Consider the following 55,464-nt stretch of genomic DNA (forward strand, 5'->3'; position numbering starts at 1 on the left):
ACGGCGGCAGCGGGGACGGGCGGGGGGCGGCGGGCGCAGGCGCGGTCATGCCCGCAGGCTAGCGCGGTGAGCCGGGGACAAAACGGGCGGGTGGGCGCGGCGCGGCCAGCAAAAACTCGCCCGGTGGGGCGGGGGCTCAGGGCTGTTCGGCGGGAGTATCGGCGCAGTTCGGGCACAGCCCCATGAACTCCAGCCGCACCTCGGTGACCCGGAAGCCCGCCGGCAGGGCCGCCACCGGGACGCAGGGCATCGCCTCCGCCTCCACATCGAAGATCGCGCCGCAGCCCCGGCAGACCGCGTGGTGGTGGTCCTCGCCCTCGCGGCGGTAGTCATAGCGGGTCGCCTGCCCCGCGCGCTCGATGGTCACGACCACGCCGTCACGCACCAGGGCGTCCAGGGTGCGGTACACGGTCCCCAGGCTCACGTTGGGCAGGCTTCCCCGCACCTGTCCGTGAATCCAGGCCGCGTCCGGGTGCTCCCGCGACGCGCGCAGCACCTCGATCACCGCCTGTCGCTGCCGGGTCTGCCGCACCATCGTCATGCCCCGAGGATAGCAAAAGGTCTGATGAAGGGCTGACGCGGGAGTCACGGTTGGGGGAGGCGGTGAGTGGGAAGTGGGCAGTGGTGAGTGGGTGGTGCATATGCAAGGCGGGTCTCTGGAGGGCACCCTTCATTTCCCACTCCCTACTCCCCACTGCCCACTGACAGGCGCGAAGCGCCTCCCTCCTTGCCCCCGTTCAGCCGATGGGCTAAAACACTGAACGTGCCCGCCCGCCTCCTGCCGCTGCTGACCGATGAGCCCCAGTCCGGGGACGCACTCGGCGCCCGGCTGGGGGTGAACCGCGTCACGGTGAACACGCTGGCGCGGCGGCTTGCGGAGGACGGCGTGCCCATCGTCGTCTCGCGGGGCGGGTACGCGCTGGCACCGGGCACGCCCGCTCCGGGGCTCGTGCCGGTCACAGGAGAGTTCGGGCGAGCCCTGCGCTACGCGGGCACGGTCGGCAGCACCCAGGACGAGGTGCGGGCCTGGGCGGACGATCCCCAGGACCCGGCTCCCCACGGCGCGGTCGTCGTCGCGGAGCGGCAGACCGCCGGGCGCGGGCGGCGCGGTCGGACGTGGGACACCACGCATGGCACCCTGGTCTTCAGCGTGCTGCTGCAAGGGCCGCTCGCCCTGCCCGACCTCGCCCTCATGCCGCTCGCCGCCGGGGTCGCCCTGCACGCCGCCTGCGGGGTCGGTGGCCTGAAGTGGCCCAACGACCTCCTCACCCCCGACGGCCGCAAGCTCGCGGGCATCCTCCTCGAAGCCGACCTGCGGGGGGAGGAGGCGCGGCGGGCGGTCCTCGGTCTCGGCGTGAATGTCAGCGCCGCGCCGGAGGGGGCCGCCCACCTCTCCGAGTTCCGGCCCGGCCTGACCCGCGCTGACCTCCTCGCCCGGATTCTGGCAGAGCTGGAACGCTGGCTTGCCGCCTCCCCGGAGGTCGTACTGGACGCCTGGCGCTGCTCAAGCGTCACCCTCGGGCGGGAGGTCCGCGTGACCACCCCGCGCGGCGACCTGACCGGCACGGCCCTCGACCTCGACCCCCAGGGCGGCCTCCTCATCCGCACCCCGGACGGCATCACCGTCACCGCCCACGCGGGCGACGTTCACCTCGTCGGCACCCTCGCCCCTTCACCCCGTCCCCAGGAGGACACCCCATGACCCAAGCTGCCCACCCCACCCTCGCCCGCACCCTGGCCCCCACGCCGGGCCTTCTCCGCGACGCCCTGCTCGTCCTCGGTGGCGCGGCCCTCGTCGCCCTCGTCGCGCAGGTCGAGATTCCGCTGAAGCCCGTGCCCGTCACCCTCCAGACGCTCGCCGTGCTGCTCGTCGGCGCCGCGCTGGGCTGGAAGCGGGGCGCGGCCAGCCTGACCACGTACCTGCTCGCGGGGGCCGCCGGGCTGCCCGTCTTCGCGGGCGGCAGCGCGGGCCTCGCCAAGTTCGCGGGCCCCACGGGCGGCTACCTGCTGAGCTACGTCTTCGCCGCCGCCGCCGTCGGCTGGCTGGTGCAACGGTACGCCCTGGACCGCAAGCCTGTGGGCGCCGCGCTCGCCATGCTGGTCGCCAGCGTGGTCATCTACGCCTTCGGCCTGACGTGGCTGGGAATGGTCACGGGCCTGAAGGGGCAGGTGCTCCTGAACGCGGGCCTGACACCCTTCCTGCTTGGGGACAGCCTGAAGATCGCCCTGGCCGCGCTGCTGCTGCCGGGGGCGTGGGCTTGGGCGAGGCGCAAATAAGGCAACGGAGGAGGAAAGGGGCGGGTATCCTGGGGAAGGATGCCCGCCAACCTAATGACTAACTGCAAGTGGGGGCTGATGAATGGAACGCGGCCTGCGCTCAAGTAGGCGAAGAGGGGGTGAAGTCCATTAAGAGTTCTCAATATCAATTCTTGGACTATAAGTCTTCACAGCATATCAATATGGGAAAGCAACCTCTGTTCACGCTGAGTATAGTGCAATTATATGTAAAATTGCCTGTATTCCACACAAATCAATTCCGGGACACACCTGATGATTAGTTTTTTCGTGGAGAAGTCTGTCACTGAGGACAACAATTTTTCCGAAATAAAGCCTTTTAGACGGCAAATTTTTAAGTGGGTTGGCAGTAAGCAGTTTTACGCTCACGAGATCGCCGGTCGTTTCGGTACATACACTGGTAAATATATCGAACCTTTCGTCGGTAGTGGGAGCATAGTGTCTACTTTGGCCCCAAGCTTTGCATTGGCGTCTGATACCAATCTCCCATTAATATCTATTTTTAGGAGTCTTTTGAGGAATAAGGCTACTATAGTAAAACATTACAAAGAAAATTACTTGCTTTACTGTCTTGACCGTGATCATTATTACTTGGTTAGGGATAGGTATAATAAGTCTGGTGATCCCCTAGACCTGCTCTTTCTATCACGCGCTTGCTACGGTGGTATTGTAAGATTTAGAAAATCCGACGGTCATATGACTACACCGCCAGGTAAACACAGTCTAATGTCTTTTGATGATCTTGATGAAATTTGTGACGAATGGCGTGCAAGACTAGTGGGCACGCATTTCGACCTGGCTGACTATCGAGAATCTTTTCATGAGGCAAAACGGGGCAACCTTATTTACTGTGACCCCCCCTATATAGCCTCTCAAGGAATATTATATGGTTCGCATGAGTTCAAATTTGAGGACTTATTAGTTGAAATCGAGAAAGCTAAATGGAGGGATGTTAGGGTTTTTTTGAGCATAGACAGCTTGGATAAACACCCGAGTATAAAATCTAATGCATCTGGTATATGGAGAATTGAGATAGGAACAGAGAGATTGAATAGGCTTCGTTCTAGGAAAACAACAAAAAGGGTAGAGTACCTGGTGAGGTTCTAATGATATTAGATAAGATACAAATAAATTCGTACCGCTCTATTATTGGCGTCACACTACACATTAGTCCGACTGGATTAACTACAGTTTGTGGTGTCAACAACGTTGGGAAGACTAATATTCTAAGGGCGATCAAAATGTTTTTTGATGCTAATTTGCAAGAGTTTGTGGCAGAGGATGACGTTCCATACCACATCGAGAGAGGGAGTAGGGGTGGCAATTATAAAGTTGATATAAAGGCCTTTTTTATTGATGGTCAAGACACTATAGAAATATCACAGAAATACATACCTCAGGCGCCTAATAGAGAAAGCAGCTTACATATTACTGGTGTTAAAACCTCCGGTAGTGGCTCCAGAAAGACTAAACATGTCCTTAGTGAAAAAGACTGCTTAGATGTAATATATAGTTTTAGAATTTATTTCATTGAGGCAAGTCGCACTGACCTAAATATGCTCGTTCAGGATATCTTTTTAGAGGAGTTGCTACCGGATATTGATAGAAAGAAGTCAAAACAAACACAAGGCTTGAGGGAGATAGAAACATTTATCAACACCTCGCAGCAAATACTTAAGGGGATTGAAAACGGTATAACGGAAAGTATAAAGCATTTCACAATGAACGTGGAAGGTGTTAGCTCTCAACAATGGGAGGCAAAGGTAGCCTTTCCGGAGTTTCTAAAAATAAGACAGGCAATTTCAAGGTTGGTTTCTTTAACCGTTAGTGATGCAAATGACAAGGAGCTAGAATTTAAAGGAAGCGGAGTTCAAAAAATAATTCTTCTGGCTATGATGCGTTATCTTTCGCAAAAAGAGGACGGCGGCATAATATGGTTGCTCGATGAGCCAGAAGCCTTCTTGCAGCCGTCTTTGCAAAAGGAGGTGTTCAAGCAACTCAGGACGCTCGGTTCGAGCTTTCCAATTGTCATCACAACTCACAGCCCACATTTCGTAGACATCAATGATCTGACAAACACCAATTTAGTTACCGCCAGGTATGAAACTAAAGTTTTTGAGAGAAAGAAAACTAGAAAATATATAGCAACACTTACGCAAATATCACCTTTGAAAGGATATGAAAAGATTGAGGCAATAAAGAATCAATTGGGAATCGAGAGAAGTGATGCCTGGGTCGTAGCACCATTTAATATTTTGGTAGAAGGAGAGGAAGATAAAAATTACCTGACGGCCATCTACAATAAGCTTGGAAAACATGTTCCGAACATATTGATAGCTGGAAGCGCGACTAAAATAAAAGGGTATGTTCAGTTCTTGCATGAATTTACCAAGGAAAACCCAACGCGACCAACAGTCTTGTGTCTGTTTGATCACGACAGCGCCGGAAGAGATAACTATAGGGATATTAGACCCGAAAAATATGTCAACATGAACGTGGTGAAGGAGTTTACTGTGAGGCAAGATAAATCACAGGGCAACAATCTTAATTATGAATTTGAGGATGCATTTCCTTCTGAAATATTGATAGAAGCGGTTAACTCGTTTCTAAAAATGAAACAGTACAAGAAAATACTATCCTCCTCCCTTACGCACAGATACTCGCAAGCGAATAACGACAAGCCTGTAATGGATATACTTAAGGATGCTGTTTATCAGAGGAATCAGGATAAACCAAGATTAAATCTACAGGATGACGGAGTGAAGAGATATGTAAACATATACATTTGCAGAAAATTGAATGAGATGTCGCAGGAGGAGTTTGAAAGTATGTTCGACCCTCAGTCTGGTCTGATCGCTTTAATTAATAATTTAGATAAGCACATGTCATAAAAATCAGTTGTACGGTCCTTGTTTGTTGTCATCAAAACTAACCCCCACCTTCACTCGGGTGGGGGCTTCTTCTTCGGGTGGGTTGTCGATGCGTCCCGTGTGGAGGCCCCACCCGAAGCGTGTGCCCAGTCTGCGGCGGGAGCGGGGACGGCGGCATCGGCCAAAAGGGGGAGGGGCGGGGTAGGGGAAATGGCGGGGGTCAAAGGTCGGAGTCGCGGAGCGTACCGCGCAGGCGCTCGGGGTTGAAGTCCTCGTCCTGCGGGGCGTCCTCGTAAAGGCCCAGGACACTCTCGCCCACCGTGTCCTGAATGCGTTCCAGCTTGAACTCCTCGTCACGGGGGACGTTTCTGAAAGTAGCCATCGCGCTCACAAAGGGCTTCCCCTCGGCATCCCTGCTCGTCTCGCACACTCTCCACACCGCCACGACCTCCCCGTCTGGAAGAGTAACGAACTGCTCCTGCCCGTTCAGAACTAGCCTGAGCAACTCGCCAAGTCGTGCCTGCGACTCGGCGTAGGGCCAGATGTGGGGCGTGGGCCTCATGGATTCACCTCATGCTTCAGATCGTGACGATATTCAGCGTCGGGAAGTCGCCAAAGTCGGCAACATTGAGGGTAAAGAGCCTGTCCGCGTGGTGCAGGGCGTGAGCACCGATCAGGAAATCGGGCAGGATGGGCTTGATCCCCCTTGGCCCGCCCGCACGCTTCCTGGCGTGATGATCCGCGTTGGCCCGCCCAGCTTCGGCCCAGGCATCTATGCTCATGGCGGGATCGAGCATGACCCCTGTGGCCTGGAGAAACGAGTCGATGAGTGAGCGGGGCGTGTTGTGGCGGGCGTGGAGCTCGGCATAGACCACGCCACCGATGACCAACGGTCCCTGGGCACGGAGCGTGGTGAGAAGCTGCGCCACGACGGTTGCCTTGATCGTGCTGTCGAGCAGTTCGCTGATGACGTTGGTATCGAGGGCCGTTTTCAAGGCTTACGGTCCTCGGTGGTGGCAAGGCTGAGAAGTTCACCCATCCGGGTGACGCGCGCACCGGGACCACTCCGCAAGATGCGCAGTTCTTCGTCGCTCATCCCCTCGTGTCGAGTCTCACGGATGAAGTCCTCGGTGGTGTACCCTTCGGGAAGTGGAGCAGCACCGACCCACGCCAGGAAGGGATTCTCCTCGTCCCTCTTCGGGCGAACGTGAACGCCCTGTTCGTCCATCACGAATTCGATCTCGTCCCCCTTGCCGACGCCCAACAGCTCGCGGACCTCGCGCGGCAGAACGACCTGCCCCTTGCTGCTGACCGTGGCCGTTTTGGTTCGCATGTCTCCCTCCTGGCTTACATCATAGCTACAAAGGTAAGACAAGGCATCGCATCCAACAGGAAACGCCCCCACCCATCTTCCGGGCAGGGGCGCTCTCCGTCTGCTCTACAGCCTTATTCCGCCACGGCGGGCACGCTCGTCACGGCGGCCACGTCGCCCGTGCGGCCTTCCTTGATGGCGGCCAGCACGCGGTCGCGGATTTCCTGCTCCATCTCGGGGCGCTCGGCGATGTAGGCGATGGCCTTTTCCTTGCCCTGGCCGATGCGCTCGTCGCCGTAAGAGTAGAAGCTCCCGGCCTTCTTGATGATGTCCATGTCGGCCGCGAGACCCACCAGGTCGGAGAGCTGGTCGAAGCCCTTGCCGTACATCAGGGTCAGCTCGACCTCCTTGAAGGGTGCGGCGACCTTGTTCTTGACGGTCTTGACCTTGACGGTGTTCGCCACCGCGTCGTTGCCGAGCTTGATGGGCTGGCCGATCTTGCGGACGTCCAACCGCACCGAGGAGTAGAACTTCAGCGCGCGGCCACCCGTGGTCGTCTCGGGGTTGCCGTACATCACGCCGATCTTCTCGCGCACCTGATTGATGAAGATGGCGGCGGTGCCCGTCTTCGACAGGATGGCGGTCAGCTTGCGGAGGGCCTGGCTCATCAGGCGGGCCTGGAGGCCGGGCAGCGAGTCGCCCATCTCGCCCTCGATCTCGGCGCGGGGGGTCAGCGCGGCGACCGAGTCGACCACGACCACGTCGATGGCGCCACTTCTGACGAGGAGTTCCATGATCTCCAGCGCCTGCTCGCCGTTGTCGGGCTGCGAGACGAGGAGTTCGTCGGTGTTCACCCCGAGGCTGCGGGCGTACACCGGGTCCAGGGCGTGTTCGGCGTCGATAAAGGCGCAGGTGCCGCCCGCCTTCTGCGCCTGGGCGATGATGCTCAGGGCCAGCGTCGTCTTGCCGCCCGACTCGGGGCCGTAAATCTCGGTGATGCGCCCGCGCGGAATGCCGCCCACGCCCAGCGCGAGGTCGAGGCTGAGGCTGCCGGTGGAGACGACCTGCACGTCCAGCTTGCTCTCGGCGCCCAGGCGCATGATCGAGCCCTTGCCGAACTGCTTCTCGATCTGGCTCATGGCCGTCTCGATGGCCTTGGTGCGTTCCTTGCTGTCGCTGGGCGTGCCCAAATCCTTGGTACTTTCCTTGCTCATGGCGTCTCCTCGGTGGGGGAAGTGGTCAGTGGTGAGTGGGGGGTGGTTGGGGGCACGGGCTCTTCGCTGGCTGCTCCCCTAAAGCGAAAGGTGCTCACGGTGTCGTAGATCGGGCCGGTCTTACGGAGGGTGCTGCGGATCAGCGCGGCGTTCCCCGCCTGCCAGCCGAGGTCGAAGGTGAGGGGCGAGAGCCGGGGCGCGGGGCCTTTTTTGCGCGCCAGCGTGACGTGCGCCTTGAAGGGGAGGTCGTCGGTTTCGAGCCCCAACTCCTTGATCCCCGCCCGCAACCCGGCGGCCAGTTCCGTCAGCCCCTCGGCCTCCACCTTCACGAACCAGACGCGGGGGCTGCCCTCGTTGGGGAAGTAGCCGGTGCCGCGCAGGCGGATGGGCGTCGGTGGGACGTCCTTCGTGAGCGCCGCCCCCAGCCGCTTGAGGTCGTCCACGCGCCCTTGCGGCACGGCGGGCAGGTAGGCGAGGGTGATGTGAAACTGGTCGGCGCGCACGGGGCGCCAGTTGCCGCGCAGTTGCTTCTGCGCCTCGGCCAGGGCGGCGGCCACGTCGCTCGGCACCTTGAGGGCGTAGAAGAGGCGGAGGGTGCGGTCCTGCTGGGAGGGCGCGGGGCGCGGGGTACGGCCGGTGGGGGAAGAGGTGACCTCCGGCGTCTCGATTTGAGGAGCCTCCTCCACAGGCGGCGCGGCGGGGCGGGGCGTCTTCCTGATCTTCGTGCGCGTCATGCCCCCACCTCGGCGGGACGCAGGGCGCGGTAGGCCAGGGCGAGGGCGGCGACGGCGGCGCGCTCGCGGATCTGGGCAGCGTCGCCGGGCCAGTTCAGGGCGGCGACCTTCTCCACGTCCCGGCTGCTCAGGGCCACGTAGGTCTGCCCGGCCCCCTCGCCGCTCGGGGTCGTCACGACGGCCAGCCCCACGTCCGCCCCGAGGTGTTCGCGCGCCCCCGCCGCGAGTTCGCGCGCCGCCGCCTCGCTCACCACGCCCTCGTCCCGCAGGGTGACGGGAGTGAGACCCAGGGTAATCAACCGCGCGTGGTTCTCCGTCACCGCCGCATCCAGAAAACCCGGCTCGTCGGCCAGGAGGAGGGACAGGGCACCCCCGCTCCCGGCCTCGACCACCCCGAGGGTGCGGCCCCCCAGCCTGCGGGTGACGGCCCCGGCGAGCGTGTCGCCGTCCTCCCCCCAGGTCCAGCGGGCGAGGGCGCCACGAACTGTTTCCAGCACGGGGGCGGCGAGGGTGCGGGCCTCCTGCTCGGTCGGGGCACTCGCCGCCACGCGCACGTCCACGCCCGTCTTGCGCGCGTAGGTGGCGACGCTGGGGTTGGCGGTCTTCGTCAGGTCGCCCAGCAGCTCCGCGATGTTGCTCTCGCCGATGCCCTGGGTGTGGATGGTGACGGCGAAGAGGGCCTGATCGGGCAACGGCAGGCGGGGCAGCACCTGCTCGCGCCACATGCGGTGCATCTCGCGCGGCGGTCCGGGCAGGGCGACAATAAATTTGCCGTTCGTCCGCACAAACCAGCCTGGCGCGGTGCCGACCGGGTTGGGCAGCGCCTCGGCGGAGGGAATCAGCCACGCCTGCTTGCGGTTGACCTGCGGCATGGTGCGGCCCCGCGAGGTGTAGAGCCCTTCCAGCCACGCGAGCAGGTCGGGGTCCTCCGCCGGCGTCTCGCCCAGCACCTCAGCAATCGCCTCGCGCGTCAGGTCGTCGTCGGTCGGCCCCAACCCCCCACCCACGATCACGAGGTCGGCGCGGGAGAGGGCCAGCCGGATGCCTTCCGACACCCGGTTCAGGTTGTCGCCCAGCACGGTCTTGCGGTGCAGGGTCACGCCGCGCGCCGCGAGTTCCCGCGCGAGAAAGGCAGCGTTGCTGTCGACGATCTCGCCGAACAGCAGCTCCGTTCCCACGCTGATAATTTCTGCTAGGGGCATAACAACCTCGCCTGAGTATAGGGGATAGCGAAACAGGATGCCAGGGGGAACACGCCAGAAGTGTACGTCCACGCCCGGTGCGGCGGGTGCCGTTCCCCGGTGGTCGCGGCGGGTGGTTTCCCTCACCCCGTGCCCCGAGCGGCCCCGGTACACTGGGTGGGTGAAGAGGTCTGCGGTGAGTGGTGAGTGGGCAGTGGTGAGTGGGCCGTGTTTCCTGTCTTGCCCACTGCCCACGGACCACCTCCCACTTCCCGCCCCGAAGGGGCGCCCATGAGCGCCATCTACCAGCGCGCCCGCCCCATCCGCTGGGACGAGGTGGTGGGCCAGGAACACGTCAAGGACGTGCTGCGCGCCGCGCTGGAGCAGGGGCGGGTGGGGCACGCCTACCTGTTCTCCGGGCCGCGCGGGGTGGGCAAGACGACCACCGCCCGCCTGATCGCCATGACGGCCAACTGCACCGGGCCGCTCCCCAAGCCCTGCGGCGAGTGCGAGAGCTGCCTGGCGGTGCGGACCGGCTCGCACCCCGACGTGCTGGAGATCGACGCGGCGAGCAACAATTCGGTAGACGACGTGCGCGACCTGCGCGAGAAGGTCGGGCTGGCGGCCATGCGTGGCGGCAAGAAGATCTACATCCTCGACGAGGCGCACATGATGAGCCGGGCGGCCTTCAACGCCCTGCTCAAGACGCTGGAGGAGCCGCCCCCCCACGTCATCTTCATCCTGGCGACGACCGAGCCGGAGAAGATCATCCCGACCATCCTCTCCCGCTGCCAGCACTACCGCTTCCGCCGCCTGACGCCCGAGGAGATCGCCGGGAAGCTGGCGGGCATTGCTCAGCGGGAGGGCGTCACTGCGGAGGCCGAGGCGCTCCACCTGATCGGTCGGCTGGCGGACGGGGCGATGCGCGACGGCGAGAGCCTGCTGGAGCGGATGCTCGCGGCGGGCACGGCGGTCACGCGGGCCGGGGTGGAGGAGGCGCTGGGATTGCCGCCGGGCGAGCGGGTGCGGACGGTGGCGGGGGCGCTCGTGCTGGGGGACGCGGGCACGGCGATCACCGGGGCCGCCGCCCTGTACCGCGAGGGCTTCGCGGCCCGCACGATTGTGGAGGGGCTGGTCGCCGCCTTCGCTGACGCCCTGCACGCCGAGCTGGGGCTGGAGGGCGAGGCGCTGGAGGGGGCGGACGTGCCCCGGCTCCTCAAACTCCAGGCGGCTCTCGACGAGCAGGAGGCCCGCTTCGCCCGCTCGGCGGACGGGCTGAGCCTGGAACTTGCCCTGACGCACGCGCTCCTCGCCGCCGATAGTGGGGGAGGGGCAGTGGCGAGTGTGGCGGCCCCGGCCAGCGTTCCCGCCGACGTGACCCAGCGGTTAAACCGGCTGGAGAAGGAACTGGCGAGCCTGCGTGCCAGCGGGGTGAGCGCCGCCCCGGCCCCAGTGGGCGACATCCCCGCCTTCGAGCCGGGGGGACGCCGCACTCCCGCCTCCGCCACTCCTGAGCCTGCGCCCACCCGCGCGGCTCAAGCTCCCGCCCCCGCTGCCCCGCCCCCCGTGCAGGGCAACTGGGCCGACGTGACCCGGCAGGCGAGCATGCAACTGCGCGCTTTCCTCAAGCCCGCCCGCATGCACGCCGAACCCGGCTACGTCAGTCTCGCGTACGACGAGAAGAGCGCCTTCCACGCCAAGCAGGTCGCCTCCAAGTTCGACGAGGTGGCGGCGCTCGTGCTCAAAGTCTTCGGTCCGGTGACCTTCGAGTTGATCGCGCCGGAGGGCGGCCGCCGGGTGAACCTGGGCGGGCGCGGCCCGGACGGTGGGGGGGGAGGAGGAAGCCCCGCACCTCCGCTGCCTTCTGACCCAGCACCCTCTCCGGCCCGTGCCCAGCAGGCGGTGGAAGTGCCCGCCTTCGACCCCACCCCTCGCCCCCGCACAGCGGGAGGCACGTCGCGCGGCCCGGCCTTTGAACCCCTGGAGCGAACGCCCGCCGACCGCCTCGCCCCGCCCCGGGCACAGGCCTCACAGGTTCAGCCCCGCGCCGCCACGGCGACCCTCGACACACCCGCGCCCCTGCGTCCCGCCCCACCCCCCAGCCCGGACGACGTGGCCCCCGCCCCCCTGCCCGAAGCGGGCGCGGCCCCCTGGGAGGACCACGCGGCGGACCCGCCCCCCCCACCCGCCGACGCGCAGGCGGGGGACCGTGTTCCTCCCCCCGGCGCGTCGCGGGACCCCTACATCGTCGAGGCCATCACCGAGGAGCCCGCCTGGGGCGACATCGGCGGCGCGGTGGAAGGCCCACCCCCGACGTTGGAGGACGCCCCCTTCGCGGACGTGGTGCCTGCCCGGCCCAGCCCGCCTCCCCGGGCGCAGACCCGCCCTACGAGCCAGGCCGCTGCGTCCGCCCCCAACCGACCCGGTGACATCCGCGCCCACCCCATGTACGAGGAGATCAAGAGCCGCTTCTCGGGCCGCGTGCGCGAGATCGGCAAGAACCGAAACTCCCACCCGGCCACCGCTGCCGCCGAAGGGGATGAGGGGGAGGACGAGGGGGCGTAAGCCTGGGCAAGACGGCCTGCCTCCTCTTCTGTCCGCGCCGCAGGGCGTGCCTGTTCACCCCCACCCGGCCTCCCCCCTCAAGGGGAGGGGCTTTTGGTGCTGTTGCCGATCTCGTTTGACCGCTTGAAGGGCTTCGGGGCCTCGTCCCCGCCCCCGATACGTGAACCCGGGCGCTTCACGTTCTCCCCCCGCCGCTGCGCTACCCTGCCTCCAGACCGTGAAGACCTCCTCCCTCCCGCGCCTCGTCACGCTGCTGGCCCCCACCCTCTCGGTCCTGGCGCTCGCTTCCCTGGCAGCGGCAGAGGCCCCGGTGACGACTCCGGCCACCCCCGCCCCGGCGGCTCCGGCTGTGCCGTCTCCAGCCGTCCCATCCACGACGGCGCCCGTCACCGCAGCGCCGGTCACGGGAGCTCCTCCTGCGGTTCCTGTCCCGGTGCCTACCCCGCCCATCAGCACCCTGCGCGGGCTGTGGGTGGACGCCTTCGGGCCGGGGCTCAAGACGCGCGCCCAGGTGGCCCAGGTCGTCGAGGAGGCCGCCGCGCTGGGGGTGAACACGCTGTTCGTGCAGGCGATTCGCCGGGGGGACTGCCTGTGCCTGCATTCCAGCCTGCCGCCGGTCACCGACGCCGACTTCGAGAAGAACTTCGATCCCCTGACCATCGTGACCCGGCTGGCGCACGCCCGGGGAATGCGCGTGATCGCCTGGGTGAGCGTGACGGGCGCGGTCAATGCCAAGGTGCCGAACAAGAACCCCCTGCACGTCGCCCGGCTGCACGGGCCGAACGCGGGCGCGGCGTCGTGGCTCTCGCGCCGCCCGGACGGCTCCTGGCAGGAGGGCCTGGACGGCTGGCTCGACCCCGCCATTCCCGCCGCCGCCGACTTCATGGTGGAGGGGGTGGTCAGCCTGGTGCGGAACTACCCGGTGGACGGTATCCAGCTCGACCGCATCCGCTACCCCGACGGGGGAGGGTGGGGCTACGACCCCAAGACGCTGGCCCGCTACCGCGCCGAGACGGGAACGCGGGGCACGCCCGCCCCCTCTGACCCGCGCTGGCAGGACTGGAAGCGCGAGCAGGTGACGGCCCTGGTGCGCCGCGTCGCGCTGGAGGTCAAGGCCCTGCGCCCGACCGCCTGGGTGAGCGCGGCGACGATCACCTATGGCCCCCCGCCCGCGCCCGGTGACCTGGCGGCCTTTCACAAGACCCGCACCTACGCCGACGTGCTTCAGGACTGGCCGACCTGGATGCGAGACGGCCTGCTCGACCTCAACGTGCTCATGAACTACAAGCGCGACGCGGTGGGCGACCAGGGGAGCTGGCTGGACGGCTGGAACGCCTTTGCCGCCAGCGTGCGCGGCAACGCGGAGGTCGCGGGGGGCACCGCCCTGTACCTCAACTCGCCCGCCGTGACCGCCTCGCAGGCGACCCGCACGGTGGCGTCGGGCCTGGGCTGGGTGGGGTACTCGTACCGCACGCCCACCCTGGACGTGTACGGCACCCGCCAGACGACGGGCGAGGGGCTCAGCGCCATCCGCACCGTTCTGAAGGCCCCCGGCGGTGCCCTTGCCACGCCGATGTCCTGGACTGGGCAACCGCGCAACATGCACGGCCTGCTGGGGCGCGTGGTGGGCACGGCCACACCTGGGGGCCGGACGGTAGAGGCCCTGCGGGACGGGCAGGTCATCGCCCGCACCGTGACAGACGGCGGCGGCCACTATGGGTTCCTGAACCTCGCCCCCGGTCCGGTCGAGGTGCGCGTCAGCGGCCAGCGCTGGGCCGAGCCCGTGCCGGAGGTGGGCGTGATCCGCTACCCCGACCTGCTCGTGCGGGACGTGGCGCCCGTGCCAGCGGCGAGCGGAAAGCCGTAAGGCCCGCGTCACTCGCTACACTCCCCCCATGACCTCCCCCGTTTCCGAAGGCATTCCCCCCTATGAGTTCCGGCAGACGCTGGGGCGCTTCGCGAGCGGCGTGACGGTGATTACGGCCACGGACGGCGAGGCGCGGCGGGGGATGACCGCGAACGCGTTCGTCTCGGTCAGCCTCACGCCGCCGCTGATCCTGGTGAGCGTGGACCACCGCGCCCAGATGCACGCGCTGCTCTCGCGGGAGGACGTGACGCGCTTCGGCGTCAGCATCCTGAGCAGCACCCAGCGCTACCTCAGCGAACACTTCGCCGGAAAGCCCGGCCCCGAGGAGGCGGTGCCTTGGTTTCTCCACGAGGGCCTGCCCCTGATCGGCGGCAGCGTGGCGCAACTCGTCTGCCGCAAGCAGGAGGCGATCGAGGCGGGCGACCACACCCTCTACCTGGGCTTCGTCGAGTACGCCCGCTACACCGACGACGACCCGCTGCTGTACTTTCGCGGCCAGTACCACGAGCTGGGGTGAGGTGGAGACGGCCCGGGAGCGAAGGCTTGAGCGTCCACGAGCCCCCGGCCCTCCGCCTTCTGCATAATCCCCCCGTGCCCTCCTCCCTCCTGCAACTCCTCATCGCGCTCGTCCTGGTCGGCCTGACGTTCCTGGTAGCGTACCCGCTTAACGTCGGGAGCGGGCGCAGTGTGGATGCACTCGACGCCTTTCTGCTCGTGTTCGCGCTCGTGAACCTGCGGCTGGGCTGGGCGGCGGCGAATGGGATGAATGGAGGCCGCGCGCCCGCCTGGTTCGTGGTGCTGGGGCTGCTAACGGCGGCGCTGATCACCTGGGCAATGATTCGCGCGCTGACACCGCGCTGAGGGTAGTCCTGTCGGGGGACGCGTCGGGAAGCGTGCCGTCGAGTTGCTGGGCCGCTCGTTCCAGCGCCGCGTAGGCCCCGTTCCGGGTTCGCAGGATGGCGGGAGGACCGTCCTCGACCACCCGTCCCCCCTCGATGACGATGACGCGGTCGGCCCCCCGCGCCAGGCTGAGGCGGTGCGTCACGATCAGGGCGGTGCGCCCGCGCATGAGGTCGTCCAGGGCGGCGACCACCAGCGCCTCGCTCTCGGCGTCCACGGCGCTCGTCGGCTCGTCGAGGAGCAGGACGGCGGGCCGGGCCAGCAGCGTCCGGGCGATGGCGAGGCGTTGGCGCTGTCCGCCGGAGAGCCGCACGCCGCGCTCGCCCACCACGGTCTTCAGCCCCTGTGGCAGAGCCCGCACGAAGTCGAGGGCGTGGGCGGCACGCAGGGCGTCCTCGACCTCCTCCGACGTGGCCTCAGGCCGGGCGTAGCGCACGTTCTCCAGCACCGTGTCGTGGAAGAGGAAGGTGTCCTGCGGCATAGTGATGGCGCAGGTCCGCAGGCTCTCCAACGTCACGTCGCGCACGTCCACCCCGTCAATCAGGACCCGGCCCGAGAGGGGGTCGTACCCCCGAGTGACGAGGCTGAGCAGGGTGCTCTTGCCCGCGCCCGACTCGCCCAGGATCGCCACTCGCTCCCCGGCGGGAATGGTCAGCGTCACGTCCTCCAGCACGGGCCGGGCCGGGTCGTAGCCGAAGGTCACGGCCTCGAAGCGCACCTCGCCGCCTACAGGTTTGGGGAGGGGCTGCGCGCCGGGCCGCTCGGTGACGCTGACCGGGGCGTCCAACACCTCGAAGACCCGGCGCCCGCTCGCCTCCGCCCGCTGGAGCAGGTCGCCGATATTCACGAGGTCGTCGATGGGGCCGTAGAAGTAGCGCCCGTAGCCCCGGTACGCGAGCAGCCCGCCCAGCGTGAAGTGCCCCGCCAGGATGAACAGCACTCCGCCCCCCAGCATGATCACGTTGCCGAAGTTCGCCACGAAGCGCGCCAGGGGAAAGGCCCGGTTCCGCAGGGCGACCGCCCGCACCTGCACGTCGTACAGCTCGCGCCCCAGGGCCTCCACCCGCCGCAGCTCGGCCCCCTCCCGCGCGAAGCCCTGCACCACCCGAATCCCGGCCAACCGGTCGGTGATCAGGGCGCTGAGGTCGCCCAGCCGCGTCCGCGCCGCCCGGTAGGCGGGCCGCACCGTCTTCGCGTAGCGCGAGAGCATCAGCCCGACCGCGAGCATGGGCAGGATGACGAGCACGCCCAGCAGGGGTTGCAGCGCGATGAAGATGGCCGCGACCCCGATCAATCGCAGGGCATTCGCCAGCACCGCGTCCGTCCCGCGCACGAGCACGTCCTGAAGGCCGTCCACGTCGCCCGTCACCCGCGCGATCAGGTCCCCGGTGCGCTGCGCCTCGAAGTACGCCGCCGACTGCCCCTGGAGCTTGCGGTACACGGCAAGCCGCAGGTCAAGCGTGAGCTGCTGCCCCGCCCGCTCCAGCAGCAGGCCCCGCCACGCGGAGAGGAGTTGCTGGAGCCCGAACACGCCCACCAGCAGCGCGAGTTGCCAGGCAATGTAGGTAAAATCCCGCGCAGGCAATCCCTGATCCACCACCTTGATCCACACCAGCGGCGGGTACAGCTCGGCGGCCACACTGCCCACCAGCAACGCCAGCCCGAGCGCGACGGTACGCCGGTAGGGGACGAGCAGGCCGTAGAGGCGGCGGGTCACGCCGGGCGAGGAGGACGGGGCGGCCTTCACCCGGGCAGGCTACCCCTCCTGCCCCCATCCAGAGAGGGGGCGAGCGCCCTATCCTGCCCGCATGACCGGTTCCCCTACCGCCCCCGATGAGCGCATTCCCGTCGTCGTGATCGGCGGCTTCCTGGGGGCGGGCAAGACCACGCTCGTCAACCACCTGATCCGCTCGCTGCCCCACAAACTCGGCGTGATCGTGAACGAGTTCGGGGCGACGGGCGTGGACGGGGGCCTGATCGAGCGGCTTCAGGACGACGTGACCGAACTTACGGCGGGGTGCCTGTGCTGCACCGGACGGGACGACCTGCTGCGCGCCCTGGTCACCATCGCCCTGCGCGAGCAGAAGCCCGACGCCGTCCTCGTCGAACTCAGCGGGGTGGCCGACCCGACGCCCGTGCTCACCACGCTGCTGGAACGCTCGGTGCGGGCAGCCTTCCGGGTGACCACCCTCGTCGCGGTGGTGGATGCCCGGCACGCCCTCCAGACCCTGCAAGACCATCCCGAGGCCGCGCGGCAGCTCGCCTACGCGAACGTGATCGTGCTGAACAAGACCGACCTCGCCGACCCGGCGCTGCTCGACCACGCGGAGGGGGTGCTGCGCGGCGTGAATCCCCTCGCGCGGACCGTGCGGGTGGAGCGCGGGCAGGTGGACGCCCAGGCCCTCCTCGCCCGCGACGACTTCGATCCGCGCGTGCTGGAGGACGCGGGGCCGGTGCGGCACACGCCGGGGCTGACCTCCTTCACCCTGCGCGCGGGCTCGCCCCTCGACCCCTACCGCTGGCAGCGTTTCATGACCGACTTCATCCTCTCGCGCCCCGCCGAGGTGCTGCGGGTCAAGGGCTTCCTGAGCCTGCACGGCTACCCCCAGCGCATCCTCTTCCAGGCCGTGCGCGACCTCTTCACCGCCGATGCCTGGGACGAGGCGGACGGGAGGACCGAACTGGTCTTTATCGGGCGGGGCCTGGACCGGGCGGAGTACGCGGAGGCGTTCGCCGAGTGCGGGGTGGAAGTGGCGACTTGAGGAGGCGGGTATCCTCCCCCCATGACCCTGCACCCCGACCTGAACCTGCCCTCGCCCGACGAACTGGGCACGCTGACCCCCGAGGAACTCGCCGCGCGCCTGCACGGCCTTTCGGGAACGTTGGGCACGAGGCTGGGCATCGAACTCCTCACGGCAACCCGGGAGCGCCTGACGGCCCGAATGCCCGTGGAGGGCAACCGCCAGCCCGCCGGAAGGCTCCACGGCGGCGCGAGCCTCGCCCTGGCGGAGGAACTGGCGAGCATCGGCACCTGGCTCAACCTGGACGTGCGCCGTCAGGTCGGCGTGGGTGTGGACGTGAATGGGACGCATGTGCGCGGGGTGACGAACGGCTGGGTGAGTGCCGAGGCCACTCTCGCCTACCGGGGCCGCAGCGTGATGGTCTGGACGGTCGAGGTCCGCGACGAGCGGGGCCGGACGACGACGATGGCCCGGTGTACCTGCAACGTGATCAGTCACGGGGGATAGGGGCGAAAGGCAGAAAGCAGCAGGCTGGAGCGAACCCCGGCCTGCTGCTTTCCGCCTTCGACCTTCCGGGCCTCGCCTACCGCTCCAGCGCCCGCGTGAAGCTCCGCTCCGCCCGCGCCTTCATCTCCGTCACGGCGGTCCAGTCGGGGGCCGAGCGGGAGCAGGCCTGGAGGCAAACCGTTTCGGGATCGAGCGTCGTCGGCTGGGCGGGAGCGCCCGCGTCCGCGCAGAAGCCCGCCACCTTGGGGTCGTAGGCGACGCCCAGGAAGGGCACCCCGGCGGCGGCGGCGAGGATCACCGCGTGCAGCCGCACCCCGACCACGAAACCCGCCCCCGCGATGGCGTCCAGGGCGACCTGCGGGTCCCGGGTGCTCAGCACGTCGTCCGCCCCCAGACTGTGCGCCGCCTCGTCGTCATGGTCGGGCATGAAGCTCAGGGCGGTGACGCGGCGGCCCCGCTCACGCAGCCGCTCGGTGACCGTCCTCAGGCCCTCGGTCGCGTCCGTCACGTCCCCGCGCGGCGCCACGATCACCCGGTCCGGGTCGCGCGTGAGATTCGGAGTGGGGGAGAGGAGCAGCGCCGGATCACCGCCGAGTTCCCCCTCGATCCCCAGTCCCCGCAGGGTGTCGAGGCTGCCCCGGTCACGCACGATCACCCGCACGCCCTTCAGGGCCGCCGCTACCCGCCGCCCCCCCTCCTCGCTGAGGGGACCGACACTCTGGTTGAACACGACCACGCGCTTACCCAGCAGCCGCGCCGCCCGGATCACGCCCAGGTAGTAGGTGAGGGTGCGCGCACTCGTCCGGTCCTGGAGCAGGCCGCCCCCGCCCGACAGCACGACCTGCGAGCGGGCGAGCGCCCCGAGGAGCGCCCCGGGCCGCATCCGCGCAGCGCTCTCGCAGCCGTAGGCGCGGGCGGTCTCCTCGGGCGTATTGGAGAGGAGCAGCGGCGTGGCGCCCTGTTTCTTCAATTCGCGCGTGATCGCCAGCGCGATGGCCTCGTCCCCCGTGTTGCCGAAGCCGTAGTAGCCGCTGACAGCGACCCTCACACGGCCTCCGCAACGGTTCGCATCCGTTTACCAGACGGAGCTTGTCTCACGCCTGCACCTCGCGCTCGCGGACGGGGCGGCGGGTGCCGTAGGTCGTCCACAGGCGCAGGGCGTAGTTCAGCACCGGAATGGCGATCAGGCCGATCAACAAGCCCACCCCCAGCCCGATGAAGCAGCGGGCCGCGCTGATCAGCAGCGGGGTGTGGAAGTGCGAGAAGGTGTTCAGGATGCTGGCCTGCCCGATCACCCCACCCAGGATGAGGAGGAGGCTGAAGTAGCCCGGCAGCACGCCGCTCAGGCCGACGATAGCGAGCGGGTGCCCGGCGAGTTCCTTGAAGCGGGGGCGGATGATCGTGTCCTGGAGGTCCTGCCGCACCTGCGCCTCGGTGCTGCTGACGCCCACCGAGCTGGTGTTGCCCCGCCGCAGGAACACGAGCGCGAAGACGGCCAGGCCCAGCGCCATCACCGCGATGTCGCCCAGCCGCAGCGGCGTGTTGTAGAGGTCGCGCGCCGTCTGGCGGATGTCCTGGCGCGGCAGGAAGCTCAGGCCCACGAACACCAGCGGCACGAGCAGCGTAAGACCCACGCCCCGGAAGGGCTCCAGCCCCAGCACGCTCTCCCGGTTGGCCCCCAGCCCCGAGACGAACAGCACGCCGACCAGCGAGAGGCCCGTCGCCAGGAACCAGTCAGTGACCCGGGAGCGCCGCAGCACCAGTCCCAGCGCGGGGAAGGTAATCGCGGCGATCAAGGCGGCGCTCTCGAAAGGCCGCCCCCCGTTGAGCCCCACGGCGGCCAGCCCCGCCAGCCCCGCCACCACCAGCCCCAGCCGGGCCAGCGGGAAGCTCAGGCCCAGCAGGACGAGCGCGGCGAGCGGCCCGAAAATGCTCAGAACGCGCAGCGTGTCGTTGGGCTGGAAGGGCCGGATGACCGGGTTGCCAACCTTCACGCCGGAACGGTTGAGCAGTTCAGAGGTGCGCCGCAGAAACTGCTCGGTCTCGTACACCGTCGGGAAGGGGCGCAGGTACAGGAGCCGCTGGCCGCGCTCGCGGGCCGCCAGGGCGTACTTGCTCGCGGTCGCCTCCGGCCCGATGCGGTTTTGCCAGCTCGGGTTGAGGGCGAACATCCGCGCGCCGCCGTGCGTCTCGACCAGCGTGTCCAGGCCGAGCTGCTCCGAACTCTCAATGATCGCGGGCAGCCGGGTTCCCAGCCGCTCATCGATCTTCGCCAGCCGCTCGGGTGTCCGGGCGCCGATCACCTCGTCGCCGGTAAAGGCCACGAAGGGTACGTCCGGCCAGTCGGCCCCCGGCTCGCGCAGCGCCTCGTCGTCGTAGGGGCGGTAGACGATCACCATGCCCTGCGCCTTGAGGCTGTTGAGGATGTCCTGCGGAGGCCCGGCGGGCAGGAAATCGGGGTCAGTCGGCCAGCCCACCCACTTCTGCCCGGCGATCGTGACCTCGCGGGTGGGGATGGTGTAGCGCTGCGGCAGGGCCTCGGCCACCCCCGGCTTGAGGGAGCGCAGGTACACCCACTGCGGGTTGGCGCCCGAGCCGGGGTTCTCGGCGGCCAGGTCGGCCCCCCGCTTCTCGTAGATGTCGCCGCGCTGCACCAGGTTGCCGATCACGTCGTCGTACACCGCCGCGCCGTTCACGCCGAGCGCCTTATAGCGGTCGAGGAGCTGTTGCGGGGTCAGGCCCACCCGCTGCGCCTGCACGGCCATCGCGGGGTAGTCCATCACGAGCGCGACCGTCTTCTGCGCCTGCTCGAACTGAACGCGCTGCCACGCGAGCACGAGCGCCGGGATCAGCGAGAGCAGGATCACCGCGAGCAGCGGCGCGGCCAGGCGGGAGCGGGTGGGTGGCGGCGCGGGAGTCGCGGGGGCCACGAGCGGGCCGGGGGAGGTCCGGGCGGACAGGGGCGGGCGGGTCGGGTTCGGGTCGGTCACGGGAGCCATCCTAGAAGGGGGAGGGGGCCTGGGGGGAGGAGGAGCGGGGCCAGCCTGCCCGGGAGGCGCGGGGCCGTCATCCGCCGAAAGGGGGAGGGCTCAGATCGTCGTGCGGATGCGGGCGGCGAGCATGTCCAGCGCGGGCTCGTTCATGCCGCCGTGGGGGATGATCACGTCCGCGTAGCGCTTGGTGGGCTCGACAAACGAGAGGTGCATGGGCCGCACGAACTCCAGGTACTGGTGAATCACGCTCTCCGGCGTGCGGCCCCGCTCCTGCGTGTCCCGCAGCAGGCGGCGGATGAAGCGCACGTCGGCGTCGGCGTCCACGAAGACCTTGAGGTGCATCCGCTCGCGCAGCTCGGGATCGTACAGGGCGAAGAACCCCTCCAGCACCACGACGGGCGCGGGGAGCACCCGGGTGGTCTGGGCCGAGCGGGTGTGCTGGGTGAAGTCGTACTCCGGCATCTCGATGGGCACGCCCGAGAGCAGCGCGTCCAGTTGCTCGCGCAGCAGCGCCCAGTCGAAGGCCGCCGGGTGGTCGTAGTTCGTCCCCAGCCGAGCCTCGAAGGGAATGTCGTCCTGCGCCCGGTAGTAGTTGTCCTGACTCAGGACCGCCACCCCCTGCGCCCCCACCGTCTCGATCACCCGCCGGGTCACGGTCGTCTTGCCGCTTCCCGAGCCGCCCGCCACGCCGATGACGAAGGGGGAGGTCACGCGCGACCCCGGCGCGGGAAGTGGGAAGTGGGGAGTGGGGAGTGGGAACAGAACGGCGACCGACTCACTGACCCCCTCACGCGCTCCTCCCTTGCAGCGCCGCCCCGGTCCCCAGGCTTCCGATCAGGTCGATCCTGCGCTCGGCCATGCGGCGGGCGACCACGTGGGGGGCCTTGCCGTACTGCTCGGCGACCGAGGCGACGCGCGAGACGGTGGCGTACACCCGCTCGGCGGCCTGCTCGGGGGTCAGCGAGGTGGCGGCGGCGATCAGGCCCGCCGCGTTGATGGCGAAGTCGGGCATGTACATGATCCCGGCCTCCTTCACGGCGGCCTCGCCCCGGCGGGAGAGGGGGTGGTGCTCGCCCCCCGCGATCAGGCGGCACTGCAGGCGGGGCACGTCCGTGCTGCGGACGGAGTGCCCGTACCCGCACGGCGAGAGGATGTCGCAGGGCACGTCCAGCAGTTCGTTCGCCCCCACGACCGTGATCCCGTCGAGGTCGTCGGCGAGTTCCTGGGCCCGCTCCAGCCGGTGGTCCGCCACGGTGAGCCGTGCCCCCTCGCGGTGCAGGTGCCCGGCCAGGGTGCGGCCCACCGCGCCCACCCCCAGGATCGCCACCCGCACCCCGCGCATGCTCTCGCTGCCCAGCGCGTAGCGGGCGGCGGCCTTCATGCCGCGGTACACGCCGTAGCCCGTCACGGCGCTCGTGTCGGTGTTCACGCCCAGCGTGGCAGGCGTCTCCTGCGCCACAAAGGCGATGTCCGAGCCCGTCACGCCGATGTCCTCGGTGAGGACGACCTGGGACTCCAGCGCGCGCACCTTGCGGCCCAGCGCCCGGAAGAGGGCCTCGCGGGCGTGGGGGTCTTCGACCCCCGCCTCCGGCATCAGCAGGACGCAGGCGCCGCCCCCGTAGTTCAGGCCCGCCAGCGCGGCCTTGAGGGTCAGGCTCTCGCTGAGGGCCAGGGCGCCCCGGATCGCGTTTTCCTCGTCCAGCGGGCGCAGCCGGACCCCCGCGATGGCCGGACCCAGCACCGTGGAATGCACCGCGAGCGCCGCCTTCAGCCCGCTGGGGGCGTGGTGGAGTAAGGTCAGGGCCTCGTGCCCGCGCGACTGGATCTCCTCGAATATCTGCATTCAGAACTCCCTGCCGGGCGCCCACCCGCACGGGCAGCGCGGCAACTCCCCGAGCGTAGCATCTGGCGGGGAGCGGTTAGGGAAGCAGGTCAGATTCTGCCCGCCCCTCTGAAAGAAGCCTGTCAGGGCCGAGGCGGCACTCTGACACCCATGCGACAGCGCACCGGCCACAGACGGACCCAGCCGTCCGGCGGCGACCAGGCCCCGACCAGGGGCGCGCAAAGGGGGACATGAATGGAACGGATTGCTCCGCTCGCCAAGATTCTGGCGGAAGCGAACGGTATTGACTGGCGGAACCTGCACGGCAGCGGCGAGGGCGGCCTCATCGTCGAGGGGGACATCCTGAGCTACCTCTCGCGCATCATGAGCGGTGAGGAAGAGCCCCCGGCCACCCCGGTGGACGCGCCCCCGCCCGAGTGGAACGGCACCGAGTTGCCCCCGGGCGGCGGCCTGCTCGCCCCCGGCATGCCCTCCATGGACATGCTGAGCAGCGCGGGCGTGGACTCCGACCTCGCCGCCCTCGTCGGGCAGCCGCAGGCCGCCGCGCCCGCCCCCGTCACCCTGGAGGAGGAGGCCCTGGAGTTCGAACTGGAGGAGGACGAGCAGCCCCTGCCCGCCCCCCAGCCGGAGCGCCGACCCGTGGAGGTCGCGGCCTTCGCGGCGCCCGCCTTCAAAGAGGTGGCCCCGGTTCCTGCCCCCGCGCCGGAGTTCGTGCCCCCCGCCCCGGTCCTGGGCCGCGAGCGGCCATCCGCTCCCGCTCCCCTGGACCACACCCCCGGCCTGGCTGCTGTAGCCCAGCCCGAGCCCGTCGCGGCCCGCGCCGAGCCCACCCCACCCCCGGCGGCCCCCGCGGGTGGCCTGCGCGGCGGCCTGGGCGGCCTGCTCTCGCGCCTGTACCAGCAGCCCGCGCCCACTCCTGCGGCTCCCCCCGCCCAGCCCACCCCGGCGCCCGTGGTGCCCGAGGTCCCGGCTGCCGCCGCCGAACCCGTCCCCGCCCCCCAGCTTCCCGTGGCCGCGGCTCCTGTGGTCGAGGCTCCCGTGGTGGAGGTCCCCGCCCCGGCCCCCGAACTCCAGCCCGAGGTCCACGACGTGGCCGAGGTGGAGCCCGAGGAGATCGTCGCGCTGGCTCCCGAAATGCCCGCGGTTCCGGCGGTGGAGGAGCAGCCCGAGGTCCGGGTGGCGGAGCCCGAGGCCGTGCTTCCCGAACCCGCCGAGCTGCCCGTCCCCGAGGCGGCCCGTCCCCGCCAGGCCGTGTCGTTCGGCATCTACCTGCGCCGCGACGCCAACCTGGCCCCCGCCGCCGAGCTGCGCCGTCAGCTCAGCGCGGCGCTCGGGCAGGACGTGCCCCTCGCGCTGCTGGTGGCCCGCGCCGCCGCCCGCCACGCCGAGAGCCTGGGCCTGAACACGGTGGCCGTGCATGACCTTGGCGGCGGACAGGCCCGCCCCGTGCAGCCCGGCAGCCTGCGCGACGCCCTCGCCGCCCTGGGCACCGAGCGCGGCGGCACGCCCGACCTGCTCGTGATTGACGCCGGTGCCCTCGACCTGGACGACCTGCACCTGGGGCACACCGTGACCCTCAGCGTGGGCCGCGTGCAGGACGGTCGCGCGGCGCTGACCCTCAACGGCGACGTGGACGCGGCCAAGGCAGCGCGGTTCCTGGCGAGCGTGGCCACGACACTGGAAGAGCCGATCATCCTGGTGATCTAAAAGCGGCTCGCTTTCAGCGGTCAGCGATCAGCCCTCCGGCTGGTTGCTGACCGCTTTCTGGACAGGGACAGGCCGCCCGCCCACCCCGCCGGGTTACACTCAGGCACGGTGCCGCGCGCCGTGCTTTTTTTTGCCCCGGTCGGGCGCAAGGGAGCCAGTCTGGGCGCGCGGCGGGAGGCCTCGGATGCCTGGAATTGCAATTATCGGCGCGCAGTGGGGGGACGAGGGCAAGGGGAAGATCACTGACTTCCTGGCCCCGCAGGCGAACTACGTGGTGCGCTATCAGGGCGGCGCGAACGCCGGGCACACCGTCACTGCGAAGGGCCAGACCTTCAAGCTCAACCTGCTGCCCAGCGGGGTGCTGCACGAGGGTACGGTCAGCGTCCTGGGTGACGGCATGGTGATCGACCCCGAGAAGTTCCTCGCCGAGCGCCAGAACCTGCTCGACGGCGGACTGAGCCCCGAACTGCGGATCAGCGACCGGGCGCACCTCGTCCTGCCGCACCACAAGTACGTGGACGGGCGCAAGGATTTTGTCGGGACGACCGGGCGCGGCATCGGCCCCGCCTACGCCGACCGGGCGCGGCGGGTCGGCATCCGCTTCGGGGACCTGGCGGACGACGCGGTGCTGCGCGAGCGGGTGGAGCGCCTACTGGAGGCCAAGCCCAACTCCACCCGGGACGCGGGCTGGACGACCGTGGCGGACGCGCTGGGCTACCTGCTTCCCATCCGCGACGCGCTGCTGCCCTTCGTGCGGGACACGGGCGCGGAGCTGCGGCAGGCGATCAAGGACGGCGAGAACGTCCTGTTCGAGGGCGCGCAGGCCACCCTCCTCGACCTGAATTACGGCACCTACCCCTTCGTGACGAGCAGCCATCCCACCGTCGGCGGCATCCTCGTCGGCGCGGGCGTGAACCATAAGGCGGTCGGCCAAGTGTACGGCGTGGCGAAAGCGTTCAACACCCGCGTCGGCCACGGCCCCTTCCCCACGGAGGTGTTCGGCGAGATGGAGACCCGGCTGCGCGGCGACGGCTCCAACCCCTGGGACGAGTTCGGCACGACGACGGGGCGCGCCCGCCGGGTGGGCTGGCTCGACCTCCAGCTCCTGCGCTACGCGGTGGACGTGAACGGCTTCGACGGCCTGGTGATCAACAAGATGGATATCCTCGCGGGCCTCGACACGGTCAAGGTTTGCGTGGAGTACGGCCCCGGGGGCCAGCCCGTTTACCGCGAGCTGCCCGGGTGGGCCACTACGGACGGGGTGCGGAGCCGCACTGACCTCCCCAAAGAAGCCCAGGCGTACCTCGACCTGATCGAGGAGACGGTGAACTGCCCGGTCGTGATCTTCTCGTGCGGCCCCGCCCGCGAGCAGACGTACGGCGAGGTCCGCTGGGGGTGAGGGGCAGCCAGCCTGACGGCTGAAAGCTTTCCCTACAGTCCCCCCTCCCGCCCGGGCCTACACTCGGGCTTATTCACTCGCGCCGCCCCCCGGCGCGGGAAGGAGAGCCCTACCTTGACCATTCCCCCCACCATCAGTGCCGCGGACGAGCGGCAGGAAGTGCCCGGCCTGCGCGCCCTGACCCAGGACTGGCTCTCGGCCATCGGCGAGGACCCTGACCGCGAGGGATTGCAAAAGACGCCGCACCGGGTGGCGAAAGCCTGGAGCTTCCTGACGGCGGGCTACCAGAAGACGCTCGCCGACGCCGCCGGGGACGCCGTATTCGCCGCCGACGGCTCGGAGATGGTGATCGTGAAGGACATTGAGTTCTATTCCATGTGCGAACACCACATGCTGCCCTTCTACGGCCGGGCGCACATCGCCTACATCCCCGACGGCCACATCCTGGGCCTGAGCAAGTTCGCCCGCATCGTGGACCTGTACTCCCGGCGCCTCCAGGTGCAGGAGCGCATCACCACCCAGATCGCGGACGCGGTGGAGGAACTGCTGAATCCCCGCGGCGTGGCCGTGCTGATGGAGGGTATCCACCTGTGCATGGCGATGCGCGGCGTGCAGAAGCAGAACTCCAGCACGACCACGAGCGCCATGCGCGGCCTCTTCAAGGAGGACGCCCGCACCCGCGCCGAGTTCATGAGCGCGGTGCAGACCACCCTGAGGGGGCGCTGAAAGGCCGTTCACCGTCCCCGGGTGGGGGCCCGCCGGTGTGGAAACAGTGAGAATGGGGCCGCTAGAGTTGGGGTATGCATGACCAGAACGAGTGGGAGGCCCTGCTTCATTTCGGTCATACGGTCGGGCCGATGCACCCCCGGTTGGTGCCCTCCACCTGGGACCTCCTGTTGATGCGGGGCGTGGAGCGGGTCCGGCTGCACCCCTACGCCGTCCTCCTCGGTGGCAGCACGGTGTACCTGCTCGGCCCGCACCCCGGGGACCTCCCGCGCGGGTTCGCCCTGCGCGACGGCTGGGTGAGCCTGGAGGGGGCCGACGAACGCGGCCAGCGGGTCCAGCTCGGCGGCCTCCCCGCCCGGCTGGTGGAGATGTATCTCTATGTTTCCGACCGGCTAGGAAGCGGCCCGGGACGGCGCTAGGAAGCCCTCACCACCCACCCGAGGACGGGGCGCGTGGGCGGGGGATCAAAGAGCCCTGGTGCCCCACGCCCTTCAGGCCCCCGCCAGCGCCGCCTCCAGCGCGTTCCAGGCGAGCAGCGCACACTTGCGCCGGGCGTGCAGGCGGCTCACGCCCGCGAGGGCCACGAGGTCCCCCAGCCCCGGGTCGGGCGGAGCCTCGCCCATCACCATCGCGCGGTAGCGGGCGGCGAGGGCGCGGGCCTCGTCCAGCGACTTGCCCGCCAGCGCCCCCGTCATCAGGCTGGCGCTCGCCTGGCTGATCGCGCAGCCGCGCCCGGTGAAGCGCACCTCGGCCACCCTCCCGGCCAGTGGCCGCACCCAGACCGTGACCTGATCGCCGCAGCCGGGGTTGTCGAGGGCGGCGTGGGGGGCTCCCTCGATCTCCCCCTTCCCGCGCGGGTGCCGCTCGTGGTCGGTGATGATCTGGCGGGCGAGGGCCTCGGGCAGCACGGGCCTACTCCTGGGGCTGGGCGAGGCGCAGCGCGGCGGCACTCAGCATGCGCACGCCCGTCTCCAGGCTGGCCTCGTCGAGGGTGAAGCGGGGGTGGTGGTGTGGCCAGCGGCTGTCGGCCTCGTCGCTGCCCGAGCCCACGTTGAAGTACGCGCCGGGCGCCTTTTCCAGGTAGGCGCTGAAATCCTCGCCGCCCATCGTGGGCTTGGCGTCCTCGTAGTGCTCGGGGCCGACCGTCTCCAGCGCGATCTCCTTGAGCTGCGCCGCCACCCAGTCCGTGTTGATGACGGGCCGGTAGCCGAACTCGTACTTGAAGTCGTAGTTCGCGCCGTGGGCCGCCGTGATGCCCTTGACCACCCGCTCGATGAGCCCCGGGGCCCGCTGGCGCAACTCGGGGTCAAAGGTCCGCACCGTGCCCATCAGCGTCGCCGTGTCGGGGATGACGTTATGGGTGGTGCCGCTCTGGAAGTAGGTGATGGAGACGACGAGGGCGTCGAGCGCGGCCACGTGGCGGCTCACCACATGCTGGAGGTTGGTAATGACCTGCGCCCCCACCGCGATGGGATCCACCGTCTGCTCGGGGTGCGCCCCGTGCCCGCCCTTGCCCTGAATCGTGATGTGGATGGTGTCGGGCGCCGCCATGAAGGCGCCCGGCTTCACCACGACCTGCCCGACCGGGAGCTGGCTGTTGAGATGCAGGCCCGTCACCACGTCCACCCCGTCCATCAGGCCCGTCTCCATCACGAGTTCCTCGGCGCCGCCCGGCCCGATCTCCTCGGCGTGCTGGAAGATCATGCGGACCTCGCCCGGCACCTCCGCCGCCTGTTCCGACAGGAGCTTCGCCACGCCGAGCAGGATCGCCGTGTGCCCGTCGTGGCCGCAGGCGTGCATGGCGCCGGACTTCTGCGAGCGGAACTCGAAGGTGTTCTCCTCCTCCATGGGCAGGGCGTCGATGTCGGCCCGCAGCAGGACGGTGCGGCCCGGCTTCCCGCCCTTCAGCACGGCGAGGACGCTCGTTTCGGTGGGGCGCGACACCGTCAGGCCCGGCATCTTCCGCAGCTCGGCCTCGATGTACGCCGCCGTCTCGTGCTCGTGAAAACCCACCTCGGGGTTCATGTGCAGGTGCCGCCGCCACGCGACAAGCTGGTCACGGAGGGCCGTCACCCTGTCCACCGTTTGTGTCATGCCTCAGTGTAGGCCCGGCGTCCACGTGGGGGCCCGTTTTTCTGGACGGTGCGTTCGAGCGTGCACGGGGCTGAGCCCGGCCTCAGCAACTTTTCCCCCCGAACGGTCGTACTGGGGGCATGAAAAAGACCCGTTCGCAAAAGGGCAAGTTCAGCAAGTGGATGGTCTACGCGCCGGTCGCGCTGGAAGTCATCGGCCTGCTGCGCCGCAACCAAAAGGCCAAGCGGGGCAAGTACACCAAGATTCGCAAGCGCGACCGCGCCCTGGATTTCCTGCTGGGGCAGGCGGAGCGCCGGTTGGGGAAGCAGCGGGGCGCCCGGCGCTGGTAGGGGGAGGGAAGCGGTGTAAAGGGGGGTAGGTGCGGGCCGTCTGGAGGTTTGGGGAGAGGGGGCGTGTGAGCAGCGCCACGTGCCCTCACCACAAGAGGGCCTGGACATTCGGATTGGCCCTTGGACGCCGCGCCCGCTCACCCCACCCGGCCTCCCCCCTCAAGGGAGAGGAGCTTTTTTGACGTTCTGCACGGACTGTTTCTCCCACGGCCTCTCCCGCACCCCCGCAATTTCTGCGGCCAGATCGTAAGCCACCGCTAGCCCCAAGGTGTCCGCCAGAGGACCGCCGAGGAGGAGATGGGCGCCGGCTGTCAGGCGTTCATGGACGGGTGGCGCGTCGGCCCGTCCATTCGGCAGGGCGAGCCACGCCCCGGGCACGTCCGCGAGGCTGTGGCCGACTTCCAATGCCTCGGTGCCCAGGAGGGGCAGGGCGTCCATCAGGCGGATGAGGTCTTCCAGCGTCTCGCGCCGCACGCCGACGGGCACGCCAGTCAGGCGGCCTCCGGTGGGGACGTAGCCGTGCGGGTCCCGGTGGTGGATGGGGGGAATCAGGGTGAAGCCGCCGTGCTGCGGGCGCACGGTCAGGCCGCCTGCCCGGAGAATCGGTGTGCTGTCCGTACTCGGCGTGTTCAGGCGCGGCGTCTGCCGGTACGCCCGCCCGTGCGACGTATGAACGCCCAAGTCGTGTTCGGCGGCGTGGGGACCGTCCGCGCCCGTCGCCACGACCACCACGCCCGCCCTCACCTCATGCGTTTCGTGCGTGACGATCTCGTGCGTGTTGGTGACGGTCAGGCGGTCGAGGCACAGGCCCCCCGGCGTGGGGTGCGCGTGCGTGTTCAGCAGCAGGTCGGCGCCCGCCCGCACCGCCCCCTGTCCGCAGGCGAGGGCGACGGCCCCGGGGCGGTAGGTGGCCGCGCTCTCGTCCAGCCCGGCGAAGGGGAGGGCCTGCGGGTCGAGGAGGTTCGCGGCTTCGGGAAAGCGTGTGAGCGTGTCCGTCGTCGGCACACTTCCCTCCACCTCCTCGGGGTGCAGGCTGAGCAGCGGGCGGGCCGCAAACTGCACGTCCCCGAAGTCCTCTTCCAGCGTGCGGCGCACCCAGGCCGCCTCCGCCTCCCGGCCCGGGGGCACGTCCAGCCGGGTCCACACCCCCGGCGCCAGGATCGTCGCCCCCTCCTCGTTGGGCAGGCCGCCGCGCTCGACGATCAGGAGGCGCAGCGAGGGCGCGAGCCGCCGCAGGAAGAAGGCACAGGCCGCCCCCATCCGCCCGGCGCCCACGATCACCACGTCGTAGCTCTTCTCCGCGAATGCCTGCCCGACGTGTGCCCAGACCCGTCCCGCCCCCGCTGTCATGGGGCTCATCATGCCGTGCCCGGCGCGGGGCGATGAGGGGAAGGTTCCCGCTCTCACCTTCCTGTCAGGCCAGGTACAGAGGCCGCCCCGTATACTCTCGGGACAGATGCGCGTTCTCATGCTCACACTGGCGCTCGGTGGGAGTGCCCTGACCGCGGCCCAGGCCCTGAATATCCGGGTGCTGGTCGTCAGTGCCCCGCAGCTCACGGTGCGGTTGCCGGGCACGTCCGCCCCGGCCCCGGGCACCCTGGCCGTGCCTGGGGTCTCGCCCGCCCCGCTGCCGATGAACGCCTGGAGTGTGGGCGTGCAGGGCGACAACCTCACCCTCAACGGGCGGGACGCGGGGAGCAGCACCCTGTACCTCCCGCCCTCGCCCGGCAGCGTGGTGGAGATCGCCGCGAAGCCCTACCGGGGCGGGGTGCTGCTGCGGGCCATTTCGGGCAGCGTGCAGGCGATCAACGTGGTGGACGTGGAGGACTACCTGCGGGGCGTGGTTCCCGCCGAGATGCCCGCGAGCTGGCCCGCCTCCGCCCTGGCCGCCCAGGCCGTGATCGCGCGGACGTATGTGGCGGCGCGCATCAACCCCGCGCTCCCGTTTGACACCTGCGCCACCGAGAGCTGCCAGATGTACGGCGGCCTGAAGGCCGAGAAGCCGGGCTCGGACGCCGCGATCCGGGCGACCGCCGGACAGGTCGTCGCCTACGCGGGCCGGCCCGCGAGCACCTACTTCTCCAGCGACTCGGGGGGCTACACGGCGTCGAGCGCGGAGACCTGGGGCCGCGACCTGCCCTACCTGCCCGCCCAGGCCGACCCCTACTCGGCGGGGGGGCCGCGCGCCCGCTGGCGGCTGGAGGTGAGCGCGGCCAAGGTGGCGGAGGTCGCCGCGCGCTACCGGGTGCGCGTCGGGACCCTGAACTCCGTGCGGATCACCCGCGCCAGCCTCTCGGGCCGCGCGCAGGAGGTCACCCTGACGGGGACGGGCGGCGTGACCCGCCTGAGCGGCGCCGACGCGGGCGGCTTCGTGCGCTCGCTCGGGGCGGCGAGCAGCCGGGTGACCCTGAGCGGTCCGGTGGGGCCGAACACCCCCCTCGTGGTGGAGGGGGCGGGCGCCGGGCACGGGGTCGGCCTCTCGCAGTACGGGGCGCTGGGGCTCGCGCGGCAGGGGCAGGACCACCTGCACATCCTGGGCTTCTACTACCCGGGCACCACGCTGGGGGTGCTCGCGGGCGTGCCGGACTCCAGGCCGGTCCTCGCGCTCTCCCGCCCGCTGCCCACCCTGGCCCCCACCGCCCCCCTCGCGCTGACCGGATCACATGGCGAGTAAAACCATCGGCAACCTCTTCCGGCGGAAGGTGCGCCGGGGCGCCCTGGTGGCCCTCACCTCGCTCGCCGGGCTGCTCGCGCTGGGTGAGGCGGCGGCCCGGACGGTGCGGATCGTCCAGGCCCAGACGCTGGAACTGCGCCGGGTGGACGACCAGGAGATCGTGATCATCACCGGGGGCGAGGACGGCGGCACCGTCGAGCTGCGGGTGGACGACGACGTGGTGCTCGCCCAGCGCGTGGAGTACAACCGCACCCGCCGGACCCTCACGCTGATCGGTTCGGCGACCTACCGAACCGCGAAGGAGGGGCAAAACCTCCAGGGCGAGAACCTCGTCGTGGACCTCGGGCAGGAGCAGCTCACCGGCGAGGACGTGCTGATCAGCGACGGGAACCTGGAGATTCGCGGCGGCGAGGTCGAGCGCATCCCCGGGCAACTGCGGGCCACGTCCGGGTATTTCACCCCCTGCGCGAAGTGCGGGCGCACGCCGAACGACTACGCCTTCCGGGCCGAGCGTCTGGTCGTGTACCCCGGGGACCGCCTCGTGGCGTACCGGGCGCAGCTCCTGCTCGCCGACCGCCCGGTGCTGTACCTGCCCGTCGTGGTGCTCCCCCTCGGCGATCCCGAGCGCCAGCCCCGTCTCGTCATCGGGAACGGCCAGCCCGATGGCCGGACGGTGGAGGTGGACCTGCCCTTCTCCATCGGGTCGACCACGCTGGGCACCACCCTGCTGCGCTACTACGAGAACCGCAACCCCAGCATCGGCTTCGGGGTCAACCTGCGGTCCTACGCGCCGCTGCCCTACGTGGACCGGCTGAACCTCTACGCGCTGGCGAACCCCAGGCCCTTCGCCCCCGACGGCACCCGGCAGGTCGGCTACGACGTGGACCTGGATTTCAGCGTGAAGGGCCGCTTCCCCCTCTCGCTCGCCCTGCGCGACGCGGACTACAGCCTCAGCGTGGTGCAGCGTGACATCGGGCGCTCGGCGACCGACCCCGAGCGCAACGTGACCCGGGTGGATTTCACCGCCAACGCGGAGTACCCCCTCTTCAGCGCCCAGTTCAACTACAATGGCCGCTTCGGGCCGGAGCCCACCGTGCCCCTCAGCACGCCGCTGCGGACCCCGGAAGTCGTCGTGGACCCCAAGCCCTACACCCAGGGCAACTTCAGCGCCGACTTCCGGGTATCGGCGGGGCGCTACACGGCGCAGGTCAACCCCCTCTCGCGCCTGGCCGCCGTGGAGGCGGGGGGCAAGCCCAACATCACCACGACCCGGCTGGAGGAGCAGCACAGCCTGACCTACACCACCCAGCCCTGGCGGAACGCGGACCTGACCCTCACGAACGCCTTCACCGGGCGCTACTACGGGACCGGGGCCAGGACGGTGAACCTGAACGTCGGGGCGGAGCTCACCCAGCGCTTCAACGTCACGAACACGGTGCGGCTGCGCTACAACTACATCCGCATCGAGGGGACGAGCCCCTTCGCCTTCGACGCGCTGCCCACCCGGCGCCTGAGCGCGCCGCTGAGCCTCGACCTGAACACGGTGCCGGTGAAGGACGTGACCTTCGGCGTCTCGTACACCCGCGACCTGTTCCTGCCCGCGAGCCAGCAGCCGCCCACGACCTTCCGGGTGACCGTGAACCGGCTGCCCGTCAACCTGACGTACAACCTGGCGCACAACTTCTCGACGGGCGAGCTGGAGAGCAGCGACTTCAGCCTCACGCTGGGGGACCCCAACTCGGGGAAGGTGACCGTCACGCCCGCGCGCCCGGCCCAGCCCGCCACCGCGACCACGCCCGCCGTGCCCGCCCAGCCCGAGACCGTCACGCGCAGCAGCAACTGGCCCGCGCCGAACCTCACGGTCACGGCGAACGGCGCCTACACCCGGGCGGGGGGCTTCCAGCCCTTCACGGTGCGCGCGACGGTGACGGGGGACATCCGCACGAACTCCTTCAGCGTGTACGCGACCCACGACATCCAGACCCCCCGCCTGAGCGCCGTGGGGGTCGAGTTCAGCGGGGTCAGCGCGACCGACGCGGTGCTCAACCCGGTCAGCTTCACCGGGCGCGAGAACCTCAACCTGATCACGCCGCGCCTGACCGGGAGCTACAGCGTCACGTGGCGCGGGGCGTACACCGCCTCCACCACGCACGACATCGCGCTGGAGCAGCCCGACACGGCCAAGGAGAGCGGCACGATCACCTTCAGCGTGGGGACGGTCAGCGGGCGGGCCACGAACTGGCAGCTCACGTACGGCGGCCCCTACGACCTGCGGCGGGGGGGCTTCACCCGCCCGAGCCTCAGCGGCAGCCTGACGGCCACCCGCCCCGGGCAGTCGCTCGCGGTCGCCGCCGTGGTGAACACGCCGGGCCTGGACCAGCCGCGCACCGAACTCACCCGGGCGGACGTGAGCGCCAACTCCTGGCTGTTCGGCTCCCGGGCGGCGCTCTCGGCGCGGGTCTCCTACTTCCGCACCCGCAGCGGCACCTACCCGGACGACGTGCCCACCGACACGCTGGTCCTCGACCCCATCCGGGTGGGGATTGCCCTGGGCAACGGCCCGCGTCCGGGGGCGTACCTGACGGGCAGCCTGCGCCAGAGCTTCACCTGGGTGGACGGGGTGCGGCAAAACCCCACGCCGCTGGCGCCCGTGATCGGCCTGACCATCGACCGCTGCTGCTGGGCCCTGCAGGCCGAGATCGACATGAGCCTGCGCCGCTACCGCCTGGGGATCAGCCTGCCGGGCACCGACCGCTACCCCCTCTTCGACTACGGCACCGAGGGCCTGAACGTGCCCCTGCTGCCGCTGCGCTGAACCTTTCCCCGGAGGTCCCCCATGTCCCGCCCCCGCCTGATGGCCCTCGCCCTGCTGCTTCCCGGTTTGCTCGCCGCCTGCACCGGCACCGACGAGGGAGCCGTGACCCTGCGGCTCGCGGTGCTCACGGACGGGGGGGCCACGGTCCGCACCGTGACCACGAGCAGCGGCGGCACCACGCCCGCGCCCGGCGACGTGACCGTCAGCGTGAACGGGGGCGTGACGCTCGACACGCTGCCCGGCGGCGCCCGCCTCGCCCTGACCCTGGCCGGAGGCGTCGAGAGCCGGGACGTGAACCTGGCGAACGCGGCCCCCTTCGCGGCCCTGCCCTTTACCCCGACCTGCCTGACCGCCACCGCGCTGAGCGCCGCCCGCGACCGCCTCCTCACCCTCAACCAGTGCGGGACGGGCGGCACGGTCAACGGCCCCCAGCAGCTCGCGCTGTACCGCACGGACGGCACCCTGGTCTGGACGGCCACCCTGCCGACCTTCACGCCCCCCATCGCCACACCCGACACGCCGCCCCTCCGCATCGCCGTGATCGGCAACACGGGGGTCGTGGCGCGCCCGGTTGTCGGCGGGGGCAGCGAGACGATCCGGGTCGCCCCCCAGAACACCGGGGACATCGTCGCCACCTCCAGCACCCCGGTGCGGACCGTCGCCATCCGGGACCTCGCGCCCAGCGGGAGCCTGATCTACGCGGCGACGGACGCGGGCGTCCAGCCCCTGCGCGACACCGGCGAGCCGGACCCCTCGCGGACCGTCACCGCCTTCGGCACGGGCCGGGTGGACCGGTTGTGGACGAGCGCGGGCAGCGGCTCGGTGGGCAACTTGTTCGCCGCCTGGCGCGACGCCACCCTGGGCGGGGACGGCAGCAGCCAGCCCCTGCGGTTGTGGGACGGGGCGCGGACGAGCGCCGTCACCGTCACCTTCTTCTCGGCTCTGCGCGACGTGACCTTCGCCCCCGACGGCAACCTGTACGCCCTGACCCGCACGGACCTGCGCCGCTACGACACGGTGTTCGGGCTCTCCCAGAACAACTGGCGCGAGCAGGTCCTCCTGAGTGGGCTGAACGACGCGCGGGCGGTGACCTGGCTGGTGCCGTGAGGGGGACAATCGCCCGAAGATGGAAACCGGTTCGGGGGCGCTCCAGTCGCTCGACCCAGTGACGCGACTGCGGGGCCAGGGGACCCCTTCGGTCCCTGCGGCGACACCCCCCGGCCCAGGAGGACACGGGCATGTCGCAACCCAGCATCACCGAAGCGGACCTGGTCGCCCTCATAGAGCGCGTGTCCCAGGCGGCCGGGGCCTACATCCGGGGAGACCTGCGCCGCTACCTCACCCTGATTCGGCACGCCGACGACTACACGTTGATGGCGCCGTACGGCGGCCCCGTGACGCGCGGCTTCGATGCCTCGCCGGAGCGCCTGGAGGCGACGGCGCGCACCTTTCAGGGGGGTGAAGCGACGCTGGAGGTGGACGCCGCCTACAGCTCGGGCGACCTCGCGGTCCTCGTCGGCGTGGAACGCCAATATGGACGGGTGGGCGGACTGCCGGACCAGGACTGGTCCCTGCGCGTGACCCTGATCTTTCGCCGTGAGGAAACCAGTTGGAGGCTGGTGCACCGGCATGCGGACCCGCTGGTCCACGCCATTCCTCTGGACCAGCTCGCGGCGCTCGCCCGGGGTTGAGCGGGTGTTAAGCCCGCAGCAGCGCCAGCAGCCCCATCGGTACGGCGCCCCGCAGGCCCAGCAGCGGCAGCCCGCCGCGCACCAGGAGGACCGCGGCGGCGCCGTCCGCCGGGCGAAAGCCCAGCGCCGTCCGGGTGCCGCGCGCCACCCCGTCGTGCCACCACACGCCGCGCGACTCGAACCAGCCGGGCGCTACGGCAGTCAGGTGGGGCGGCAGGCCGGGAGGGCGCGTCACCGCCCGCCAGTCCTCGCCCAGGTGGCCGTCCAGGTGCGCCGCCGCGAAGGTCAGCAGGTCGGCCCCCGTCCCGAACAGCCCCCCCGCCCCGGCCAACGGCCCGAAGCCGGTGACCCCCTCGCCGAACAGGGTGGGGACGGGGATGACCAGCCGCGCGGATGGGGGCGTGAGGGTCACGCTGCCCAGCCCCAGCGGTTCTGTCACGTGCCGGGCTAAGGCTCGTGCGTAGCCCGCCGCGCCGAGGGGTTCTCCCGAAACGTCTGCGAGGGCCAGCGCCAGGACCCCCATCCCCAGGTTGGAGTAGGCGAAGCGGCCCGCCGCGCGCCGATTCGCCCAGCGCCGCGCGCTCGCCAGCACGTCCCGCGCGCTCATCCCGCCGTAGGGGTCCTGAAAACGGGTGAGGCTGGTGACGATGATCCGCGCCGGATGGGGCGGCAGCCCCGCCGTGTGCGTCGCCAGGGCGCGGGGCGTCACGAATCCGGGAAAGCCGCGCCATGGCCCTCCCAGGGTGGACAGGGGCTGATCCCAGCCCAGCCGACCCTCCCGCACAAGGACGCCCGCCAGCGCCGCCGTGAAGGGCTTGGTGACGCTCGCCAGCTCAAAGACGCCGCCCTCGGGCACGCCGCCCACCCCGGCCAGCGCCGCCCTTCCCCCCCGCGCCACGCCCAGAACCCCGCCGCGCCGCAGGGCCAGCCGCAGCAGGGGTAGGGCGGGGCGCAGGTCCTGGCCCAGCACCCCCTCGACCCCGGACAGGGCGGCGCGCAGGGGGTCACGGCGGAACATGCGGCCAGGGTAACCCACGCCCTGCTACGCTCCGGGCATGACCGCCAGCCCGCCCCGCGCCGCGAAGAAGCCGATCACCCACACCCTGCACGGAGAGACCCGCCCCGACGACTACCACTGGCTCAAGACCCAGGGCAAGACCGACCCCGAGGTGCTGGGCTACCTGAACGCTGAAAATGTCTATCTGGACGCGGTGATGGCGCCCCTGCGGGAGACGCAGCGGGTGATCTACCAGGAACTCCTCTCCCACGTGCAGGAGCGCGACGACCAGCCGCCCGTGCCGGAGGGGAGCTACGCCTACTTCACCCGCACGGAGGAGGGAAAGGCCCACCCCCTCTTCCTGCGCCGCCCGCTGAACGGGGGAGAGGAGGAGGTGCTCCTCGACCTGAACGCCCTGAGGGAGCGCGAGGGCCACGCGAACGTGTGGGTGTATCAGACCCGCCCCAGCCCGGACGGGCGCTTCTGGGCCTACCTCCTCGACACGACCGGGCAGGAGGTCTTCGAGCTGCGCGTGCTGGACACGCGGACGGGCGAACTGGCCGAGTCTCCCCTCACGGGCGTGGGCGGCTGGACGCTCGCCTGGGGCGCGGACGGCTCGCACCTGTACTCCTCCCGCGACGACGAGACCCAGCGGGCGTATCAAATCTGGCGGCACGCGCTGGGGCAGCCCCAGGACACTGACGAACTGCTCTATCAGGAGGACGACCCGACCTTCCGCGTGCATGCCTTCCTCTCCGAGAACGGGAACACGCTGCTGATCGCCAGCGAGGCGGGCATCACGTCCGAGTGGCACGCCCTGGACGCCCACGACCCGCACTCGCGCCCGGAACCTATCCTGCCCCGCGAGCGCGGCGTCGAGTATTCGGTGACGGACGGCGGCGACCACTGGCTCGCCCTGACGAACCAGGGAGGGGCGACCGAGTTCAAGCTCGTGACCCTGCCGAAAGGGGACGGCCTGACCTGGGCGGACGCCACGGAGGTTTGGCCGCACGACCCGCAGCGCTACCTCACCGGGATGCACCTCTTCGCCTCGCACCTGCTCGTCTCCGGTCGGGAAGGAGGCTTCTCCCGCCTGTGGGTGCTGCCCCGCACGGCGCAGGGTTACGGCGCGCCCCGCCGCGTCGAGTTCCCCGAGGCGAGTTACACCGTCTACATCGGTCCCAACCACGTCTTCGACACGGCTGTGGCCCGGATCGTGTACACCAGCCTCACCCGGCCCGCCGAGCATCTGGACCTCGACCTGAACACCTTGCGGACCACGCTCGTCAAGGCCACGCCCGTGCCCAACTACGACCCCTCGCAGTACGTGGCCGAGCAGGTGTGGGCGGCGGCGGGGGACGGCGAGCGGGTGCCCGTCAGCCTGGTGCGCCGGAAAGACACCGCTCTGCCCGCGCCGACGCTGCTGTACGCCTACGGCAGCTACGGCATCCCCACCGACCCTGAATTCCGCTCGACCCGCCTGCCGCTGCTCGACCGGGGCTGGGTGTGGGCCATCGCCCACATCCGGGGCGGCTCCGAACTGGGCCGCCGCTGGTACGAGGCCGGGCGGCTCGCGTACAAGATGAACACCTTCACCGACTTCATCGCCGCCGCCGAGCACCTGAAGGCGTCCGGTGTGGCGACTGACCTCGTGGCGATGGGCCGCAGCGCGGGTGGCCTGCTGATGGGCGCCGTGGTCAACCTGCGCCCCGACCTCTTCCGGGCGGCCTTTGTCGGCGTGCCCTTCGTGGACGTGCTTTCCACCATGCTCGACGAGTCCATTCCCCTGACGACCGGCGAGTACGACGAATGGGGCAACCCGAACGAGCCGGGCGCCTACGCCACCATGCGCGAGTACAGCCCCTACGACAACCTGAAGGCGGGCGTGTACCCCCACCTCTTCGTCTCCACGGGCCTGAACGACCCGCGCGTGGCGTACTGGGAACCCGCCAAGTACGCCGCCCGACTGCGCGACCTGCGGCAGCCCGGCAGCGGCGTGCTCGTCCTCAAGACGAACATGGGGGCGGGCCACGGCGGCTCCAGCGGGCGCTACGACGCCCTGAACGAGGCCGCCGAGGAGTACGCCTTCGCACTTGCAGCGGTGGGGGGGCGGCTGGAGGAGACGGAGCAATAAAAAAGCCGCCTCTTGAGGCGGTGATGAAGGAAGAATAGCGTGGGATGCAGGGGGAGTCAACTTATGCATTCCAGAACTCGGGAGACGGCCTGGAGAGGCCGGGATCGGAACAGTGCCCTCCTGCCCCGGGGCGCGACGGGCCGGGTTCTCGGGCGACTGACGGCAGGGACCGGCCCTCCTGGTCCCGCCATGCCAAGTGCCGCCGCCGGTCCTTTCCGACGGCGCAGATGAGGTCCAGCGCCTGCTCCTCAATGCCGACCAGCCGCCGCACGGTCTGGGCTTCCAGCGCGGAGATGAACAGGCGAACGGCCTGCGAGAAGGTCACCGCGTTCCCCTGATCGGAGGCCAACCCTGCGGCGTAGCGGATCGCCGCCCGGGCGCTCCTCCGGGCCAGGTACAGTTGCTCGGCCTGCTCGACAGGACCCATGCCCTATTCAGGATGAGCGGGCTCAGCCGTGACCGTAACAGGTGGTACAGGGAGTGCGCCGGGCTGTAGGCGCGCCCGAGCTCAAATGGTCTGCCCCGCCCACCTCCAGAGCCGTGACAACGGGAGGAAAGAAAGACCCGCGCGGGACCCCTGTTTTCGCCGCTCTAGCCCCGGAGCGAGGGCAATTCCACCTCCACCGTCCCCACCTCCCGCCCGGCCCAGTTGTGCAGCGTGGCGGGGGCGAGGGCGCGCATCTCCTCCGTGACCGGCAGGCCCAGGCCTCCCAGCACGGCGAGGGCGACGTGGGGCCGGGCGCGCTCGCCAGCGTCCATGATCTTGAAGGCGACGCCCAGCGGCCCCTTCGGCGTGTCCCGCAGCGCCATCCCGTAGAACGCCTCCGCCCCCATCTTGGCGGCCAGGCCGGGCACGAGCGGCATCAGGGTCGTGTCGAGCCGCCCCGCTCCGGCAATCAGGAAGGGGTGGGCGGTCATGGCCCGGAAGATGCGTTCCAGGGCGGGGGCCAGTTCACCCCCCGGGGCCGCCAGCCGGGCGAAGACGCGGGCCGCGCCGTGCAGCGGCAACGCCAGCGCGGGCACGCTGCACCCGTCCGTCCCCACCCGAACGTCGTCGAGAGGGACGCCGCCCAGTTCGGCGTGCAGTTCCCGGATGCGGACCTGGAGGGGGTGCCCGTGCTCCGTGTACCCCTCGCGCGGCCAGCCGTGCAGCACGCACGAGAGGAGCATTCCCGCGTGCTTGCCCGAGCAGTTGTGGTGCAGCGGCGTCGGCTTCTCATCCCGGCGGATCAGGTCGGCGGCCACCCCGGGGTCGAAGGGGGGGTGCGTGCCGCAGCGCAGGTCGTCCACCGTGCTGCCCGAGCGCGCGAGCAACCGCTCCACCACCGCCAGATGCTCCGGCGTCCCCGCGTGGCTGGCACAGGCGATGGCGAGTTCGTCGGGGGGCAGGTCGGGCGCGCTCAGGGCGAGCGGCAGCGCCTGCACCGGCTTGGAGCTGGAGCGCGGAAAGGTGATGAGGTCCGCATCCCCGCAGGAGGCAACCCGACGCCCCTCCCGGTCCACGACGGCCACGTGAACGGTGTGGACGCTCTCCGCCAGCCCCCCACGGGTGAAGACGACTCTTCCGGCCTGTGCGGTCATGTCCCGCAGGGTAGCGCGGCTTGACTTCCCGCCCGGCGCCCTTTAGTCTTCTGTCCGCTGGTCCGGTAGTGTAGCGGTTAGCATAACTGCCTGTCACGCAGTAGGTCGCGGGTTCAAATCCCGTCCGGACCGCCACAGGGGGGAGCGAGGTGAGCAGCCTCGCTCTCCTTGTTGTTGAGCGGTGGGCTCGAAGAGGCCCTTTCCGAACGCTGATCGCTGGAAGCTCCCCCAAATTGCCACCCATCCCCCTTCCCCTGGCCGCGCCTTGCCGTATCATGCGCCCCGGTTTCGCACGGCGTCCGTGAGCCCCTCCCGCAAGGCAGGCCTGCCCCCGACCCCGCGCACGGCGAGCCTACCCTACCCACGGAGGACGCCTGAGTTGACGACCACATCCTTTTCTGTTGCCGACGCCGCCGAACTGTACCAGGTGCCCAACTGGAGCGGCGGCTGGTTCCGGGTGAGTGATCGGGGCCAGGTGGAAGTGACCCCCTCGCCCGGCCTCCATGCCCCCCTGCGCGCCATCGTGGACGAGATCGTGGAGCGCGGCGAGAGCCTCCCGGTCATCCTGCGCTTTCCCCAGGTCGTCGCGGGGCGCGTCAAACATCTCAACGAGGCGTTCGGCAAGGCCATCGCCGAGTACGGCTACAGCGGGCATTACCAGGGCGTGTTTCCCATCAAGGTGAACCAGCGCCGCGTCGTGGTGGAGAGCATCGCCGCCGCCGGGTACGAGTACGCGCACGGGCTGGAGGCGGGCAGCAAGGCCGAACTCGCCCTGTGCCTGGCCCAGAAGATGCACCCCGACGCCCTGCTGTGCTGCAACGGCTTCAAGGACGACGGCTTCATTAAGCTGGCGCTGTGGGGCCGGACGCTCGGCAAGAACGTGGTCATCACGCTGGAGAAGTACAGCGAGCTGGACCGCGTCCTGAAGCAGGCGAAGGCCCTGGGCGTCAAGCCCGCGATGGGGGTGCGCTTCAAGCTCCACGCCCGCGGCTCGGGCCAGTGGGAGGAGTCGGGCGGCGACCAGGCGAAGTTCGGCCTGAACGCCTACGAGCTCCTGCGGGTGGTCGAGCGGCTGCGCGAGGAGAACATGCTCGATTCCCTCGTGATGCTGCACACCCATATCGGCTCGCAGATCACCGACATCCGCCGCATCAAGGTCGCCGTGCGCGAGGCGACCCAGACCTACGCGGGCCTGATCGCGGCGGGCGCGCAGCTCAAGTACCTCAACGTGGGCGGCGGCCTGGGCGTGGACTACGACGGCTCCAGGACCACCTTCTACGCCTCCATGAACTACACGGTGGGCGAGTACGCCGCCGACGTGGTGTACACCGTGCAGGAGGTCTGCCGCGCCCGCGAGGTCCCCGAGCCCGTCATCGTCTCCGAGTCGGGCCGCGCGCTGACCGCCCACCACGCCGTGCTGATCATGCCCGTGATCGACGTGACCGGCCCCACCCGCGACCTCGAAGAACTCGCCGCCCCGAACGAGGACAGCCACCAGATCGTCAAGGACCTGGAAGAGATCCTGGTGAACATCTCCGCCCGCAACTACCGCGAGATGTACAACGACGCGGTGGGCGACAAGCAGACGCTGCACAACCTCTTCGACCTGGGGTACGTCACCCTGAACGACCGGGCGCGCGGCGAGGCGCTGTTCAACGCGATCCTGCGCAAGATCGCCAAGCTGATCCAGGGCGAGAAGTACGTGCCCGACGAGCTGGAGGACCTGCAAAAGGTTCTGGCCGACAAGTACATCTGCAACTTCAGCCTCTTCCAGAGCCTGCCCGACAACTGGGCGATCCAGGCGCTGTTTCCCATCGTGCCCCTCGACCGCCTGAACGAGCGGCCCACCCGCCAGGGCACCCTGGTGGACATCACCTGCGACTCCGACGGCAAGATCGAGAAGTTCATCGACCTGCGCGACGTGAAAGCCACCCTGCCGCTGCACGAGCCGAACGGGCGGCCCTACTACCTGGGCGTGTTCCTGATGGGCGCGTATCAGGACGTGCTGGGGAGCGCCCACAACCTCTTCGGCAAGGTCAGCGAGGCGCACGTGACGGTGCGGCCCGGCGGCAAGTTCCACATCGACCTCTTCGTACGCGGGCAGAAGGCGCGCCGGATGATCGAGTCGATGGGCTACGAGGAACCCATGCTGCGCGACTCCATCGAGGACCAGGCGGACGAGGCCCTGGAGCGCGGCACCCTGACCCCCGAGCAGGAGAACGAGCTGCTGGAGGACTACGGCGAGGAACTGCTGGGCTACACGTATCTGGAATACGAGGAGGGGTGAGCAGGGTTATCCCCGCAACCCGAAGAGGCCCGTTCCCGCGCCGAAAAAGGCGAGCGGGGCGGGCCTCCCCTCTGACCTCCTCACGGGCTCTTCTGCTCCGTCGTCGTCGTGGTCGTTGTGCCCTGCGACTGGCCGGCCGAGTCGAAGGTCTTGGTGGTCGTCGTGCTGGTGCTGGTCTCGGTCTTGTTGTCGCAGGCGGCGAGGAGCAGCGCGGCGCACAGCAGGGGCAGGACTTTTCTCATGTCTCCATTGTTTGGCGGGGTGCTGACGCGGTATGAACGGACCCAGCGAGAAGTCTTTACCCTGAGGGGGATGTCAACTGGCCTCATGCCCACCCGCCTCCTGCTGATTCGGCACGCTGACTCCTGGCACAAGCGGGAGGGCATTGTGGGCGGGCCGAGGGGGGACCGGGGGTTGACGGAGGAGGGCGTTCGGCAGGCCGAGCGGCTGCATGACCGTCTCGCCCGGCAGGGGTTGGAGGGGCAGGCGGTCTACTCGTCCCCGCTGCCCCGGTCCCTTCAGACGGCGGGAATGGCCACGCGGGACCTGAACCTGCCCCCCGTCACCCCCGACCCCGGCCTGATCTCCTGGGCGGTGCCTGACGAGGCGGACGGAATGCCCACGCGGGAATTCCAGACCCGCTACGCCACCCCCGGCGGCGTCTTTCACCCCTTCGAGTCGGTCAGCGAATCCTGGGCCTCCCTCGTCACCCGCGCCTCGCACACGCTGCTGACGCTGGCGCGGCGGCACCGGGGGCAGACCACGCTCGTCTTCACCCACGCGGAGGTCGTCAAGGCGTCCCTCGTGGCGTTCGGCAACCTTCCCCTGCTGCCGCCCTTCGAGGTGGAGGTGAGGCCGGCGTCGGTCACGGAATGGCGGACGGGGGGCGACCCCGCCGCGTGGCCTCCGCCCTTTCTGGCCTGGACGCTGGCTCGGTGGAACGACGCCGCTCATCTGGAGGGAGGGGAGGGGTGAGGATTCCCGGCCTGGACCTCCCCGTCTTCCCGGATGCCGACCGGCTCACGCTTCCCTTCGCGGACGTGACGCTGGGCGGTTACCTGTGGCGGCAGCCTCATGCCGCGCCCGCCGCCCTGCTGCTGCACGGCTGGGGGCAGGACGCCTCGGACATGGCGTGCCCGGCGAGGCTTTTCCACCAGGCCGGATGGCACGCCCTGAGTCTTTCCCTGCGCGGCTGGCGCGGGTCGAGCGGGTGCGACGACTACGGGCGCAGCGGGCCAGGGGACACCTTGCGGGTGCTGAATTGGCTCCGGGACAGGCCCGACGTGACCTCCACGGTGCTGCTCGGGTTCTCGCTGGGCGGGCTGGTGGCGCTGCTGACCGCCGTGCGGGAACATCAGGCGCGCCTGGTCGTCGCGGTCAATGCCCCCACCGACCTGCGCGGGGTGTACAAGGCCACCTCCTCCCGGATCCTGCGCCGCTCCTACGACGCCGTGCTGACGGAGGCGCAGTGGGAGGAGGGCTCGCCCATCCGCTGGGCCGGGCGGCTGCGGACCCCGGCGCGGGTGGTGGTGGGCACCCACGACGCCCTGTGTCCCCCGGCCCTGGGCCGCGAGTTCGCCCGGGCGTCGGGGGCGGGGCTGCTGGAGGTCCAGGGGATGGCCCACCTGCCGAGCGAGGCCGAGTGGGCACTCATCGTGCGGGCGGCGCTGGAGGGCGGGGCGGGGTAAGCCGAGGGAGCCCGACGTGGGACGGGGCTGGGTCCCTTCTCCCAATCTGCGCTCGCTGGGTGTGTCGTCCCCCCGCCCAGATCGGTGGGGAGGCTGTCCCGGCGGGAGGGCCGAACACGTCACCGAGGGGGAAGGCGGGGGTCGGGCACGAATCCCTTCCCACGGCCGCCACCCTGTTCAGCCTCCTCGTCTCCGGGGCCGCCGGGAGCCTCAAGGTGCCCGGTCCTCCCCCAGAGCGCTGACGACCGCGGCGCACCTCATCTGGGGCGGCGTGACGGGGGGGCGGCGGCGGGGGTGACCGTCGACGGCGGGAGAAGGACCTCCGCCTCCTGGCCGGGGGCCTCCCCGCCCTGAGCCGCCCGCGGGACCTCCTCCTGGCCCTGGTAGGCGCGGCTGGGCAGCCAGTAGCGCACGGCCCAGCGGTGCAGCAGCAGGGCGGCGGGACCCGCGAGCATGGCGCCCAGCGCCCCGCCGAGAGCGAGGCCCACGAGTACGGCGACGAGGAGGGCCGCCGGGGTGAGCCGGGTGGTGCGGCCCATAATCATCGGCCCCAGGATGTTGCCCCCGATCTGGTTGAGGAGGAAATACAGCCCCGCCACCAGGCCCAGCGTGAGGGGACCCTGCGGGAGGGCCAGCAGCAGCGGGGGGATGACGGCGATGATGATGCCGACGAAGGGAATCAGCCACGACAGGGCGGTGAGCAATCCCAGGGCGAGCGGGTTGGGCACCCCCAGCAGCAGCAGGCCCAGCGCGGCGAGGACCCCGACCCCCAGGCCGGTCAGGAGCAGCCCCCGGATGGCCCGGCCAAAGGACAGGCTAACATCCTCCGACAGCCGGGCCAGGCCGGGCTGCCATTCGCGCGGAAACGCCTTCAGGAGCCCGGTGGTGATCCGGGGGTAGTCCAGGGCGAAATACAGCGCCAGCGTGAGCAGCAGGCCGATCCGCCCCAGCCACGCCAGCCAGTCGGCCAGCAGCGAGGGGCTGGAGGACAGCAGGCGGTCGAGCAGCGGGCCGATGTTGCTGACGATCTCCGCTGCCCGGTTCTGCACGTACTCGGCGAGGCGGGCCTGAAGCTGCTCGACGCCCGGCACGTCGCTGGGGTGCCGCAGCGCCCGGTCGAGGAGCTGGGTCAGGAGATCGGCGAGGGCGGGCAGGCTGTTCACGAAGCTGAGGACCTGATCCGCCAGCCGCCAGAAGAGCAGCGCCGAGACGCCGAGCAGGGCCAGGGTAAACAGCAGCACGCCCCAGCCCCGGGCCAGCCCCCGACGTTCGAGCCAAGTCAGCGCCGGGTTGATCAGGTAGGCGATGGCGTAGGCGCCGCCCACCGTCAGCAGCACCCCGCTCAGCCGCCGCGCCAGGAGGAACAGGAGGACCAGCCCCAGCAGGTAGACGGGCAGCCGCACCTGCGGCCTGGCCCACAGGTCGTGCAGAAGCTGCGGCACGGTTCGTTTGGAGTTCACGGCGGCTCCTCGGCGGGGATGATTCGGGGGCGGGGTGTACCTCAGCATTATGCGGCCCCAGGCGCGTTCGGGGCGGCGAGGGACCCTGCCCCCGTCCCGCCCAGCGGAGCGAGGTCGCGGGTCACCGGGACCCCGCCGCGGGTCCGCCCCGTCCTGGGTCGCCCACCCCGCCGTTCGCCCGCGCTACCCTGTCCCCCATGCCGGAAGCTCTCCTCACGCTGGATATCGAAAAACTCGTCGCCGGGGGGATGGGCCTCTCACGGGACGAGTCCGGCGTGGTCCTCGTGCGCGGGGCGCTGCCGGGCGAGCGGGTCGTGGCCGCGGTGCGGGCGGGCCGCGGCGTGCGCCAGGGCGTGACCCGCGAGGTGCTGGCGCCCAGCCCCGACCGGGTGGAGGCCCCCGACCTCCCCACCGTGGACCTCGCGCACGCCGCCTACCCGGCGCAGCTCGCCTACAAACGCGGCTTCGTGGCGGAGGCCCTGACCCGCATCGCCAAGCTGCGGCACCCCGTGGCGGAGACGGTGCCCAGCCCGCGCGAGTGGCACTACCGCAACACGGCGCAGTACCTCGTGACCCCGGGGGGCCTCGCCTACCGGGAGCGCCGGGGCCGCGACCCGCAGCCCGTGGGCCAGGACCCGCTGGTGATGGAGGCGGTCCAGGCGGTGATGGACCGCCTGGACCCCGAGCGGCTGGACCCCGCCACCGAAGTCGCCTTCCGCGCCAGCCGCCTGACGGGCGAGGTGGTCGCCGCGCTCATCGGGGCGGGCGAGCCGAGGGTGTTCCTGCGGGCCTCCGATCATCTCATGGACGCGGGGGTCGTCGGGGTCAGCCTCGCGCAGCCCTCCGGGAAGAGGTTCGGGGCGGGCGTCCGCCTGATCGCGGGCGAGGCCGAGATTCAGGAGCAGTTCGGGCGGGTGCGGGTGGGGGTCACGGCGACGGGCTTCGCGCAGGTCAACCCCGAGGCGGCGGGGCTGGCGTACATCCACGCGGCGGAACTCGCCGGGAGCGGGCTGCACGCGGTGGACCTCTACGGGGGCTCGGGCGCCATCGGGCGGCACCTCGCGCCCCACTTCACCCGTGTGACCGTGCTGGACACGGCGGCTGAGGCCTTGAGCCGCGGGCGGCAGGCGGTCGCCCAGGGCGGTGAGCGCAACGTGACCTTCCGCAGCGGCGACGCCTCGCGCTTCGGCGAGCTGGGCACCGACGTGATCGTGGTGGACCCACCCCGCGCGGGCCTGGACGAGGAGGTGCGCGACCACATTCACGCGAGTACCGCCGACCGCCTGGTGTACGTGAGCTGCGACCCGGCGACCTGGGCGCGCGACGTGGGCGACCTCACCCGGCGGGGCTGGCGGCTGGGCTCGGTCACGCCCCACGACTTCTACCCCCAGACGAGCCACGTGGAAGTGGTCAGCGTCCTCGACCGCTGAGGCGTGGGCCTAGACTGGGCCATGCCCTACCTGCGCGTCACCTGCCCCCCGCTGCCCGCCGAGCGCAAGCGCCACATCGCCGGGCAACTGACCGAGGCGGTGAACCTCCTCTTCTTCTCGCCCCGTGGCGGCCCCACCCGCGAGGAATTGCGGGAGCGCACGACCATTCACTTCACCGAGTACGGCGGGGACGACCTGTACATCGGGGGGCGCTCCAGCGGCGAGCGCGGCGTGACTGACCTGACGGTGGAATTGTCCGACTGGAACATGGGCGTGTGCCAGCAGCGGCGGGTGGCGCGGCACCTCACCCCCCTGCTCGCCCGGCTGTTCGGGGTGAAGGACCCGGACAACGTCAACCTCCGCTTCCACTCCTACCCGCCCACGGCCTTTGCCGCCGGGGGCCGCCTCCTCGCCGACCGGGTGCCCCGGATCGGTCAGGCGATGAAAAAGCTTCAGGGTTGACGGAAGCGCCCACCCGGGCTGCTACCCTCCTCCCATGCTGGACGTTCTGGTGATCGGCGCGGGCCTCGCGGGCCTGACGGCGGCGCGCGTGCTGACGCGGGCGGGGCGGCGCGTGCGCGTGCTGGAGGCGGCGGGGGTCGGCGGGCGCCTGACGACCCGGGTGGTGGACGGCTACACGCTCGACGCGGGGTATCAGGTGATCTTCCCGGCATACCCGGCGCTGCGGCGGCACCTTGATTTTGGCGCGCTCGACCTCGTCCAGATTCCCTCGGCGGCGGTGATCCGCTGGGGGGCGCGGGCGGAGGTGCTGGGTGACCCCCTCCGCGACCCGGGCAGCCTGCCGGGCTCGCTGACTTCGCGGGCACTCACCCTGGGGGACAAGCTGCGGGTGGCCCGTCTGGTCGCTCAGCTCCGCGCCCCCTCCCCGCACTCCCTGCTCAACGGCCCCGACGAGACGACGGAGAGTTACCTGCGGCGCCAGGGCTTCAGCGAGGGGGCCATCGACGCCTTCTTCCGCCCCTTTTTCGGGGGCATCTTCCTGCGGCGCGACCTGGGTGCGAGCGCGCGGCTCTTCCGCTACTACTTCCGCATGCTGGTGGACGGCGGCACGGCCCTGCCCCGCCGCGGGGTGGGGGAGATCCCGGCCCAGCTCGCCCGGGACCTGGACGTGACGACCGGCGTGCGCGTCACCCGCCTCCTGCCGCACCCGGAGAATGGGCATGTCACCGCCGTCACCTCCGCCGGGGAGATCGACGCCCGCTCGGTGATCGTCGCCACCGACCCGGGCACCGCGCAGGCATTGACGGGGGAACCCGTGTCGCGCGGGAGCCTGGGCAGCACGTACCTGTACTACGCCTCGGCCACCGCGCTCGACCGCCAGCCCCGCCTCCTGCTGAATGCGGAGGACGGGCTGATCAACAATGCCCAGTGGGTCAGCAACGTCATCCCCGAGCGGGCCCCGGCGGGGGAGCACCTCCTCACCGTCTCGGTCCTGGGCCTGCCCGACCTCGACGACGATTCACTGGACGCCCGGGTGCGCGGCGAGCTGAGCCGCTGGTACGGGGCGGGCGCAGGCGGTTTGCGGACCCTGGGCATCGAGCGCATCCACCACGCCCAGTACCCGCAGCCCCCCGAGTACGCCGCGACCCTGCCCGGCCACGCCACCGGTCTCCCCGGCGTCCTCCTCGCGTCCGAGGTCACCGCGTCGAGCAGCATCCAGGGCGCGATGGAAAGCGGGGAGAAGGCGGCGGCGATCCTCCTCGGGGACCTCTCGGGCATGAGCCGCCCGCGCGGGGCGTGAGAAGCGCCCGCCCTATCCTGTCTTCCATGACCGCCCACCTCGACCACCTCGTCGTCGCCGCCCGCACGCTGGAGGAGGGCCGCGCGTGGCTGGAGGGGCGCCTGAACGTTCCGGCGCAGCCCGGCGGCGAGCACGAGCGGTTCGGCACCCACAACGTCCTGCTCTCGCTCGGCCCCGCGGCGTACCTGGAGGTCATTGCGGTGAATCCACAGGCCCCTGCCCCGGAGCGCCCGCGCTGGTTCGGCCTCGACACGCCCGAAATGCGCGAGCGGCTGGAGGACGGCCCGCTGCTGATCCACTGGGTCGCGCGGGTGCCTGACCTGGACGGCTTGGACCTCGCCCCCTTCGGCGAGCCGCTCGACCTCGCCCGCGGCGAGAACCGCTGGACGCTCACCGTGCCGGGGGACGGCTCCCTACCCGGGGGCGGCGTGCGCCCCAGCCTGATCCGCTGGCACACCCCATCCCCGCCCACGCGCCTCCCCGACGCGGGCGTGCGCCTCCTGACCCTGCGCCTGGGGACTCCCGACCCCGACGGTTTGCGGAACGTCCTGAACACGCTCAACCTCGTGGGCGAGGTGGAGGTTTACGAGGCGCCGCAGCCCGAACTCGTGGCGATGCTGGAGACGCCGGAGGGCCCAGTGACCCTGTGAGGGAAGTGGCGCCCCCGTTCATCCCCGAGGTCCGCGCGATGCTCGACGCGTTGCTGCCGGGAGTTCAAGCCGCGCTGGGTCCTGGCCTCGTGGGCCTGTACCTGCGCGGCTCACTCGCCCTGGGCGACTTCGACCCGGTCACGAGCGACATCGACTTCCTCGCCGTGACCGAACGGCCCGTCACGGGGGAGCAGTTCGCCGCCCTGGCCAAGTTGCACGAGAGGCTGGCGACCCTTCCGAACCCCTACGCGCACCACCTGGAGGGTTCTTACATCGACCGCGCGGCCCTGCGCCGCTTCGGCCCGGATGAGCGGCGGCACCCGTCCATGGGGCCGGATTGGTCGTTCGACTGGGGCGACCACGGCGCGGACTGGGTGCTGGAACGCTGGATCGTCCGCGAGCGGGGGGTGACCCTCCTGGGGCCGGACCCGAAGACGCTGATCGAGCCCATCACGCCGTCCGAACTCAGGACCGCCGTGCGGGAGCAACTGCGCTGGTGGGCGGCATTGCCGGATAGGCCTAACTGGCTCCGGCGCCGCAGCTATCAGGCCTTCGCCGTCGAGACGATGTGCCGCGCGCACCTCACCCTGCGGACGGGCGAGTTGCCGAGCAAGCCGCAGGCCGTCGCCTGGGCGCTGGGGGCCTTGCCGGAGGAATGGCGCCCGCTCATCGAACGTTCGAGGCTCTGGCGCGAGGACGAAACGCCGGACCCGGACACGTTGCCGGAGGTGATGCGCTTCGTCCGCTGGGCGGCAGAAACGGCTTCCTGACGGCCCTGGCCTCTTCAGGACCTGGAACGGGGCGAGTACGCGCTGGCCTGGTCCTCCCGCCCGGGCCGCCTGCCGTGCAGCAGCGCCGCCGCGATCAGCCCCGCCACGAAGCCGAAGAGGTGCGCTTCCCAGGAGATCAGGGGGTTGGTCGGCAACACACCCCACAGCGCCCCGCCGTACAGGAACAGCGCGACCACGGCGACGCCGATGGCGGCGGGTGTCCGCTCCCACCAGCCCACCCCCAGCAGGAAGGCGAGGTAGCCGAACACGAGTTCCGAGGCGCCCAGGTGCAGGCTGCCCCCGCGGCCCAACAGCCACACGAGCAGCCCGCCGACCACGACGATCACCAGCGTCGCCACGAGGAAGCGGGCTGCCCCGCGCAGCGCGCTCATAAAGGCGAGCACGGCGAGGGGCACCGTGTTGGCGATGAGGTGCCCGAAGCTCCCGTGGAGGAAGGGCGCAGTCAGGATGTGGGAGAGGCTGCCCGGGTCGCGCGGCACGATCCCGTACCCGTCGAGCGTCCCCCCGAAGACGAACTGGTCGAGAACTTCCTGTCCCCAGACGAGACCGACGAGGAGCAGCGTGAGCCGTGCGGCCACGCCTGTGGGGGAACGCCTGCGAGGGGGCTGGGGAGGAAGGGTGGGCCGCCGTCTCACTCCCCCAGTCTGACCCAAAAGGGGAGGGGCCACCGGGAGCGTTCCCCCAGTGGCCCCAGTCCCCGAGTTCCTTACCCCGCGACCCGGCCCTTCAGCGCGCCCTGCTCCTGCAAGTATTCGGCGATCTGCACCGCGTTCAGCGCCGCCCCCTTCAGAAGCTGGTCGCCCGCCACGAACAGGTCCAGCCCGCCCTCGAACACCAGCGAGGAGCGGATGCGCCCCACCTCCACGTCGTACTTGCCGCTGGCGGTGAGGGGCATGGGGTAGAGCTTGGCCCCGGGATCGTCGCGCACCTCGACGCCCGCCGCGCGGCCCAGCAACTTGCGGGCCTGCTCGGGCGTGGCGGGGCGCTCCAGCTCCAGCGTAATCGCCTCGCTGTGAGTCCGCAGGGTGGGGATGCGCACGGCGGTGCAACTGATCTTCAGCGAGTCGTCGCCCAGAATCTTGCGCGTCTCCCAGACGACCTTCATCTCCTCCTTGGTGTAGCCGTTCTCCTGGAAGGCGTCGATGTGCGGGATCACGTTGAAGGGGATGGGGTGGGCGAAGACCTCCGCCCCCGCCTCACCGCCGCCGAGGACCACGCGCGTCTGGTCGAGCAGCTCCTTGATGCCCTTCTGCCCGGCGCCGCTCGTGGCCTGGTAGGTCGAGACGATCATGCGCCTCACGCCGAACTCGCGGTGCAGGGGCGCGACCGCGACGACCGCAACCGCCGTGGTGCAGTTCGGGTTGGCGATGATCCCCTTGTGCCGCAGCGCCGCCTCGCCGTTGACCTCGGGGACGACCAGGGGCACGTCCGGCTCGTAGCGGAAGGCGCTGGAGTTGTCGATCACGACCGCGCCGCCCGCCACCCACGCCGGGGCTTTCTCCTTGCTGATCGACCCGCCCGCGGACGCCAGGATCAGGTCGGCGTTGATGGCCCCCTCGGGCGTGGCCTGCACCGTCAGCTCCTGGCCGCCAAAGGGCAGCTTGACCCCCGCCGAGCGCGGGCTGGCGTAGAGCTGCAACTCGCCAAATTTCAGCGTGCTGCTCTCCAGCACCCGCAAGAGTTCGTGCCCGACGGCCCCCGTGGCTCCCACAATCGCTACGCGCATTTCCACGCCTCCTTCAAGAACTGTGTATGCCGAAAAAAGGCCGCCGCGCAGGAGTTGCGGGCGGCTCAGACGCGAAGCCGCCCTACGGGGTGGTCGTCAGGGGGCGGCGCATGGGGGCAAGGTACCCGCCGGGGGCCGGGGGGTCAAGGGGCCAGGCTAGGGGAGGGCCTCACCGTTTCTTGCGGAGGAAGGTCAGCCAGCCCGCCCGCTCGGCCCGCCCGGCGGGGGCGATGTCGCTCATCTTGATCTCGGCCTCGGGGTGGGGGGCCATCTCCCAGTTCCCGGAGACGAGGATCATGCCGCCGTAGCGCCCCGCCGCGTACAGGGCGTGGGCATGTTCCTGCTCCTCGGTGAGGGCGCGGGGGTCGGCCAGGGCTTCGAGCATCGCCTGAAGGCTGTCGTCCTCACAGGTCCAGCACCCCCTCGAAAAGGTGGCTTCTTGACCGTAAATGCGAATCCTGACCGGCATGGACGCTCCCGGGCCGAACGGGCTGATCACCGTCCGGGCTTGTCAGTTGTCTTGACCCGCCCAGCATAGCGCACGGTGGAAGGGGGCTGGTGATCCGTGTCCTCCACCCCCAGCAGGCGCAAGGTCGGATTTTGGCCGGTCTGGCTGCGTTCGATCCCTCAGTCCGCCTCGCCGACAGCTCCCCTGGGAACGCTTGAGGCGACATGAGGAGTTGGGCGGGGCGGCCTTCCCGGCGGCTGGCACGAGGGCGAGCTATGCTCGCCACCCCCTCCCCCGCAAGCGGGGAGAAAGAGTCCTCATCCCACACGGTGTTTTCCGTATTGCACATCAGGCGTTAGGAGGGGAGCCAGGTCCGTCCTTGACCCTCCGGGGGCCCGAGCCTGTTGCCTCCCCCCAGCTCGCAACTTCGCGCTCGCCCCGCCTCACCCCTTCTGGCCCAGCCGCCGCTCGTTTCCGGCCTGAAGGCGGGTGATGTTGTCGCGGTGCTGCCAGGTCAGGAGCGCGGCGAGAAAGGCGACCGTCAGGATCAGCCAGCCCGGGCGGGCGAGGGCCGCGGCCAGCGTCACGGCGGTCAGCGCCCCCAGGATGCTGCCCGCGCTCACGAAGCGGGTGAGCCAGATGCAGGCCGTCCCGACCACGAAGGCGCCGCCGCCCACCACCGGGTCCACGGCGGCCATCGTGCCGAAGCTGGTCGCCACGCCCTTGCCGCCGCGCCAGCCCAGGAAGGGGCTGAAGTTGTGGCCCAGCACGGCGGCCACGCCGCACAGGGCGCAGAGGGCGGGGTCCAGGCCCAGCGCCCTTCCCAGCCACACGGCGAGCGCCCCCTTGAGCATGTCGAACAGCGCCACGACGAGGGCGGGGCCGCTCCCCAGGGCGCGCAGCACGTTGGTGGCGCCGCTGTTGCCGCTGCCCACCTTGCGGATATCCACCCCGCGCCCCCGCGCCACCCAGGCGGCGGCGGGGATCGAGCCGATCAGGTAGGCGGCGAGCACGGCGAGGGCGGCGAGCAGGATCACGGCCCTGATTGTAGGGGCTGCGGGGCCGCCCCCGACCCGCCCACCTCATGAACTTCCCGTCAGCCGTTGTCACGTCCCGGTAAGAAGAGCGCCGTTAGGGTGGGGACGTGTCCGCCCCCCGGCCCACCCACGAGCCCGCCCGCCCGGCCGCCCTGGCCCGGGCCGGGGTTCTGGACGCGGCGCCGGAGGAAACTTTTGACCGCATCACGCGCCTGGCCGTGCGCGCGCTGAACGTGCCCTACGCGGTGCTCACGCTGATGGACGCGGAGGGGGGATTCACCAAGTCCTGCCACGGCCCGGGGCTCGCCGGAATGGGCCTGCCCCGCGAGGAGCGGCCCCGCGGCTGGCCCACCCTCCCGGACGGTCCGCTGCACATCGGGGACCTGGCCGCCGACCCACGCTTTCAACGCCACCCGCTCTTCGGCCTGGGGTCGCGCCTGGGCGTGCGGATGTACGCGGGCGTGCCCCTGGTGACCCCGGGGGGCGAGCGGCTGGGCACGCTGTGCGTCCTCGATACCCGGGCGCGGACGCTGGGCGCCCACGAGCAGGACCTCCTGCACAGCCTCGCCGCGCTCGCAACGGATGAGCTGGAGCGGCGGGCCTTGCGGCTGGACCTCGCCCGCGCCCAGGAGCAGGAGGCGCTCTTGCAGGACCTCGCCCGGCTGATCGAGGGTCCCCTGATGCCCGAGGAGACGGCCCGCAGGGCCCTGGGACGGCTGCACTCGGGCCTGCCCCTGGACGGGTCGGGCCTGCTGCGCCGCACCCGGGAGGGCGTGGAGGTCAGGGCCGGGGGAGGAGGGCACGGGGAGGTGCTTCGCGCCCTCGGCCCGGGGGGCGCCGGGTGGGCTGCCCACGAGGGGGAGGAACCCCTCTTCCTCGTGGGCGCCCGGGGGGTCGCGCAGGCCTTTCCCGAGCTGGCGGAGGCGGGGCTGGGGGCGCTGGCCTGGCTGCCCCTGCCGGGTGGGGAGGACGCGGCCCACGCCCTGGCCTTCCTCCGGGTGGGTGAATCCCCCTGG

General features: G+C 70.0%; 54 protein-coding genes and 1 tRNA gene (2 of these 55 running past the window's edge). 30 read left to right on the plus strand and 25 right to left on the minus strand.

Annotated features, from left to right (window positions below):
* Both DAERI_RS14865 and DAERI_RS14870 read right to left on the minus strand, forming a co-directional pair.
* A protein-coding gene (locus tag DAERI_RS14865) for a hypothetical protein (protein ID WP_103130222.1) crosses the window boundary here: on the minus strand, positions 1–49 show its beginning. 605 nt of this gene lie to the left of the window's left edge; the window shows 49 of its 654 coding nt (coding positions 1–49); the start codon lies at positions 47–49; its stop codon lies beyond the left edge, outside the window.
* A gap of 87 nt (positions 50–136) precedes the next feature.
* On the minus strand, positions 137–541 hold the full coding sequence (locus tag DAERI_RS14870; protein WP_103130223.1) for a Fur family transcriptional regulator: 405 nt from the start codon (positions 539–541) through the stop codon (positions 137–139).
* 222 nt (positions 542–763) lie between these two features.
* Here DAERI_RS14870 and DAERI_RS14875 point away from each other — a divergent pair, with 222 nt between their 5' ends.
* The 4 genes from DAERI_RS14875 (at position 764) to DAERI_RS14890 (ending at position 5,186) form a co-directional block, all read left to right on the plus strand.
* Positions 764–1,702: a biotin--[acetyl-CoA-carboxylase] ligase gene (locus tag DAERI_RS14875; protein ID WP_103130224.1), complete on the plus strand. Its 939-nt coding sequence runs from the start codon at positions 764–766 to the stop codon at positions 1,700–1,702.
* On the plus strand, positions 1,699–2,277 hold the full coding sequence (locus tag DAERI_RS14880) for a biotin transporter BioY (RefSeq protein ID WP_103130225.1): 579 nt from the start codon (positions 1,699–1,701) through the stop codon (positions 2,275–2,277). Before DAERI_RS14875 ends, DAERI_RS14880 begins: the two co-directional genes overlap by 4 nt.
* 273 nt (positions 2,278–2,550) lie before the next feature.
* Entirely contained in the window at positions 2,551–3,402 is an 852-nt protein-coding gene (locus DAERI_RS14885; protein ID WP_103130226.1) for a Dam family site-specific DNA-(adenine-N6)-methyltransferase, read from the plus strand.
* Positions 3,402–5,186 (plus strand): ATP-dependent nuclease, encoded by a 1,785-nt coding sequence (locus tag DAERI_RS14890; RefSeq protein WP_103130338.1) that lies wholly within the window; start codon positions 3,402–3,404, stop codon positions 5,184–5,186. The genes DAERI_RS14885 and DAERI_RS14890 overlap by 1 nt, the downstream gene beginning before the upstream one ends.
* 199 nt (positions 5,187–5,385) lie before the next feature.
* Here DAERI_RS14890 and DAERI_RS14895 read toward each other — a convergent pair whose 3' ends face one another.
* The 6 genes from DAERI_RS14895 to DAERI_RS14920 all read right to left on the minus strand — a co-directional run bounded on the left by DAERI_RS14895 (position 5,386) and on the right by DAERI_RS14920 (position 9,627).
* Positions 5,386–5,727, minus strand: a complete 342-nt coding sequence (locus DAERI_RS14895; RefSeq protein ID WP_103130227.1) for a hypothetical protein — start codon at positions 5,725–5,727, stop codon at positions 5,386–5,388.
* Positions 5,728–5,743: 16 nt separating this feature from the next.
* The gene (locus tag DAERI_RS14900; protein ID WP_103130228.1) at positions 5,744–6,160 is read right to left on the minus strand and encodes a type II toxin-antitoxin system VapC family toxin; all 417 of its coding nucleotides are present in this window, start codon (positions 6,158–6,160) and stop codon (positions 5,744–5,746) included.
* Entirely contained in the window at positions 6,157–6,498 is a 342-nt protein-coding gene (locus DAERI_RS14905) for an AbrB/MazE/SpoVT family DNA-binding domain-containing protein (protein ID WP_103130229.1), read from the minus strand. The genes DAERI_RS14900 and DAERI_RS14905 overlap by 4 nt, the downstream gene beginning before the upstream one ends.
* Positions 6,499–6,611: 113 nt before the next feature.
* A complete protein-coding gene (gene recA, locus DAERI_RS14910; RefSeq protein WP_103130230.1) occupies positions 6,612–7,691 on the minus strand; it encodes a recombinase RecA in 1,080 nt (359 codons plus the stop codon).
* A complete protein-coding gene (gene thpR / locus DAERI_RS14915; protein ID WP_103130231.1) occupies positions 7,688–8,425 on the minus strand; it encodes an RNA 2',3'-cyclic phosphodiesterase in 738 nt (245 codons plus the stop codon). Before thpR ends, recA begins: the two co-directional genes overlap by 4 nt.
* Complete coding sequence (locus tag DAERI_RS14920) at positions 8,422–9,627, minus strand: CinA family nicotinamide mononucleotide deamidase-related protein (RefSeq protein ID WP_103130232.1); 1,206 nt, start codon at positions 9,625–9,627, stop codon at positions 8,422–8,424. Before DAERI_RS14920 ends, thpR begins: the two co-directional genes overlap by 4 nt.
* 270 nt (positions 9,628–9,897) lie before the next feature.
* On the opposite strand from DAERI_RS14920, the gene dnaX reads away from it, so the two are divergent.
* From dnaX to DAERI_RS14940, 4 genes are all read left to right on the plus strand, one after another.
* Positions 9,898–12,171, plus strand: coding sequence for a DNA polymerase III subunit gamma/tau (gene dnaX, locus DAERI_RS14925; protein WP_103130233.1), 2,274 nt, complete (start codon positions 9,898–9,900; stop codon positions 12,169–12,171).
* Between the two features lie 217 nt (positions 12,172–12,388).
* Positions 12,389–14,038 carry a glycoside hydrolase family 10-like protein gene (locus DAERI_RS14930; RefSeq protein WP_439952255.1) on the plus strand — a complete coding sequence of 550 codons (1,650 nt, stop codon included), beginning with the start codon at positions 12,389–12,391 and terminating at the stop codon, positions 14,036–14,038.
* A gap of 28 nt (positions 14,039–14,066) precedes the next feature.
* Positions 14,067–14,555: a flavin reductase family protein gene (locus DAERI_RS14935; RefSeq protein ID WP_103130235.1), complete on the plus strand. Its 489-nt coding sequence runs from the start codon at positions 14,067–14,069 to the stop codon at positions 14,553–14,555.
* Positions 14,556–14,629: 74 nt separating this feature from the next.
* On the plus strand, positions 14,630–14,899 hold the full coding sequence (locus DAERI_RS14940; protein ID WP_103130339.1) for a hypothetical protein: 270 nt from the start codon (positions 14,630–14,632) through the stop codon (positions 14,897–14,899).
* Here DAERI_RS14940 and DAERI_RS14945 read toward each other — a convergent pair.
* The gene (locus DAERI_RS14945; protein WP_103130236.1) at positions 14,862–16,685 is read right to left on the minus strand and encodes an ABC transporter ATP-binding protein; all 1,824 of its coding nucleotides are present in this window, start codon (positions 16,683–16,685) and stop codon (positions 14,862–14,864) included. The two genes, DAERI_RS14940 and DAERI_RS14945, sit on opposite strands and share 38 nt — an antisense overlap.
* Before the next feature lie 61 nt (positions 16,686–16,746).
* On the opposite strand from DAERI_RS14945, the gene DAERI_RS14950 reads away from it, so the two are divergent.
* Together DAERI_RS14950 and DAERI_RS14955 are read left to right on the plus strand one after the other, a co-directional pair.
* Positions 16,747–17,700, plus strand: a complete 954-nt coding sequence (locus DAERI_RS14950) for a CobW family GTP-binding protein (RefSeq protein ID WP_103130237.1) — start codon at positions 16,747–16,749, stop codon at positions 17,698–17,700.
* A 21-nt stretch (positions 17,701–17,721) separates the two neighbouring features.
* Entirely contained in the window at positions 17,722–18,186 is a 465-nt protein-coding gene (locus DAERI_RS14955; protein ID WP_103130238.1) for a PaaI family thioesterase, read from the plus strand.
* Positions 18,187–18,262: 76 nt separating this feature from the next.
* Here DAERI_RS14955 and csaB read toward each other — a convergent pair whose 3' ends face one another.
* The 4 genes from csaB to DAERI_RS14975 all read right to left on the minus strand — a co-directional run bounded on the left by csaB (position 18,263) and on the right by DAERI_RS14975 (position 23,022).
* Positions 18,263–19,234: a polysaccharide pyruvyl transferase CsaB gene (csaB, locus tag DAERI_RS14960; RefSeq protein WP_103130239.1), complete on the minus strand. Its 972-nt coding sequence runs from the start codon at positions 19,232–19,234 to the stop codon at positions 18,263–18,265.
* A gap of 46 nt (positions 19,235–19,280) precedes the next feature.
* Positions 19,281–21,185, minus strand: coding sequence for a DUF5693 family protein (locus tag DAERI_RS14965; RefSeq protein WP_439952256.1), 1,905 nt, complete (start codon positions 21,183–21,185; stop codon positions 19,281–19,283).
* A 90-nt stretch (positions 21,186–21,275) separates the two neighbouring features.
* Positions 21,276–21,890 (minus strand): uridine kinase, encoded by a 615-nt coding sequence (gene udk / locus DAERI_RS14970; RefSeq protein ID WP_103130241.1) that lies wholly within the window; start codon positions 21,888–21,890, stop codon positions 21,276–21,278.
* Between the two features lie 76 nt (positions 21,891–21,966).
* On the minus strand, positions 21,967–23,022 hold the full coding sequence (locus DAERI_RS14975; protein WP_103130242.1) for a Glu/Leu/Phe/Val dehydrogenase family protein: 1,056 nt from the start codon (positions 23,020–23,022) through the stop codon (positions 21,967–21,969).
* Positions 23,023–23,256: 234 nt separating this feature from the next.
* On the opposite strand from DAERI_RS14975, the gene DAERI_RS14980 reads away from it, so the two are divergent.
* The 4 genes from DAERI_RS14980 to DAERI_RS14995 all read left to right on the plus strand — a co-directional run bounded on the left by DAERI_RS14980 (position 23,257) and on the right by DAERI_RS14995 (position 27,273).
* Positions 23,257–24,729 (plus strand): E3 binding domain-containing protein, encoded by a 1,473-nt coding sequence (locus DAERI_RS14980; protein WP_103130243.1) that lies wholly within the window; start codon positions 23,257–23,259, stop codon positions 24,727–24,729.
* A gap of 184 nt (positions 24,730–24,913) precedes the next feature.
* Complete coding sequence (locus DAERI_RS14985) at positions 24,914–26,128, plus strand: adenylosuccinate synthase (RefSeq protein WP_103130244.1); 1,215 nt, start codon at positions 24,914–24,916, stop codon at positions 26,126–26,128.
* 114 nt (positions 26,129–26,242) lie between these two features.
* A complete protein-coding gene (gene folE, locus DAERI_RS14990) occupies positions 26,243–26,854 on the plus strand; it encodes a GTP cyclohydrolase I FolE (RefSeq protein WP_103130245.1) in 612 nt (203 codons plus the stop codon).
* Between the two features lie 74 nt (positions 26,855–26,928).
* A complete protein-coding gene (locus DAERI_RS14995) occupies positions 26,929–27,273 on the plus strand; it encodes a hypothetical protein (protein ID WP_103130246.1) in 345 nt (114 codons plus the stop codon).
* Positions 27,274–27,345: 72 nt separating this feature from the next.
* On the opposite strand, the gene sufU is transcribed toward DAERI_RS14995, so the two are convergent.
* Positions 27,346–27,762, minus strand: a complete 417-nt coding sequence (gene sufU / locus DAERI_RS15000; protein WP_103130247.1) for a Fe-S cluster assembly sulfur transfer protein SufU — start codon at positions 27,760–27,762, stop codon at positions 27,346–27,348.
* 4 nt (positions 27,763–27,766) lie between these two features.
* On the minus strand, positions 27,767–28,948 hold the full coding sequence (locus tag DAERI_RS15005; RefSeq protein WP_103130248.1) for a M20 family metallopeptidase: 1,182 nt from the start codon (positions 28,946–28,948) through the stop codon (positions 27,767–27,769).
* A gap of 119 nt (positions 28,949–29,067) precedes the next feature.
* Here DAERI_RS15005 and DAERI_RS15010 point away from each other — a divergent pair, with 119 nt between their 5' ends.
* Complete coding sequence (locus DAERI_RS15010) at positions 29,068–29,277, plus strand: hypothetical protein (protein ID WP_103130249.1); 210 nt, start codon at positions 29,068–29,070, stop codon at positions 29,275–29,277.
* Positions 29,278–29,436: 159 nt separating this feature from the next.
* On the opposite strand, the gene DAERI_RS15015 is transcribed toward DAERI_RS15010, so the two are convergent.
* Positions 29,437–30,636, minus strand: a complete 1,200-nt coding sequence (locus DAERI_RS15015; RefSeq protein ID WP_103130340.1) for an FAD-dependent oxidoreductase — start codon at positions 30,634–30,636, stop codon at positions 29,437–29,439.
* Positions 30,637–30,733: 97 nt separating this feature from the next.
* Here DAERI_RS15015 and DAERI_RS15020 point away from each other — a divergent pair, with 97 nt between their 5' ends.
* The 4 genes from DAERI_RS15020 to DAERI_RS15035 all read left to right on the plus strand — a co-directional run bounded on the left by DAERI_RS15020 (position 30,734) and on the right by DAERI_RS15035 (position 36,457).
* Entirely contained in the window at positions 30,734–31,951 is a 1,218-nt protein-coding gene (locus tag DAERI_RS15020; protein ID WP_103130250.1) for a SpoIID/LytB domain-containing protein, read from the plus strand.
* Positions 31,941–34,766, plus strand: coding sequence for an LPS-assembly protein LptD (locus DAERI_RS15025; RefSeq protein WP_103130251.1), 2,826 nt, complete (start codon positions 31,941–31,943; stop codon positions 34,764–34,766). The genes DAERI_RS15020 and DAERI_RS15025 overlap by 11 nt, the downstream gene beginning before the upstream one ends.
* A gap of 21 nt (positions 34,767–34,787) precedes the next feature.
* Positions 34,788–35,873 carry a hypothetical protein gene (locus DAERI_RS15030; protein ID WP_103130252.1) on the plus strand — a complete coding sequence of 362 codons (1,086 nt, stop codon included), beginning with the start codon at positions 34,788–34,790 and terminating at the stop codon, positions 35,871–35,873.
* Between the two features lie 131 nt (positions 35,874–36,004).
* Positions 36,005–36,457, plus strand: coding sequence for a YybH family protein (locus tag DAERI_RS15035; RefSeq protein ID WP_103130253.1), 453 nt, complete (start codon positions 36,005–36,007; stop codon positions 36,455–36,457).
* Between the two features lie 7 nt (positions 36,458–36,464).
* On the opposite strand, the gene DAERI_RS15040 is transcribed toward DAERI_RS15035, so the two are convergent.
* The gene (locus tag DAERI_RS15040) at positions 36,465–37,475 is read right to left on the minus strand and encodes a serine hydrolase domain-containing protein (protein WP_103130254.1); all 1,011 of its coding nucleotides are present in this window, start codon (positions 37,473–37,475) and stop codon (positions 36,465–36,467) included.
* 37 nt (positions 37,476–37,512) lie between these two features.
* On the opposite strand from DAERI_RS15040, the gene DAERI_RS15045 reads away from it, so the two are divergent.
* Positions 37,513–39,588 (plus strand): S9 family peptidase, encoded by a 2,076-nt coding sequence (locus DAERI_RS15045; protein WP_103130255.1) that lies wholly within the window; start codon positions 37,513–37,515, stop codon positions 39,586–39,588.
* Between the two features lie 61 nt (positions 39,589–39,649).
* On the opposite strand, the gene DAERI_RS15050 is transcribed toward DAERI_RS15045, so the two are convergent.
* Complete coding sequence (locus tag DAERI_RS15050) at positions 39,650–40,015, minus strand: hypothetical protein (RefSeq protein ID WP_103130256.1); 366 nt, start codon at positions 40,013–40,015, stop codon at positions 39,650–39,652.
* A gap of 164 nt (positions 40,016–40,179) precedes the next feature.
* Complete coding sequence (locus tag DAERI_RS15055) at positions 40,180–41,169, minus strand: asparaginase (protein ID WP_103130257.1); 990 nt, start codon at positions 41,167–41,169, stop codon at positions 40,180–40,182.
* A 59-nt stretch (positions 41,170–41,228) separates the two neighbouring features.
* Between DAERI_RS15055 and DAERI_RS15060 the strand changes: the two genes are divergently transcribed.
* Together DAERI_RS15060 and speA are read left to right on the plus strand one after the other, a co-directional pair.
* Positions 41,229–41,304: transfer RNA gene (locus tag DAERI_RS15060), tRNA-Asp, on the plus strand.
* Positions 41,305–41,548: 244 nt separating this feature from the next.
* Positions 41,549–43,456 (plus strand): biosynthetic arginine decarboxylase, encoded by a 1,908-nt coding sequence (gene speA, locus DAERI_RS15065; protein WP_165794228.1) that lies wholly within the window; start codon positions 41,549–41,551, stop codon positions 43,454–43,456.
* 80 nt (positions 43,457–43,536) lie between these two features.
* Here the strand turns inward: speA and DAERI_RS22450 are convergent, their stop codons facing one another.
* On the minus strand, positions 43,537–43,698 hold the full coding sequence (locus DAERI_RS22450; RefSeq protein WP_165794229.1) for a hypothetical protein: 162 nt from the start codon (positions 43,696–43,698) through the stop codon (positions 43,537–43,539).
* Between the two features lie 85 nt (positions 43,699–43,783).
* Here DAERI_RS22450 and DAERI_RS15070 point away from each other — a divergent pair, with 85 nt between their 5' ends.
* Together DAERI_RS15070 and DAERI_RS15075 are read left to right on the plus strand one after the other, a co-directional pair.
* Entirely contained in the window at positions 43,784–44,431 is a 648-nt protein-coding gene (locus DAERI_RS15070) for a histidine phosphatase family protein (RefSeq protein WP_103130258.1), read from the plus strand.
* Positions 44,428–45,144 carry an alpha/beta hydrolase family protein gene (locus DAERI_RS15075; protein WP_103130259.1) on the plus strand — a complete coding sequence of 239 codons (717 nt, stop codon included), beginning with the start codon at positions 44,428–44,430 and terminating at the stop codon, positions 45,142–45,144. Before DAERI_RS15070 ends, DAERI_RS15075 begins: the two co-directional genes overlap by 4 nt.
* Before the next feature lie 257 nt (positions 45,145–45,401).
* On the opposite strand, the gene DAERI_RS15080 is transcribed toward DAERI_RS15075, so the two are convergent.
* Entirely contained in the window at positions 45,402–46,604 is a 1,203-nt protein-coding gene (locus tag DAERI_RS15080; RefSeq protein WP_165794230.1) for an AI-2E family transporter, read from the minus strand.
* 197 nt (positions 46,605–46,801) lie between these two features.
* Between DAERI_RS15080 and DAERI_RS15085 the strand changes: the two genes are divergently transcribed.
* From DAERI_RS15085 to DAERI_RS15105, 5 genes are read left to right on the plus strand one after another with little or no spacing between them, the layout of a single operon-like run.
* A complete protein-coding gene (locus tag DAERI_RS15085; protein WP_103130261.1) occupies positions 46,802–48,034 on the plus strand; it encodes a class I SAM-dependent RNA methyltransferase in 1,233 nt (410 codons plus the stop codon).
* 21 nt (positions 48,035–48,055) lie between these two features.
* The gene (locus tag DAERI_RS15090; protein WP_103130262.1) at positions 48,056–48,496 is read left to right on the plus strand and encodes a tautomerase family protein; all 441 of its coding nucleotides are present in this window, start codon (positions 48,056–48,058) and stop codon (positions 48,494–48,496) included.
* A 34-nt stretch (positions 48,497–48,530) separates the two neighbouring features.
* Positions 48,531–49,796 (plus strand): NAD(P)/FAD-dependent oxidoreductase, encoded by a 1,266-nt coding sequence (locus DAERI_RS15095; RefSeq protein WP_103130263.1) that lies wholly within the window; start codon positions 48,531–48,533, stop codon positions 49,794–49,796.
* Positions 49,797–49,822: 26 nt separating this feature from the next.
* Positions 49,823–50,446: a VOC family protein gene (locus DAERI_RS15100; RefSeq protein ID WP_103130264.1), complete on the plus strand. Its 624-nt coding sequence runs from the start codon at positions 49,823–49,825 to the stop codon at positions 50,444–50,446.
* Positions 50,447–50,451: 5 nt separating this feature from the next.
* Complete coding sequence (locus DAERI_RS15105; protein ID WP_133162045.1) at positions 50,452–51,216, plus strand: aminoglycoside adenylyltransferase domain-containing protein; 765 nt, start codon at positions 50,452–50,454, stop codon at positions 51,214–51,216.
* Between the two features lie 14 nt (positions 51,217–51,230).
* On the opposite strand, the gene DAERI_RS15110 is transcribed toward DAERI_RS15105, so the two are convergent.
* The 4 genes from DAERI_RS15110 to plsY all read right to left on the minus strand — a co-directional run bounded on the left by DAERI_RS15110 (position 51,231) and on the right by plsY (position 54,448).
* Entirely contained in the window at positions 51,231–51,815 is a 585-nt protein-coding gene (locus DAERI_RS15110) for a rhomboid family intramembrane serine protease (protein WP_103130266.1), read from the minus strand.
* Between the two features lie 128 nt (positions 51,816–51,943).
* On the minus strand, positions 51,944–52,963 hold the full coding sequence (locus DAERI_RS15115; RefSeq protein WP_103130267.1) for an aspartate-semialdehyde dehydrogenase: 1,020 nt from the start codon (positions 52,961–52,963) through the stop codon (positions 51,944–51,946).
* 169 nt (positions 52,964–53,132) lie between these two features.
* Positions 53,133–53,348 carry a hypothetical protein gene (locus DAERI_RS15120; RefSeq protein WP_235610414.1) on the minus strand — a complete coding sequence of 72 codons (216 nt, stop codon included), beginning with the start codon at positions 53,346–53,348 and terminating at the stop codon, positions 53,133–53,135.
* Between the two features lie 506 nt (positions 53,349–53,854).
* The gene (gene plsY / locus DAERI_RS15125; RefSeq protein WP_103130269.1) at positions 53,855–54,448 is read right to left on the minus strand and encodes a glycerol-3-phosphate 1-O-acyltransferase PlsY; all 594 of its coding nucleotides are present in this window, start codon (positions 54,446–54,448) and stop codon (positions 53,855–53,857) included.
* A 107-nt stretch (positions 54,449–54,555) separates the two neighbouring features.
* On the opposite strand from plsY, the gene DAERI_RS15130 reads away from it, so the two are divergent.
* Positions 54,556–55,464, plus strand: the 5' portion of a protein-coding gene (locus DAERI_RS15130) for a sensor domain-containing diguanylate cyclase (protein WP_103130270.1). Its footprint extends 567 nt past the window's final position; only the first 909 of its 1,476 coding nucleotides appear in the window; the start codon lies at positions 54,556–54,558; its stop codon lies off the right edge, out of view.

Origin of the sequence: Deinococcus aerius, assembly GCF_002897375.1 — a bacterium.
Classification (GTDB): Bacteria; Deinococcota; Deinococci; order Deinococcales; family Deinococcaceae; genus Deinococcus; species Deinococcus aerius.

Excerpts from the sequence above, each read along its gene's own strand:
- DAERI_RS14870 (WP_103130223.1), bottom strand. The coding sequence starts at position 541 with ATGACGATGGTGCGGCAGACCCGGCAGCGACAGGCGGTGATCGAGGTG.
- DAERI_RS14880 (WP_103130225.1), top strand. The coding sequence starts at position 1,699 with ATGACCCAAGCTGCCCACCCCACCCTCGCCCGCACCCTGGCCCCCACG.
- DAERI_RS14885 (WP_103130226.1), top strand. The coding sequence starts at position 2,551 with ATGATTAGTTTTTTCGTGGAGAAGTCTGTCACTGAGGACAACAATTTT.
- DAERI_RS14890 (WP_103130338.1), top strand. The coding sequence starts at position 3,402 with ATGATATTAGATAAGATACAAATAAATTCGTACCGCTCTATTATTGGC.
- DAERI_RS14895 (WP_103130227.1), bottom strand. The coding sequence starts at position 5,727 with ATGAGGCCCACGCCCCACATCTGGCCCTACGCCGAGTCGCAGGCACGA.
- DAERI_RS14905 (WP_103130229.1), bottom strand. The coding sequence starts at position 6,498 with ATGCGAACCAAAACGGCCACGGTCAGCAGCAAGGGGCAGGTCGTTCTG.
- recA (WP_103130230.1), bottom strand. The coding sequence starts at position 7,691 with ATGAGCAAGGAAAGTACCAAGGATTTGGGCACGCCCAGCGACAGCAAG.
- thpR (WP_103130231.1), bottom strand. The coding sequence starts at position 8,425 with ATGACGCGCACGAAGATCAGGAAGACGCCCCGCCCCGCCGCGCCGCCT.
- DAERI_RS14920 (WP_103130232.1), bottom strand. The coding sequence starts at position 9,627 with ATGCCCCTAGCAGAAATTATCAGCGTGGGAACGGAGCTGCTGTTCGGC.
- dnaX (WP_103130233.1), top strand. The coding sequence starts at position 9,898 with ATGAGCGCCATCTACCAGCGCGCCCGCCCCATCCGCTGGGACGAGGTG.
- DAERI_RS14935 (WP_103130235.1), top strand. The coding sequence starts at position 14,067 with ATGACCTCCCCCGTTTCCGAAGGCATTCCCCCCTATGAGTTCCGGCAG.
- DAERI_RS14950 (WP_103130237.1), top strand. The coding sequence starts at position 16,747 with ATGACCGGTTCCCCTACCGCCCCCGATGAGCGCATTCCCGTCGTCGTG.
- DAERI_RS14955 (WP_103130238.1), top strand. The coding sequence starts at position 17,722 with ATGACCCTGCACCCCGACCTGAACCTGCCCTCGCCCGACGAACTGGGC.
- DAERI_RS14965 (WP_439952256.1), bottom strand. The coding sequence starts at position 21,185 with ATGGCTCCCGTGACCGACCCGAACCCGACCCGCCCGCCCCTGTCCGCC.
- DAERI_RS14975 (WP_103130242.1), bottom strand. The coding sequence starts at position 23,022 with ATGCAGATATTCGAGGAGATCCAGTCGCGCGGGCACGAGGCCCTGACC.
- DAERI_RS14980 (WP_103130243.1), top strand. The coding sequence starts at position 23,257 with ATGGAACGGATTGCTCCGCTCGCCAAGATTCTGGCGGAAGCGAACGGT.
- DAERI_RS14985 (WP_103130244.1), top strand. The coding sequence starts at position 24,914 with ATGCCTGGAATTGCAATTATCGGCGCGCAGTGGGGGGACGAGGGCAAG.
- DAERI_RS14995 (WP_103130246.1), top strand. The coding sequence starts at position 26,929 with ATGCATGACCAGAACGAGTGGGAGGCCCTGCTTCATTTCGGTCATACG.
- DAERI_RS15005 (WP_103130248.1), bottom strand. The coding sequence starts at position 28,948 with ATGACACAAACGGTGGACAGGGTGACGGCCCTCCGTGACCAGCTTGTC.
- DAERI_RS15010 (WP_103130249.1), top strand. The coding sequence starts at position 29,068 with ATGAAAAAGACCCGTTCGCAAAAGGGCAAGTTCAGCAAGTGGATGGTC.
- DAERI_RS15015 (WP_103130340.1), bottom strand. The coding sequence starts at position 30,636 with ATGAGCCCCATGACAGCGGGGGCGGGACGGGTCTGGGCACACGTCGGG.
- DAERI_RS15020 (WP_103130250.1), top strand. The coding sequence starts at position 30,734 with ATGCGCGTTCTCATGCTCACACTGGCGCTCGGTGGGAGTGCCCTGACC.
- DAERI_RS15025 (WP_103130251.1), top strand. The coding sequence starts at position 31,941 with ATGGCGAGTAAAACCATCGGCAACCTCTTCCGGCGGAAGGTGCGCCGG.
- DAERI_RS15030 (WP_103130252.1), top strand. The coding sequence starts at position 34,788 with ATGTCCCGCCCCCGCCTGATGGCCCTCGCCCTGCTGCTTCCCGGTTTG.
- DAERI_RS15035 (WP_103130253.1), top strand. The coding sequence starts at position 36,005 with ATGTCGCAACCCAGCATCACCGAAGCGGACCTGGTCGCCCTCATAGAG.
- DAERI_RS15040 (WP_103130254.1), bottom strand. The coding sequence starts at position 37,475 with ATGTTCCGCCGTGACCCCCTGCGCGCCGCCCTGTCCGGGGTCGAGGGG.
- DAERI_RS15045 (WP_103130255.1), top strand. The coding sequence starts at position 37,513 with ATGACCGCCAGCCCGCCCCGCGCCGCGAAGAAGCCGATCACCCACACC.
- DAERI_RS15050 (WP_103130256.1), bottom strand. The coding sequence starts at position 40,015 with ATGGGTCCTGTCGAGCAGGCCGAGCAACTGTACCTGGCCCGGAGGAGC.
- DAERI_RS15055 (WP_103130257.1), bottom strand. The coding sequence starts at position 41,169 with ATGACCGCACAGGCCGGAAGAGTCGTCTTCACCCGTGGGGGGCTGGCG.
- DAERI_RS22450 (WP_165794229.1), bottom strand. The coding sequence starts at position 43,698 with ATGAGAAAAGTCCTGCCCCTGCTGTGCGCCGCGCTGCTCCTCGCCGCC.
- DAERI_RS15070 (WP_103130258.1), top strand. The coding sequence starts at position 43,784 with ATGCCCACCCGCCTCCTGCTGATTCGGCACGCTGACTCCTGGCACAAG.
- DAERI_RS15085 (WP_103130261.1), top strand. The coding sequence starts at position 46,802 with ATGCCGGAAGCTCTCCTCACGCTGGATATCGAAAAACTCGTCGCCGGG.
- DAERI_RS15090 (WP_103130262.1), top strand. The coding sequence starts at position 48,056 with ATGCCCTACCTGCGCGTCACCTGCCCCCCGCTGCCCGCCGAGCGCAAG.
- DAERI_RS15095 (WP_103130263.1), top strand. The coding sequence starts at position 48,531 with ATGCTGGACGTTCTGGTGATCGGCGCGGGCCTCGCGGGCCTGACGGCG.
- DAERI_RS15100 (WP_103130264.1), top strand. The coding sequence starts at position 49,823 with ATGACCGCCCACCTCGACCACCTCGTCGTCGCCGCCCGCACGCTGGAG.
- DAERI_RS15115 (WP_103130267.1), bottom strand. The coding sequence starts at position 52,963 with ATGCGCGTAGCGATTGTGGGAGCCACGGGGGCCGTCGGGCACGAACTC.
- DAERI_RS15120 (WP_235610414.1), bottom strand. The coding sequence starts at position 53,348 with ATGCTCGAAGCCCTGGCCGACCCCCGCGCCCTCACCGAGGAGCAGGAA.